The sequence below is a fragment of the Streptomyces sp. NPDC030840 genome (assembly GCF_055572015.1).
In genome coordinates, this window is the sequence record NZ_JBVIEE010000004.1 from 516,896 (window position 1) to 572,948 (window position 56,053).

The 56,053-nt window shown below is 71.9% G+C and carries 52 protein-coding genes and 3 pseudogenes (2 of these 55 cut by a window edge); 35 read left to right on the forward strand and 20 right to left on the reverse strand.

The genetic code is table 11. From position 1 onward, the window contains the following. Nucleotides 1-77, reverse strand: partial view of a PspA-associated protein PspAA gene (gene pspAA, locus ACZ49J_RS12670; protein ID WP_467451519.1) — the start only. It extends 208 nt beyond the left edge of the window; only the first 77 of its 285 coding nucleotides appear in the window; the start codon lies at nt 75-77; the stop codon falls past the left edge of the window. Nucleotides 78-116: 39 nt separating this feature from the next. Next, nucleotides 117-926 carry a PspA/IM30 family protein gene (locus ACZ49J_RS12675; protein ID WP_467451520.1) on the reverse strand — a complete coding sequence of 270 codons (810 nt, stop codon included), beginning with the start codon at nt 924-926 and terminating at the stop codon, nt 117-119. Between the two features lie 256 nt (nt 927-1,182). Between ACZ49J_RS12675 and ACZ49J_RS12680 the strand changes: the two genes are divergently transcribed. The 3 genes from ACZ49J_RS12680 to ACZ49J_RS12690 all read left to right on the forward strand — a co-directional run bounded on the left by ACZ49J_RS12680 (nt 1,183) and on the right by ACZ49J_RS12690 (nt 3,831). Further along, on the forward strand, nt 1,183-1,857 hold the full coding sequence (locus ACZ49J_RS12680) for a DUF3043 domain-containing protein (protein ID WP_467451521.1): 675 nt from the start codon (nt 1,183-1,185) through the stop codon (nt 1,855-1,857). A gap of 80 nt (nt 1,858-1,937) precedes the next feature. Next, nucleotides 1,938-2,639, forward strand: a complete 702-nt coding sequence (locus ACZ49J_RS12685) for a class I SAM-dependent methyltransferase (RefSeq protein WP_467451577.1) — start codon at nt 1,938-1,940, stop codon at nt 2,637-2,639. A gap of 70 nt (nt 2,640-2,709) precedes the next feature. After that, on the forward strand, nt 2,710-3,831 hold the full coding sequence (locus tag ACZ49J_RS12690; protein WP_467451522.1) for a S1C family serine protease: 1,122 nt from the start codon (nt 2,710-2,712) through the stop codon (nt 3,829-3,831). Between the two features lie 177 nt (nt 3,832-4,008). Here ACZ49J_RS12690 and ACZ49J_RS12695 read toward each other — a convergent pair whose 3' ends face one another. Further along, nucleotides 4,009-4,215 (reverse strand): hypothetical protein, encoded by a 207-nt coding sequence (locus tag ACZ49J_RS12695; RefSeq protein WP_467451523.1) that lies wholly within the window; start codon nt 4,213-4,215, stop codon nt 4,009-4,011. A 125-nt stretch (nt 4,216-4,340) separates the two neighbouring features. On the opposite strand from ACZ49J_RS12695, the gene ACZ49J_RS12700 reads away from it, so the two are divergent. Next, entirely contained in the window at nt 4,341-5,543 is a 1,203-nt protein-coding gene (locus ACZ49J_RS12700; RefSeq protein ID WP_467451524.1) for a bifunctional adenosylcobinamide kinase/adenosylcobinamide-phosphate guanylyltransferase, read from the forward strand. On the opposite strand, the gene ACZ49J_RS12705 is transcribed toward ACZ49J_RS12700, so the two are convergent. Next, nucleotides 5,532-6,518: a class I SAM-dependent methyltransferase gene (locus ACZ49J_RS12705; RefSeq protein WP_467451525.1), complete on the reverse strand. Its 987-nt coding sequence runs from the start codon at nt 6,516-6,518 to the stop codon at nt 5,532-5,534. The two genes, ACZ49J_RS12700 and ACZ49J_RS12705, sit on opposite strands and share 12 nt — an antisense overlap. Before the next feature lie 167 nt (nt 6,519-6,685). Here ACZ49J_RS12705 and cobT point away from each other — a divergent pair, with 167 nt between their 5' ends. Continuing rightward, complete coding sequence (cobT, locus tag ACZ49J_RS12710) at nt 6,686-7,783, forward strand: nicotinate-nucleotide--dimethylbenzimidazole phosphoribosyltransferase (RefSeq protein WP_467451526.1); 1,098 nt, start codon at nt 6,686-6,688, stop codon at nt 7,781-7,783. A 225-nt stretch (nt 7,784-8,008) separates the two neighbouring features. On the opposite strand, the gene ACZ49J_RS12715 is transcribed toward cobT, so the two are convergent. Beyond that, on the reverse strand, nt 8,009-8,782 hold the full coding sequence (locus tag ACZ49J_RS12715) for a hypothetical protein (protein WP_467451527.1): 774 nt from the start codon (nt 8,780-8,782) through the stop codon (nt 8,009-8,011). A gap of 96 nt (nt 8,783-8,878) precedes the next feature. Between ACZ49J_RS12715 and ACZ49J_RS12720 the strand changes: the two genes are divergently transcribed. Further along, the gene (locus ACZ49J_RS12720) at nt 8,879-9,676 is read left to right on the forward strand and encodes an adenosylcobinamide-GDP ribazoletransferase (protein ID WP_467451528.1); all 798 of its coding nucleotides are present in this window, start codon (nt 8,879-8,881) and stop codon (nt 9,674-9,676) included. Between the two features lie 6 nt (nt 9,677-9,682). Here ACZ49J_RS12720 and ACZ49J_RS12725 read toward each other — a convergent pair whose 3' ends face one another. Continuing rightward, the gene (locus tag ACZ49J_RS12725) at nt 9,683-10,468 is read right to left on the reverse strand and encodes an endo alpha-1,4 polygalactosaminidase (protein ID WP_467451529.1); all 786 of its coding nucleotides are present in this window, start codon (nt 10,466-10,468) and stop codon (nt 9,683-9,685) included. Between the two features lie 594 nt (nt 10,469-11,062). Between ACZ49J_RS12725 and ACZ49J_RS12730 the strand changes: the two genes are divergently transcribed. The 8 genes from ACZ49J_RS12730 (at nt 11,063) to ACZ49J_RS12765 (ending at nt 22,709) form a co-directional block, all read left to right on the forward strand. Next, nucleotides 11,063-12,598 (forward strand): leucyl aminopeptidase, encoded by a 1,536-nt coding sequence (locus ACZ49J_RS12730; RefSeq protein WP_467451530.1) that lies wholly within the window; start codon nt 11,063-11,065, stop codon nt 12,596-12,598. Nucleotides 12,599-12,936: 338 nt separating this feature from the next. Then, on the forward strand, nt 12,937-14,325 hold the full coding sequence (gene lpdA, locus ACZ49J_RS12735) for a dihydrolipoyl dehydrogenase (RefSeq protein ID WP_350950593.1): 1,389 nt from the start codon (nt 12,937-12,939) through the stop codon (nt 14,323-14,325). A 63-nt stretch (nt 14,326-14,388) separates the two neighbouring features. Further along, nucleotides 14,389-16,212, forward strand: coding sequence for a 2-oxoglutarate dehydrogenase, E2 component, dihydrolipoamide succinyltransferase (sucB, locus tag ACZ49J_RS12740; RefSeq protein ID WP_467451531.1), 1,824 nt, complete (start codon nt 14,389-14,391; stop codon nt 16,210-16,212). Between the two features lie 306 nt (nt 16,213-16,518). After that, nucleotides 16,519-17,142 carry a GntR family transcriptional regulator gene (locus ACZ49J_RS12745; protein WP_467451532.1) on the forward strand — a complete coding sequence of 208 codons (624 nt, stop codon included), beginning with the start codon at nt 16,519-16,521 and terminating at the stop codon, nt 17,140-17,142. Nucleotides 17,143-17,442: 300 nt separating this feature from the next. Next, nucleotides 17,443-17,757 carry a hypothetical protein gene (locus ACZ49J_RS12750; protein ID WP_467451533.1) on the forward strand — a complete coding sequence of 105 codons (315 nt, stop codon included), beginning with the start codon at nt 17,443-17,445 and terminating at the stop codon, nt 17,755-17,757. Between the two features lie 449 nt (nt 17,758-18,206). Next, entirely contained in the window at nt 18,207-20,909 is a 2,703-nt protein-coding gene (aceE, locus tag ACZ49J_RS12755) for a pyruvate dehydrogenase (acetyl-transferring), homodimeric type (RefSeq protein ID WP_467451534.1), read from the forward strand. Nucleotides 20,910-21,118: 209 nt separating this feature from the next. Further along, the gene (locus ACZ49J_RS12760; protein ID WP_467451535.1) at nt 21,119-22,099 is read left to right on the forward strand and encodes a helix-turn-helix transcriptional regulator; all 981 of its coding nucleotides are present in this window, start codon (nt 21,119-21,121) and stop codon (nt 22,097-22,099) included. 91 nt (nt 22,100-22,190) lie between these two features. Then, nucleotides 22,191-22,709: a DUF4240 domain-containing protein gene (locus ACZ49J_RS12765; RefSeq protein WP_467451578.1), complete on the forward strand. Its 519-nt coding sequence runs from the start codon at nt 22,191-22,193 to the stop codon at nt 22,707-22,709. Here the strand turns inward: ACZ49J_RS12765 and ACZ49J_RS12770 are convergent. Both ACZ49J_RS12770 and ACZ49J_RS12775 read right to left on the reverse strand, forming a co-directional pair. Then, a complete protein-coding gene (locus ACZ49J_RS12770; RefSeq protein WP_467451536.1) occupies nt 22,676-23,038 on the reverse strand; it encodes a hypothetical protein in 363 nt (120 codons plus the stop codon). The genes ACZ49J_RS12765 and ACZ49J_RS12770 overlap by 34 nt on opposite strands. A 96-nt stretch (nt 23,039-23,134) precedes the next feature. Further along, a complete protein-coding gene (locus tag ACZ49J_RS12775; RefSeq protein ID WP_467451579.1) occupies nt 23,135-23,857 on the reverse strand; it encodes a peptidoglycan recognition protein family protein in 723 nt (240 codons plus the stop codon). A 453-nt stretch (nt 23,858-24,310) separates the two neighbouring features. Here ACZ49J_RS12775 and ACZ49J_RS12780 point away from each other — a divergent pair, with 453 nt between their 5' ends. Next, complete coding sequence (locus ACZ49J_RS12780; RefSeq protein WP_467451537.1) at nt 24,311-25,495, forward strand: MarP family serine protease; 1,185 nt, start codon at nt 24,311-24,313, stop codon at nt 25,493-25,495. A gap of 39 nt (nt 25,496-25,534) precedes the next feature. Here ACZ49J_RS12780 and ACZ49J_RS12785 read toward each other — a convergent pair whose 3' ends face one another. Beyond that, nucleotides 25,535-26,023 carry a GNAT family N-acetyltransferase gene (locus ACZ49J_RS12785; protein ID WP_467451538.1) on the reverse strand — a complete coding sequence of 163 codons (489 nt, stop codon included), beginning with the start codon at nt 26,021-26,023 and terminating at the stop codon, nt 25,535-25,537. A gap of 114 nt (nt 26,024-26,137) precedes the next feature. Here ACZ49J_RS12785 and ACZ49J_RS12790 point away from each other — a divergent pair, with 114 nt between their 5' ends. Beyond that, nucleotides 26,138-27,070, forward strand: a complete 933-nt coding sequence (locus ACZ49J_RS12790; protein ID WP_467451580.1) for a TIGR01777 family oxidoreductase — start codon at nt 26,138-26,140, stop codon at nt 27,068-27,070. A 516-nt stretch (nt 27,071-27,586) separates the two neighbouring features. Next, nucleotides 27,587-28,972, forward strand: a complete 1,386-nt coding sequence (locus ACZ49J_RS12795) for an NAD(P)/FAD-dependent oxidoreductase (protein ID WP_467451539.1) — start codon at nt 27,587-27,589, stop codon at nt 28,970-28,972. Between the two features lie 100 nt (nt 28,973-29,072). Here the strand turns inward: ACZ49J_RS12795 and ACZ49J_RS12800 are convergent, their stop codons facing one another. Further along, on the reverse strand, nt 29,073-30,551 hold the full coding sequence (locus ACZ49J_RS12800; protein WP_467451540.1) for a regulator: 1,479 nt from the start codon (nt 30,549-30,551) through the stop codon (nt 29,073-29,075). 315 nt (nt 30,552-30,866) lie between these two features. On the opposite strand from ACZ49J_RS12800, the gene lipB reads away from it, so the two are divergent. The 4 genes from lipB (at nt 30,867) to ACZ49J_RS12820 (ending at nt 34,246) form a co-directional block, all read left to right on the forward strand. Then, nucleotides 30,867-31,664: a lipoyl(octanoyl) transferase LipB gene (gene lipB, locus ACZ49J_RS12805; RefSeq protein WP_467451541.1), complete on the forward strand. Its 798-nt coding sequence runs from the start codon at nt 30,867-30,869 to the stop codon at nt 31,662-31,664. A gap of 283 nt (nt 31,665-31,947) precedes the next feature. Beyond that, entirely contained in the window at nt 31,948-32,913 is a 966-nt protein-coding gene (gene lipA, locus ACZ49J_RS12810) for a lipoyl synthase (protein WP_467451542.1), read from the forward strand. 303 nt (nt 32,914-33,216) lie between these two features. Beyond that, nucleotides 33,217-33,420 carry an SCO2195 family GlnR-regulated protein gene (locus ACZ49J_RS12815; RefSeq protein ID WP_467451543.1) on the forward strand — a complete coding sequence of 68 codons (204 nt, stop codon included), beginning with the start codon at nt 33,217-33,219 and terminating at the stop codon, nt 33,418-33,420. 124 nt (nt 33,421-33,544) lie between these two features. Continuing rightward, nucleotides 33,545-34,246, forward strand: coding sequence for a DUF4191 domain-containing protein (locus ACZ49J_RS12820; RefSeq protein ID WP_467451544.1), 702 nt, complete (start codon nt 33,545-33,547; stop codon nt 34,244-34,246). Between the two features lie 91 nt (nt 34,247-34,337). Here ACZ49J_RS12820 and ACZ49J_RS12825 read toward each other — a convergent pair whose 3' ends face one another. Beyond that, nucleotides 34,338-34,805, reverse strand: a complete 468-nt coding sequence (locus ACZ49J_RS12825) for an RDD family protein (protein WP_467451545.1) — start codon at nt 34,803-34,805, stop codon at nt 34,338-34,340. Between the two features lie 199 nt (nt 34,806-35,004). On the opposite strand from ACZ49J_RS12825, the gene glnA reads away from it, so the two are divergent. Beyond that, nucleotides 35,005-36,414, forward strand: coding sequence for a type I glutamate--ammonia ligase (glnA, locus tag ACZ49J_RS12830; RefSeq protein ID WP_467451546.1), 1,410 nt, complete (start codon nt 35,005-35,007; stop codon nt 36,412-36,414). Nucleotides 36,415-37,059: 645 nt separating this feature from the next. Here glnA and ACZ49J_RS12835 read toward each other — a convergent pair. After that, entirely contained in the window at nt 37,060-37,851 is a 792-nt protein-coding gene (locus tag ACZ49J_RS12835) for a class I SAM-dependent methyltransferase (RefSeq protein WP_467451547.1), read from the reverse strand. A gap of 287 nt (nt 37,852-38,138) precedes the next feature. Here ACZ49J_RS12835 and htpX point away from each other — a divergent pair, with 287 nt between their 5' ends. Then, the gene (gene htpX, locus ACZ49J_RS12840; protein ID WP_467451548.1) at nt 38,139-39,056 is read left to right on the forward strand and encodes a zinc metalloprotease HtpX; all 918 of its coding nucleotides are present in this window, start codon (nt 38,139-38,141) and stop codon (nt 39,054-39,056) included. Nucleotides 39,057-39,060: 4 nt separating this feature from the next. Further along, entirely contained in the window at nt 39,061-39,657 is a 597-nt protein-coding gene (gene pspAB / locus ACZ49J_RS12845) for a PspA-associated protein PspAB (RefSeq protein ID WP_467451549.1), read from the forward strand. A 20-nt stretch (nt 39,658-39,677) separates the two neighbouring features. Here the strand turns inward: pspAB and ACZ49J_RS12850 are convergent, their stop codons facing one another. Continuing rightward, the gene (locus ACZ49J_RS12850; protein ID WP_467451550.1) at nt 39,678-39,959 is read right to left on the reverse strand and encodes a hypothetical protein; all 282 of its coding nucleotides are present in this window, start codon (nt 39,957-39,959) and stop codon (nt 39,678-39,680) included. Between the two features lie 125 nt (nt 39,960-40,084). Between ACZ49J_RS12850 and ACZ49J_RS12855 the strand changes: the two are divergent. Together ACZ49J_RS12855 and ACZ49J_RS12860 are read left to right on the forward strand one after the other, a co-directional pair. Then, a pseudogene (locus tag ACZ49J_RS12855) lies at nt 40,085-40,828 on the forward strand (alpha/beta hydrolase); the annotation flags it as partial. A 256-nt stretch (nt 40,829-41,084) separates the two neighbouring features. Then, nucleotides 41,085-42,272, forward strand: coding sequence for a winged helix DNA-binding domain-containing protein (locus tag ACZ49J_RS12860; protein ID WP_467451551.1), 1,188 nt, complete (start codon nt 41,085-41,087; stop codon nt 42,270-42,272). An 85-nt stretch (nt 42,273-42,357) separates the two neighbouring features. Here ACZ49J_RS12860 and ACZ49J_RS12865 read toward each other — a convergent pair whose 3' ends face one another. From ACZ49J_RS12865 to ACZ49J_RS12875, 3 genes are all read right to left on the reverse strand, one after another. Beyond that, nucleotides 42,358-43,014, reverse strand: coding sequence for a DUF4360 domain-containing protein (locus ACZ49J_RS12865; protein WP_467451552.1), 657 nt, complete (start codon nt 43,012-43,014; stop codon nt 42,358-42,360). A 367-nt stretch (nt 43,015-43,381) separates the two neighbouring features. Continuing rightward, nucleotides 43,382-43,696, reverse strand: a complete 315-nt coding sequence (locus ACZ49J_RS12870; RefSeq protein WP_467451553.1) for a hypothetical protein — start codon at nt 43,694-43,696, stop codon at nt 43,382-43,384. Nucleotides 43,697-43,888: 192 nt separating this feature from the next. Further along, complete coding sequence (locus ACZ49J_RS12875; protein WP_467451554.1) at nt 43,889-44,287, reverse strand: nuclear transport factor 2 family protein; 399 nt, start codon at nt 44,285-44,287, stop codon at nt 43,889-43,891. Between the two features lie 330 nt (nt 44,288-44,617). On the opposite strand from ACZ49J_RS12875, the gene ACZ49J_RS12880 reads away from it, so the two are divergent. Further along, nucleotides 44,618-44,977: an arsenate reductase family protein gene (locus ACZ49J_RS12880; protein ID WP_467451555.1), complete on the forward strand. Its 360-nt coding sequence runs from the start codon at nt 44,618-44,620 to the stop codon at nt 44,975-44,977. Between the two features lie 143 nt (nt 44,978-45,120). Continuing rightward, nucleotides 45,121-45,828: a hypothetical protein gene (locus ACZ49J_RS12885; protein WP_467451556.1), complete on the forward strand. Its 708-nt coding sequence runs from the start codon at nt 45,121-45,123 to the stop codon at nt 45,826-45,828. 2 nt (nt 45,829-45,830) lie between these two features. Here the strand turns inward: ACZ49J_RS12885 and ACZ49J_RS12890 are convergent, their stop codons facing one another. Continuing rightward, nucleotides 45,831-46,181, reverse strand: coding sequence for a hypothetical protein (locus ACZ49J_RS12890; RefSeq protein WP_467451557.1), 351 nt, complete (start codon nt 46,179-46,181; stop codon nt 45,831-45,833). A gap of 423 nt (nt 46,182-46,604) precedes the next feature. Here ACZ49J_RS12890 and glnII point away from each other — a divergent pair, with 423 nt between their 5' ends. The 5 genes and pseudogenes from glnII (at nt 46,605) to ACZ49J_RS12915 (ending at nt 51,602) form a co-directional block, all read left to right on the forward strand. After that, nucleotides 46,605-47,633 carry a glutamine synthetase gene (gene glnII, locus ACZ49J_RS12895; protein ID WP_467451558.1) on the forward strand — a complete coding sequence of 343 codons (1,029 nt, stop codon included), beginning with the start codon at nt 46,605-46,607 and terminating at the stop codon, nt 47,631-47,633. Nucleotides 47,634-47,983: 350 nt separating this feature from the next. Further along, nucleotides 47,984-48,529 carry a winged helix-turn-helix domain-containing protein gene (locus ACZ49J_RS12900; protein WP_467451559.1) on the forward strand — a complete coding sequence of 182 codons (546 nt, stop codon included), beginning with the start codon at nt 47,984-47,986 and terminating at the stop codon, nt 48,527-48,529. A gap of 79 nt (nt 48,530-48,608) precedes the next feature. After that, a pseudogene (locus ACZ49J_RS12905) lies at nt 48,609-49,636 on the forward strand (SDR family oxidoreductase). Between the two features lie 18 nt (nt 49,637-49,654). Further along, nucleotides 49,655-49,786 (forward strand): annotated as a pseudogene (locus tag ACZ49J_RS12910) (DNA-binding response regulator); the annotation flags it as partial. A gap of 265 nt (nt 49,787-50,051) precedes the next feature. Beyond that, nucleotides 50,052-51,602 (forward strand): DUF1996 domain-containing protein, encoded by a 1,551-nt coding sequence (locus tag ACZ49J_RS12915; protein ID WP_467451560.1) that lies wholly within the window; start codon nt 50,052-50,054, stop codon nt 51,600-51,602. 81 nt (nt 51,603-51,683) lie between these two features. Here ACZ49J_RS12915 and ACZ49J_RS12920 read toward each other — a convergent pair whose 3' ends face one another. Further along, nucleotides 51,684-52,127: a hypothetical protein gene (locus tag ACZ49J_RS12920; RefSeq protein WP_467451561.1), complete on the reverse strand. Its 444-nt coding sequence runs from the start codon at nt 52,125-52,127 to the stop codon at nt 51,684-51,686. Between the two features lie 495 nt (nt 52,128-52,622). On the opposite strand from ACZ49J_RS12920, the gene ACZ49J_RS12925 reads away from it, so the two are divergent. Then, nucleotides 52,623-54,545: a hypothetical protein gene (locus ACZ49J_RS12925; protein WP_467451562.1), complete on the forward strand. Its 1,923-nt coding sequence runs from the start codon at nt 52,623-52,625 to the stop codon at nt 54,543-54,545. Nucleotides 54,546-54,635: 90 nt separating this feature from the next. Continuing rightward, on the forward strand, nt 54,636-55,361 hold the full coding sequence (locus tag ACZ49J_RS12930; protein ID WP_467451563.1) for a TetR/AcrR family transcriptional regulator: 726 nt from the start codon (nt 54,636-54,638) through the stop codon (nt 55,359-55,361). A gap of 19 nt (nt 55,362-55,380) precedes the next feature. On the opposite strand, the gene ACZ49J_RS12935 is transcribed toward ACZ49J_RS12930, so the two are convergent. Together ACZ49J_RS12935 and ACZ49J_RS12940 are read right to left on the reverse strand one after the other, a co-directional pair. Beyond that, nucleotides 55,381-55,737 (reverse strand): 5-carboxymethyl-2-hydroxymuconate Delta-isomerase, encoded by a 357-nt coding sequence (locus ACZ49J_RS12935; protein WP_467451564.1) that lies wholly within the window; start codon nt 55,735-55,737, stop codon nt 55,381-55,383. 29 nt (nt 55,738-55,766) lie between these two features. Further along, a protein-coding gene (locus tag ACZ49J_RS12940; RefSeq protein WP_467451565.1) for a SpoIIE family protein phosphatase crosses the window boundary here: on the reverse strand, nt 55,767-56,053 show its final stretch. 1,312 nt of this gene lie beyond the right edge of the window; 287 of the gene's 1,599 nt are visible here — the last part of the coding sequence; its start codon lies off the right edge, out of view; it ends in the stop codon at nt 55,767-55,769.

Consider the following 56,053-nt stretch of genomic DNA (forward strand, 5'->3'; position numbering starts at 1 on the left):
TCGTCGAGCTTGTCGAGTTCGGTGAGGTGGCTGTCGTCCAGCCTCACCTGCCCCTCCCCCATGATCCGTACGATCATGTCGCCCTCCTCAGGCGTGGGACGCGGACCGTCAGCCGGTCACTGCTTGTCGAAGCGCGGGGTGTCCTGCTGCTGGGACTGCGACTGCTGGGAGGCGTTCCCCGTACCGGTACCGCCCTCGATCGCCTGCTGCTGCGAGGACGAGCCGCCCGCCAGCTCCGCCTTCATGCGCTGCAGCTCCAGCTCCACATCCGTACCACCGGAGAGCCGGTCCAGCTCGGCCTGGATGTCGTCCTTGGCCATGCCGGAGGGGTCGTCCAGGGCACCCGAGGCGAGCAGTTCGTCGATCGCGCCCGCCCGCGCCTGGAGCTGGGCCGTCTTGTCCTCGGCCCGCTGGATGGCCAGGCCCACGTCGCCCATCTCCTCGGAGATGCCGGAGAAGGCCTCGCCGATCCGGGTCTGCGCCTGGGCAGCCGTGTACGTCGCCTTGATGGTTTCCTTCTTGGTGCGGAAGGCGTCCACCTTGGCCTGGAGGCGCTGGGCCGCCAAGGTGAGCTTCTCCTCCTCGCCCTGCAACGTCTGGTGCTGCGTCTCCAGGTCCGTCACCTGCTGCTGGAGCGCGGCACGGCGCGACAACGCCTCACGGGCCAGGTCCTCGCGGCCCAGCGCGAGCGCCTTGCGGCCCTGGTCCTCCAGCTTGGACGACTGGGACTGGAGCTGGTTCAGCTGCAGTTCAAGGCGCTTGCGCGAGGTCGCGACGTCGGCGACACCGCGGCGCACCTTCTGCAGCAGCTCCAGCTGCTTCTGGTACGAGTAATCGAGGGTTTCGCGCGGGTCCTCGGCCCGGTCAAGGGCCTTGTTCGCCTTCGCGCGGAAGATCATCCCCATACGCTTCATGACACCGCTCATGGGCTTCGCGCGCCCCCTTCTGACGGACTCCAGCTCCAGCTCCTGCGACAGAACCCACAGTACGGGCCCTGCTTCCATTACCGCACTGTTCGGGGACGGATGCGCTCCTCCCCAAGGACGACTGCGTACGGCACTGCTCCGGCGTAGGGAGTAGGTGGCTCCCGGGGTTGTGTACGGGACGGGTCCCGGAATTCCTCAGGCTCCCTGGGGGCGGGCCGTCGCCGGCCTTCCCTTTCAGGCCACTCTGTCCCCCTACATGACGAGCGGTGTTGCCGGATCGTTCCCCGCCCGGCTGGGGTCCATGCCAGGAAACCCCGTACCCTTGGGTTTCGTGTTCCGTAGCCGTGCGAAGAGCGAGAAGGACGCGGTCACCGACAAGGTGCCCGTGAACGACTCCCAGCAGCCCCGTGACCCGCAGGCCCCCAAGGGCAGGCCCACGCCCAAGCGCAGTGAGGCCCAGGCCCAGCGCCGCAGCGTCGCCAACACGCCGACGACGCGCAAGGAGGCGGCCAAGCGTGCCCGCGACGAGCGTCGCGCCGCGCTGGAGAAGCAGCGCCAGGCGCTGGCGGGCGGTGACGAGCGCTACCTGCCCGTGCGCGACAAGGGCCCCGTCCGGAAGTTCGCACGGGACTTTGTGGACTCGCGGTTCTCCATCGCGGAGTTCTTCCTGCCGCTGGCCGTGATCATCCTCGTGCTGAGCATGGTGCGGGTGGCGTCGCTGCAGAACATCGCGCTGCTGCTGTGGCTGTTCGTGATCGTGCTGATCGTGGTCGACTCGTTCTGGATCGCCTTCCGTCTGAAGAAGCAGCTGAGCGAGCGCTTCCCCGACGAGAACAGGCGCGGCGCCGTCGCCTACGCGCTGATGCGCACCCTCCAGATGCGTCGCCTCCGGCTGCCGAAGCCGCAGGTCAAGCGCGGAGAGCGGCCCTGAGCACGACGTCTTTCTCCGAGGGCGCGGACGCCTGGCTCAGCAAGGTGGGCGGGCTGCGTGACGTCGTACGGCAGGAGCTGGTGGCCCGGCAGCTCGACGAGCAGATAGCCGGGCGGTTCCCCGTCGGTCAGCGGCTGCGGGTGCTCGACGTCGGCATGGGCCAGGGCACCCAGGCTCTGCGGCTGGCCCGCGCCGGGCACAAGGTGACCGGGGTCGAGCAGGACGCGAAGATGCTCGCCGTGGCCCGCGAGGCCCTCTCCGGTGAACCCGAGGGGATACGGAGCCGGGTCCGGCTGGTCGAGGGCGACGGCCGGGACACGGGGGTGCACTTCCTGCCGGGCAGCTTCGATGTGGTGCTGTGCCACGGGGTGCTGATGTACCTGGAGGACCCGGACGCGCTGCTGGCGGGCCTGGCCCGGATGCTCGCCCCCGGGGGGCTCCTGTCCCTCCTCGTACGGAACGGGGACGCGCTCGCCATGCGGCCCGGCCTGGCCGGCGACTGGGCGACCGCGCTGGCCTCCTTCGACACCACCGCGTACCGGAACCGCCTGGGCCTCGACGTGCGCGCCGACCGCCTCGACGCCCTCACGTCGACCCTCGCGGGCATCGGTGCCCCGCTCCACGCCTGGTACGGCGTCCGGGTCTTCACGGACCTCGCCGTGGACGACGCCCCCGTCCCCCAGGACATGGACGCGCTGCTGGCGGCGGAGGAACGGGCCGGACGGACGGACCCGTACCGCGCGGTCGCCGCTCTGCTGCATCTGTGCGGGGTACGGGGCTAGCGCCGTACCCCGGGGCCCGTTCGGGTGCCCACCGGGAGCCGGGGGCCGGAGCCGACGTGAGACTCGGGACATGGACGTTCTCCGTGCCCGTGACGCCCTCCCCGATCGCCTCCCCCATCGCCTCCGTGTCCGCTCCCGCACCCTCCAGACGTTGCTTCCCGTGGTCGTCCTCGCCGCTGTCTCCGGTCCGCTCTCCGGGTGCTCCGGTGACGGGGTGCCGGGCGCCACGGACAGGTCCACCACCGCCCGGGTGGCCGTCCCCGCGCAGCCGGACGACCTGCAGGACGCCTACCGGGAGGTGGTCAGGGACGTGCTGCCCTCCGTCGTCCAGATCCGGGCACGCGACGATCTGGGGTCGGGAGTCGTCTACGACGACGAAGGGCACATCGTCACGAACGCGCATGTCGTGGGGGACGAGCGGACGTTCCGGGTGACGATCGCCAACAGCGAGACCGAACTGGACGCGACGCTCGTGTCCTCGTACCCGCAGCAGGACCTCGCCGTGGTGAAGCTGGACCGGGTGCCGGACGGGCTCAGGGCGGCCCGGTTCGGGGACTCCGGCAAGGTCGAGGTGGGGCAGATCGTCCTCGCCATGGGCTCACCGCTCGGGCTGTCCTCCAGCGTGACCGAGGGGATCGTCTCGGCGACCGGGCGGACCGTGACCGAGGGGAGTACCGACGGGGGGACGAGCGCGACCATCGCGAACATGGTGCAGACGTCCGCCGCCATCAACCCGGGCAACAGCGGCGGCGCCCTCGTCGGCCTCGACGGCCTGGTGATCGGCATCCCCACGCTCGCCGCCGTCGACCCGGGCCTGGGCGGCGACGCGGCGCCCGGGATCGGTTTCGCCATCCCCGCGTCGACGGTGACGAGGATCGCCGGCCAGATCGTGAGGGACGGCCGGGTCACCGACTCGGGCCGGGCCGCGCTCGGCATCACGGGCCGTACGGTCGTCGGCGACGACCTGCGCCCCGACGGGGTCGCCGTCGTCGAGGTCAGGGACGACGGCGCGGCCGACCGCGCGGGCATCGAGCCCGGAGACATCATCACCCGGTTGGGCGACACGGACATCACCACGACAACGTCCCTCTCCGAGGCCCTGGCAACCGAAGAGCCGGGCGACCGCACGACGGTCACGTACACGAGGAACGGAAACAGCGAGACGGTCGCCGTAACGCTGGGCGAGCTGTGAAGCGCTCCCGCCGGGGCGCGGGGAACGGCACGTTTCAGGGGGCGCGAGGAACTGCGCATTCTTTCCAGGGGCGCGGGGAACCGCGCGATCACTTCAGGGCGCGGGGAACCGCGCGACAAGCCACGACGGACCCGCAGCCGACAGCCCACAGTCCCCCACCCGGCCAAACCGACGGAGTCACTCCGCGTGCAGGCTCATCGGCCCATAGACCTGCGTCGTGTCCTCGAACAGCCGGACCTGGTCCGCTCCCCCCTCGACAAGGGCCTTCCAGTGCTCACCGATCCAGGACTCGGCATCCCCCTGCGTGGTGAAGTCGTCCGGCTGCACAGAGGGCTGGACCTCCGCCCCGTCGGCCTTCTCGAACCGCCACGTCCATGCCGCCATGTGAGCCTCCGTAAGTACCGGCCCGGTACCGAACACAGTACCGAGCAAGATCCGGTTCCTCCCCAGAGCCTAGTCGGACGCGCAAGACCTGCGCGGATTTGACGGGGCACGGGAAAATCAGGCGCGTGGAACTGACACTGCTCGGCACCGGCGCCCCCGAAGGCCTCCCCCGCCCCGACTGCCCCTGCGCGGCCTGCGCGAACTCGCTCGGTCCCGACGCACGCGCGGCGACCGCGCTGCTGCTCGACGGCACGCTGCTGCTCGACCTGACCCCCGGCGCCGCCCTCGCCGCCGCCCGCTCCGGGCACACGCTGACCGGCCTGCGGCAGGTGCTGCTCACCCATCCGCACGAGGGGCCCGCGGTCGAGGTCCCGGCGGGGCTGCCGCAGCCAGGACGGGTGCCGGACGGAAGGGAGTTGGCGCTGCTGACCGGGCATCGGGTGCGGGCGGTGGCGATGGACGCGCCGGGCACGGGGTACGAGGTGACGGGCCCGGACGGGCAGCGGCTGCTGTACCTGCCGCCGGGCGCCGCGCCCGCGGGGTTGGAGGGGCGGTCCGCCGAGCCGTACGACATGGTCCTCGCCGATGTCGTGGGGCGGCCGGACGCGCTGGCGCGGCTGCGGGCGGTGGGGGCCGTGGGGCCGGCGACCGACGTGGTCGCCGTGCATCTCGACCACGACGTGCCGCCCGGCGCCGAGCTCGGCCGCCGGCTGGCGGCCGCGGGTGCGCGGGCCGTCCCGGACGGTACGACGCTGACCGTGGGTGTCTACGAGGACGTACCGGACGTGCCACGCCGCACCCTCGTGCTGGGCGGCGCGCGGTCGGGCAAGTCGGTGGAGGCCGAGCGGCGCCTGGAGTCGTTCCCGGACGTGCTGTACGTGGCGACGGGCGGGACGCGGAACGAGGACAGCGAGTGGGCCGCCCGTGTCGCCGCCCACCGTGAGCGGCGCCCCGGCTCCTGGCGCACCGTCGAGACCTGCGATCTCGTGCCGCTGCTGAAGGACGACGGCGCACCCCTGCTGATCGACTGTCTGTCGCTGTGGCTGACCGACGCGATGGACTCCGTCGGCGCGTGGGACGACGCCGAGTGGGCCGACGGCGGTGAGCGGGCGCTGCGGGCACGGGTGCGGGAACTGACCGAGGCCCTGCGCGAGACCCGCCGTACGGTCGTCGCGGTGTCGAACGAGGTGGGCTCGGGGATCGTGCCCGCGACGGCGTCCGGCCGCCGCTACCGGGACGAACTCGGGCGCCTGAACGCGGCGTTCGCGGGCGAGTGCGAGCATGTGCTGCTGGTGGTGGCGGGGCAGGCGCTGCCGCTACGAGGGTGAGGCCACGGGGGTCTTCGCCGGTCCGCGCACGATGATCCGGTACGCGTTCGAGAAGCGGGTGCGGCTCAGCAGCGGGGCGAGGCCGACGTCCAGGGCGGAGGCCGCCGCGAGCAGGGGGGCGCAGGCCCGGGTCAGTGTCGACCGGGCCCGCCGGCGGACCAGCGCCAGACAGAGCGCGCCGGCCAGGTCGTACGGGACGTGGGGGGCGCTGCGGTCCGTGGCGACGACGGTGCAGCCCTGCGCCAGCAGTTCCCGTTCGAGGTTCGCCAGCGGCATCAGGTGCAGGTGGCGCGGCTGGTCGTACGCCACCCACCAGGTGCCGAGCAGTGTCGCGAACGCGCAGGCGGGGTCCGGGACTTCGACGAGGAGGTGGCCGCCGGGGCGGAGCACGTCGAGGGCGGCGCGGAGTTCCGCGCGGGGGTCGGGGGTGTGCTCCAGGTGGTGGAACATGCTGACCACGTCGTAACGGCCGCGCAGCCGGCCGGTGATCTCCGGGTCGGTGAGCAGGCCCTGGTGCGCCTCCTCGATCCGCCCGGCGGCCCGGGCCCGCTCGACGCGCGGCGTGGCGTCGAGCCCGTCGAAGGAGGTGTACGTGTGCACCTCCCTCGCGGTCTCCGGGAAGTGCCCGTGGCCGGTGCCGACGTCGAGCCAGCTCTCGGGCTCGGGGTACGGGAGCATCGCGCGGGCCGCGGCCCGGTGGCGCCGCCGGCTGCCGCGGGCGGCGAGGACGCGTTCGACGGAGGGGTCTGAGCGGCCGCGGGCGGCCAGGGCGTGGGCCGTGATCCGGGGGTTCTGGAAGGCGTGGCCGCAGTCCCGGCACTCGTCGATCACGAACGGGCCCGGTGTGCGGTGTGTCGGGTCAGGGGTGCGGACGCGGGTGCGCAACCGCCGTGCACCGCACCAGGGGCAGTCGTCCCGGCGCGGTTCGTGGAACGGCTCGTGGGCCGACTCGTGGGACGGCTCGTGGGACGGCATCGCGGCTCCTGCCTCGACATTCCGGAACAAGAGCTTCCGGACATCTGGGCGTTCAAGACGCCCGACATTGAAGACAAAGGGAACGTATGGGATCGCCATCCCGGGTGCAAAGACGTGGTGACGATGTGGCGCCGTCGTGTTCGATCGCTGCCGGTACTGTTCGGCGAATGAGCTCGCTTAATCTCGACGACTTCACCGATCTGATCGAGCGCCCCGACGGCGGGGTGCGCCGCGACGCCGAGGCGCGGCGGGAGCGGCAGAGCGTGCCGCCCGGGGCGCTGGGGCGCCTCGACGACCTGGGCGAGTGGCTGGCGGCGGCACAGTCCTCCGTGCCGGTGCGGCCGATCGCCCGGCCGCGCGTGGTGCTGTTCGCGGGGGACCACGGAGTCGCCGGACTCGGTGTCTCCGCGCGGCCCGCGGGCACGGCGCACGAGCTGGTGCGGGCGGTGCTCGACGGGAGCAGCCCGGTGTCGGTGCTGGCCCGGCGGCTCGACGTGCCCGTGCGGGTGGTGGACATGGCGCTCGACTGCGCCCCGGAGGAGCTGCCGGACGAGGTCGTACGGCACCGGGTGCGGCGCGGGTCCGGGCGCATCGACGTCGAGGACGCGCTGACCCTGGAGGAGGCCGAGGCGGCGTTCCTGGCGGGTGTCGCGGTCGCGGACGAGGAGGCCGACTCCGGGACGGATCTGGTGGTGCTCGGCGACGTGAGCGTCGGCGGGACCACGCCGGCGGCGGTGCTGGTCGCGGCGCTGTGCGGCACGGACGCGTCCGTCGTCACCGGACGGGGTGGCCGGGCGATCGACGACCTGGCGTGGATGCGCAAGTGCGCGGCCGTGCGGGACGCCCTGCGGCGGGCCCGGCCGGTACTCGGGGAGCAGTTGCGGCTGCTGGCGGCGGTGGGCGGTGCCGACCTGGCCGCGATGACGGGCTTCCTGCTCCAGAGCGCCGTACGCAAGACCCCGGTGATCCTGGACGGTGTCGTGTCGGCCGCGTGCGCCCTCGTCGGCCAGCGGGTCGCCTTCCGGGCGCCGGACTGGTGGCTGGCCGGCCAGAACAGCGGCGAGCCGGCGCAGGCCAAGGCCCTCGACCGCATGGCCATCGAGCCCCTCCTCGATCACGGCGTGGCCGTCGGCGAGGGTACGGGCGCGCTGCTGGCCCTGCCGTTGGTCCAGGCCGCGGCAGCGCTCGCGGCGGAGCTGCCGGAGCGTGCGGAGCCGGAGGAGCCCAAGCCGCTGGACGCGGCGGACTCGGCCCCGGAGGAGTAACCGCGGCGCCTCGGGTGTCGCACGGGGCCGACGGACCCGTGGGTGAGGGCGCCCGGTCGCGGACGCCGGCCGTTCGTACGCGGCCGCCGGGCCCGCCCGAGTTCCTTCAGGGGCGCGGGGAACCGCGCGGCACACCACAACGCACCCGCGGCCGCCCGCCGGCGAAAACCCGGCGGAGACCCGGCAGACGAGAACGCATCCGCCCCCGGGAGAGTCGCAGCGGCGTCAGCGACGGTCGGCGCCGTGGACGGACTTCGCGGCCGGGACGTCGGGGGCGCCGCCGATCCAGTCCTGGACCTTGCGGCTCAGCGCCACCCAGCGGCGGTCGTGGTGGAAGGCGCGCAACCGGGACTTGGCGCGGGTGCGCGGGCGGCCGCGGTAGAAGCGCTTGGCCCACGGCGAGCCGGGGCGGGCCACCCGGAGCGCGCCGATGACGGCGATGAAGGGCACGATCACGCCGAACAGCGCGAGGCGGGCCTTGCCCTTGCTGAGGGCGAGGAGCGCGAAGAGGAAGTTCAGGGCCACGGTGAGGATCGCCCCACCGCGGCCGGCCACCTCGTCGTCGCTCGCGTTGTTGACCCCGAACGGCAGGAACCCGCAGAGCACCAGGCCCACGAGCGCCGCCGTGAGCACCACCATCTCGACGCTCTTGCGACCCTGTTCGGTCCAGTACACGTCGTCGAGGTGGAGGATCAGCGCGAACTCGTCCAGCACCAGGCCCACGCCCATCCCGAACAGCACGGCGCACAGGGCCGGGCCGACCCCGCTCACGCCGCTCGCCACCGCGCCGAAGCCGCCGGCCACCGTCAGCAGGACACCGGGGACCACATGGTGGATGTGCACGCCACCGGTGTCGATGTTGCGGAACGGCCCCTTGCCCGCGCGGATCATGCGGGTGATGACCCGGGTGATCAGGAACGTCAGCACGAAGGAGGCGAGGGCGAGCAGGAGGGGCAGCTTGCCTGGCTCGATGATGTTCCGCTGCAACCAGTGACCCATATGCGAACTTTAGCCACAATTGCCCCCATCACCTGCCCATTGCCTGCCCACCGGCCCGCCCTTCGTGGCCCCGAAGCCGCCGGATACCCTGCGCCGGTGTCCACGCCGGTGTCCAAGACCTCCCTCCCCGACGGCCTGCGCTTCGCCTTCGGCACCCTGACCGTGCTGCCCGTCACGGTGACCCGCTGGGACCGTGACGCCGCGCGCGCCGGGATGCTGTGCGCCCCGGCCGCCGGTCTGGTCGTCGGGCTCGCCTCCGCCGCGCTCGGCCTGCTGCTTCTGCTGCTGGGCACGGGCGCCCTGCTCGCTGCCGTGGCCACGGCAGCCGTCCCCGCCGTCCTGACCCGGGGACTGCACCTCGACGGCCTCGCCGACACGGCGGACGGACTGGGCAGCGGCAAGCCCGCCGAGGACGCGCTGCGGATCATGAAGCGGTCGGACATCGGCCCGTTCGGCGTCATCACCCTGGTCTTCGTCCTGCTCGCCCAGGTCGCCGCGCTCACCGAGGCGTACGGCCGGTCCTGGGCCCATGGCGCCCTCGCCGCGGTCGTTTCGGCGACCGCGGCCCGGCTCGCCCTGACGCTGGCCGCGCGCACGGGTGTGCCGCCGGCCCGGCCCGAGGGGCTGGGCGCGGCGGTCGCGGGCACCGTGCCGGTACGGGACGCGGCGGTCGTGGCGGGCCTGGCCGTGTGTGCCGCGGGGGGCCTGAGCGCGCTCCTCGGGCCGTACGACGCCGTCCTGGGTACGGTCCTCGCGGTCGTCCTCGCCTGCGGCGCCGCCGAGACGCTGCTGCGGCACTGCACCCGCCGCTTCGGCGGGGTGACGGGCGATGTGTTCGGCGCGCTGGCGGAGACGGCGGCCACCACGGCGCTGGTGGTGCTCACCCTCGGCTGACGCTTCTCAGCAGGGCCGCCGCCACACCCCCAGCTCGTACTTCTTGAGCATCGAGCTCAGCCGCAGCCGCCGGGCCTCGGGGCAGAAGCTTCGGGTGCCGAGCTCGTACTCGACGTGGAAGACGGCCTTGTCCGCGTCGATGAAGGGCAACAGGTCCTCGCATTCCCCGTACTGGGCGCACTGTTCGTTGACCGCGAAGTCGAAGTCGCCGACGAGCTGCGGGATCTGGTCGAGGTCGTTCTTCAGGCCGACGGCCAGGCCGCGTTCGTGGGCGAGGCGGGCGATGAGGCGGTTGTAGCGGAGCTGGTCGGCGGCCGTCAGGGGGAAGCCCGTGCGGTTCCTGTACCCGTCCATGTTGTCCGGTTCGACCGCGTCGAAGCCCTTCTCCTCGCACATGTCGAGACGGTCCGCCATGAGGGGTTCGAGGACGTCGGTGCGGCGTATGTCGAGCCAGCGCTCGCCCTCCCAGCCGTTGCCCCGGCCGAGGACGGACTCGGGGAAGTCGTCCGCGTCCGGGCGGAAGTCCTCCCACGCCCCGGTCGACAGGTAGCAGATCACCTTGCGGCCGTCCTCGTGGAGCCGGGCGACCGTGCCGGCCGAGTGGTCGAAGCCGTCGATGTCGTAGACGGGCACGTCGACGGACGTGTCCAGGCGCCCGCTGAGCTGCCACTGCCAGGCGGTGCCGGGACGGGGCCGCCAACGGTCGGTACCGTCCCCGGACCGGTCGCCGGGGGCGTTCGTGCAGGCCGTGAGCAGCACAAGCAGGGCACACAGGACGAGCGGGCGTTTCACCGGCGGGCTCCAAGGAGTACGGAAGGGTTCCCCAGGATGATCTCCTGTGGCCAGACGCCCCGCGGGGCGGGTCCCGGCCATGGGGATCCCCCTATGCGCGAGCCATGGGGATCTCCCTGTGCGGGACGAGCCGGGGGCTCGTGGAGGCTGGAGCGACGAGGACGGACAGCCGGGCCCACGTCCCCGGGAGGAGGCCGCGCGAGGTCGAGAAGCGGTCAACCGGTCTCCGCGTCCCAGGTCCGGCCCGCCGAACAGGGCTAGGGTCCTTCTGATGGGATGGATCGTGCGCGGAGGAAGGAGCGGCATCCGGTGCGAGCGCTCGGCGTGCGGCGTGGAGGGCCGTGTGGCGGAGCCACCTGTTCGTCCTCGCCGTGCGGTGGGGAGAGCGCGCGCAGGGCGTCGCGACGCCGCGGAGATCCGCCGGGAGGGCCCTAGGCTCGTTTCCGGTACTCCCGGTCCGGCCGTGGGGCGCCGCGCTGCGGATCCCCGGCCGCCCGGGGCTGCCGCGCACCGCGGACCCAGGGTCCTCCCCAGGGGCGGTCGACCCATCCGTTCGGCCACTGAACACTCAACTGGAAGCGAGATTTCACCACCGTGACTGCTCTCACTCTCAGCACCGCCGCCGCGCCCGGCCTCCGCGCCGACGCCGTCGTGGTCGGTGTCGCGAAGGGCGCCAAGGCCCCCGTCGTCGCGCCGGGCGCCGAGGCCGTGGACAAGGCGTACGACGGCAGGCTGGCGGTCGTCCTGGAGACCCTCGGAGCCTCGGGCGCCGAGGGCGAGGTGACGAAGCTGCCCGCGCCGTCCGGCTTCAAGGCGCCGCTCGTGGTGGCGGTGGGCCTGGGAGCCGAGCCCCAGAAGGACGCGACCTTCGAGGCCGAGGCGCTGCGCCGCGCGGCCGGTGCCGCGGCCCGGGCTCTGGCCGGCTCCAAGAAGGCCGCGTTCGCGCTGCCCATCGCGGACGCGGGTGACGTCGCCGCCGTCGCCGAGGGCGCGCTGCTCGGCGCGTACTCCTTCGACGCCTACAAGGGGACCGCCGACAACGGCAACGCCCCCAAGGCGAAGAAGGGCAAGGCACCCCTCGCCGAGGTCGCCCTGCTCGGCGCCAAGCCCCGCGACCGCGCCCACAAGGCCGCCGTGGAGCGGGCCACCGCCGTGGCCGAGGAGCTGAACCGCGCCCGCGACCTGATCAACATGCCGCCGAACGACCTGAACCCGGCCGCGTTCGCCGCCATCGCCCAGGCCGCGGCCAAGGAGCACGGCATCAAGGTGCAGGTGCTCGACGAGAAGGCGCTGGAGAAGGGCGGCTACGGCGGCATCCTCGGCGTGGGTGCCGGGTCGGCTTCGGCGCCCCGTCTGGTGAAACTGTCGTACACCTCCTCCAAGGCGAAGAAGCACCTCGCGTACGTCGGCAAGGGCATCACCTACGACTCGGGCGGCATCTCGCTGAAGCCCGCCGGGCACAACGAGACGATGAAGTGCGACATGAGCGGCGCCGCCGCCGTGTTCGCCGCGGTCGTCGCCGCCGCGCGCCTCGGCCTGGAGGTCAACGTCACCGGCTGGCTCGCCCTCGCCGAGAACATGCCCTCCGGCTCCGCCACCCGCCCGGGTGACGTGCTGCGCATGTACAGCGGCAAGACCGTCGAGGTCCTCAACACCGACGCCGAGGGCCGGCTCGTCCTCGCCGACGCGCTCGCCAAGGCCTCCGAGGACAAACCGGACGCGATCGTGGACGTGGCCACGCTGACGGGCGCGATGATGCTGGCGCTCGGCAACCGCACGTTCGGGATCATGGCGAACGACGACGCGTTCCGCTCCGCGGTGCACGAGGCCGCGGAGGAGGCCGGCGAGGCGGCTTGGCCCATGCCGCTGCCTGACCACCTGCGCAAGGGCATGGACTCCCCGACGGCCGACATCGCGAACATGGGCGAGCGGGCCGGGGGCGGGCTGGTCGCCGGTCTGTTCCTGAAGGAGTTCGTGGGTGAGGGGATCACCTGGGCCCACCTCGACATCGCCGGGCCGGCGTTCAACGAGAGCGGGGCGTTCGGTTACACACCGAAGGGCGGGACGGGGAGTTCCGTGCGGACCCTGGTGCGGCTCGCCGAGCTGGCGGCTTCGGGGGACCTGGGCTGAGGTTCCCTGGGCGGCGGGGCTCGCGTGTGTGCGGCTTCCGTCGCCCACGAGCTCGGTCCTTCGTGTCGTAGGGCGGTCGCGGGCTGTGTGTGGTTGAGCGCGCAGTTCCCCGCGCCCCTGTCGGGGCGCCCCGTGCGGGGCGCCCCGTACGTGTGCTGTCTCACACCGCAGCCCCGCGTCCCGGACGCCACGGACAAGTGCGAAGATGGGGCACGGCAGGACAGGGCCCCACCCCAGGGCCGAAGCAAAGAGCGGCCGGACACCAGCCGACCGCCCGGTCGCCCCCCGAATGGGACAAGGGAGCCCGGCGCACGGCGCACATGCATGGAGGACGTGACGTGGCGAACGACGCCAGCACCGTTTTCGACCTAGTGATCCTCGGCGGTGGTAGCGGTGGTTACGCCGCGGCCCTGCGCGGGGCGCAGCTGGGCCTGGACGTCGCCCTGATCGAGAAGGACAAGGTCGGCGGTACCTGCCTGCACCGGGGCTGCATCCCCACCAAGGCCCTGCTGCACGCGGGCGAGATCGCCGACCAGGCCCGCGAGAGCGAGCAGTTCGGTGTGAAGGCCACGTTCGAGGGCATCGACGTACCGGCGGTCCACAAGTACAAGGACGAGGTCATCTCGGGCCTGTACAAGGGTCTGCAGGGGCTCGTCGCCTCGCGCAAGGTGACCTACATCGAGGGTGAGGGCCGGCTGTCCTCCCCGACCTCCGTGGACGTGAACGGCCAGCGGATCCAGGGCCGTCACATCCTGCTCGCGACCGGCTCGGTGCCGAAGTCGCTGCCCGGCCTGGAGATCGACGGCAACCGCGTCATCTCCTCCGACCACGCCCTCGTCCTGGACCGTGTGCCGAAGTCCGCGATCGTGCTCGGCGGCGGTGTCATCGGTGTCGAGTTCGCCTCCGCGTGGAAGTCCTTCGGCTCGGACATCACGATCATCGAGGGCATGAAGCACCTCGTCCCCGTCGAGGACGAGAACAGCTCGAAGCTTCTTGAGCGCGCTTTCCGCAAGCGCGGCATCAAGTTCAACCTCGGCACCTTCTTCCAGAAGGCCGAGTACACGGCGGACGGTGTCAAGGTCACGCTCGCCGACGGCAAGGAGTTCGAGGCGGAGATCCTCCTCGTCGCCGTCGGCCGCGGCCCGGTCTCGCAGGGCCTCGGCTACGAGGAGGCCGGGGTCGCCATGGACCGCGGTTACGTCCTCGTCGACGAGTACATGCGCACGAACGTCCCGACCATCTCCGCCGTCGGTGACCTGGTCCCGACGCTCCAGCTCGCGCACGTCGGCTTCGCCGAGGGCATCCTGGTGGCGGAGCGTCTGGCCGGTCTGAAGACGGTCCCGATCGACTACGACGGCGTGCCGCGGGTGACGTACTGCCACCCCGAGGTCGCCTCCGTGGGCATCACCGAGGCCAAGGCCAAGGAGGTCTACGGCGCGGACAAGGTCGTCGCTCTGAAGTACAACCTCGCGGGCAACGGAAAGAGCAAGATCCTCAAGACCGCGGGCGAGATCAAGCTCGTCCAGGTCAAGGACGGTGCCGTGGTCGGCGTCCACATGGTCGGCGACCGCATGGGCGAGCAGGTCGGCGAGGCCCAGCTGGTCTACAACTGGGAGGCGCTGCCGGCCGAGGTCGCCCAGCTCATCCACGCCCACCCGACGCAGAACGAGGCGCTCGGCGAGGCCCACCTGGCCCTCGCGGGCAAGCCCCTCCACTCCCACGACTGACGCCTTCAGTCTTCGGGCGCGACGAGACAGACTTCCGCAATTTCGTAAGGAGCAACCGAAACCATGGCGGTTTCCGTAACCCTTCCGGCGCTCGGTGAGAGCGTCACCGAGGGCACTGTCACCCGCTGGCTGAAGGCCGAGGGCGAGCGCGTCGAGGCCGACGAGCCGCTGCTGGAGGTGTCCACCGACAAGGTCGACACCGAGATCCCCTCGCCCGCCGCCGGTGTGCTGGCGTCCATCAAGGTCGCCGAGGACGAGACGGTCGAGGTCGGTGCCGAGCTGGCCGTCATCGACGACGGCACGGGCGCGCCCGCTGCCGCCCCCGCCCCGGCTGCCGCCGAGGCCCCGGCTCCGGCTCCGGCCCCCGAGCCGGCCCCGCAGGCCGTTCCGTCCACCGAGGCCGCCGCCCCGGCCCCGGCTCCCACCGCCGAGGCGGCCGCGGGTGCCGGCGGCGCCGAGGGCACCGACGTGGTCCTGCCGGCTCTGGGCGAGTCGGTCACCGAGGGCACCGTCACCCGCTGGCTCAAGGAGGTCGGCGACAGCGTCGAGGCCGACGAGCCACTGCTCGAGGTCTCCACCGACAAGGTCGACACCGAGATCCCGGCGCCCGCCGCGGGCGTGCTGCTGGAGATCGTGGTCGGCGAGGACGAGACGGCCGAGGTCGGCGCCAAGCTGGCCGTCATCGGCGCCCCGGGTGCCGCTCCGGCCGCCGCCGCGCCCGCGGCCCCGGCCGCTCCGGCTCCGGCCCCCGCCGCCCCGGCTCCCGCTCCCGCCCCGGCCGCCCCCGCGGCTCCGGCTCCGGCCCCCGCCGCTCCGGCCGCGCCCCCGGCGCCCGCCCCGGCTCCGGCCCAGGCCGCGGCTCCGGCTCCGGCCGCTCCGGCTCCCGCGCCGGCCGCGCCCGCCCCGGCCCAGGTCACGCCGGCTCCGGCCGCTCCGGCCGCCGCCCAGGCGACCGACGAGGGCGCGTACGTGACCCCGCTGGTGCGCAAGCTCGCCGCCGAGAACGGCGTCGACCTGTCCACCGTCAAGGGCACCGGCGTCGGCGGCCGTATCCGCAAGCAGGACGTCATCGCCGCCGCCGAGGCCGCGAAGGCCGCCGCCCCGGCTCCGGCCGCCGCCCCGGCCGTCGGCGCCGCGAAGAAGGCCCCCGTCCTGGAGGCCTCCCCGCTGCGCGGACAGACCATCAAGATGCCGCGGATCCGCAAGGTCATCGGCGACAACATGGTCAAGGCCCTGCACGAGCAGGCCCAGCTGTCCTCGGTCGTCGAGGTCGACGTGACCCGCCTGATGAAGCTGCGCGGCAAGGCGAAGGACGCGTTCGCCGCCCGCGAGGGCGTGAAGCTCTCCCCGATGCCGTTCTTCGTGAAGGCGGCGGCCCAGGCGCTGAAGGCCCACCCGGCCATCAACGCCCGGATCAACGAGGCCGAGGGCACCATCACGTACTTCGACACGGAGAACGTCGGCATCGCCGTGGACTCCGAGAAGGGCCTGATGACCCCGGTCATCAAGAACGCGGGCGACCTGAACATCGCCGGCATCGCCAAGGCCACGGCCGATCTGGCGGGCAAGGTCCGGGCCAACAAGATCACCCCGGACGAGCTCTCCGGCGCGACCTTCACCATCAGCAACACCGGCTCGCGCGGCGCGCTGTTCGACACGATCATCGTGCCGCCGAACCAGGTCGCGATCCTCGGCATCGGCGCCACGGTCAAGCGCCCCGCCGTCATCGAGACGGAGGAGGGCACGGTCATCGGCGTCCGCGACATGACCTACCTGACCCTCTCGTACGACCACCGCCTGGTGGACGGCGCCGACGCCGCCCGCTACCTGACGGCGGTCAAGGCGATCCTGGAGGCGGGCGAGTTCGAGGTGGAGCTCGGCCTGTAGGTCGGTACGTCCGCTGGTACGTCCACCGGTGGGTCTGTCGGTACGGTGCCCCGCCCGGGTTTTCTCCGGGCGGGGCACCGTTCCTTTTTTGGGGTGCGGGGCTGTATCGATGTGCGGCTCCGCCGCGGGCGCGACCAGCCACGACCCACCGGCAGTCTGCGGACAACCGGCAGCACCACGGCGCCATCCAGCGGAGCGCCACCGCGTGTAAGTCTTGTCTCACCTGCGCGAAAGCGACCGCACGCGCCCTCCCGGCGGAGCGAACCGGCCTTATTGTCTAGACGTCAAACGCCTTAAGGAGCTCTCATGACCGCGCCCGTCGTCCACTCGCTGCGCGAACAGATCCGCGAGCACATCGTGGAGGGGATCGTGAGCGGGCGATGGAAGCCGGGCGAGCGGATCGTCGAGCGGCGGATCGCGACGGAGCTGGAGGTCAGCCAGACTCCCGTGCGGGAGGCCCTGCGGGAGCTGGAGTCGCTCCGGCTGATCGAGTCGGCGCCGAACAAGGGCGTACGGGTACGGAACCTGACGGCTGCGGACCTGGAGGAGAGCTACCCCGTCCGGGCCGGTCTGGAGGCCATCGCGGCGGAGCTCGCGGCGGAGAGGCTGGCCGAGGACTGCTCGGCGCTTGAGCCGCATGTCGCGGCGCTGTACGAGGCGGACCGGGAGTCGGACGGTACGGGGCAGGTGCGCCATACGGTGGCCTTCCACCGTGAGCTGGTGCGGGCCGCGGGCAACTCCGTCCTCCTGCACACGTGGGAGGGGCTGGGGATCGAGGTGTTCACGGCTCTGTCCATCCGCTGGCTCGGGACGGTCCAGCAGTCGTACGCGGAGGAGCACGAGGAGTTGGTGGCCGCGTTCCGGCGGCGCGATCCGAGGATCGCCGACATAGTGAAGGCCCACGTGCTGGGTTGCGCGCCGCGCGCGTGAGGCCGCCGGCCTGTTGGTCGCCCCCGCCGCCCCTACCCGTCCCATCCCCAGGGGCTCCGCCCCTTCGACCCCGGCCAAGGGGGCTGCGCCCCCTGGACCCCCATCCTTTCGGGGCTCCGCCCCGGACCCCGTTTCGGAGGCCGGCCCCCGGACCCCCGCTCCTCAAACGCCGGAGGGGCTGGTTGGTGCGGGCAGCGCTGGATTGTGCGGGCGGGGCTGGGGCGTGCCGCGCCGCGCTGGATCGTGCGGACCGGGCTGGATCGTGCGCGCGGGGTTGGATGGTGCGGACCGAGCTGGGTCGTGCGCGCGGCGCTGGATCGTGCGGGACCGGGCTGGATCGTGCGCGCGGCGCTGGATCGTGCGGGGCCGAGCTGGATCGTGCGCGCGGCGCTGGATCGTGCGGGGCCGAGCTGGGTCGTGCGCGCGGCGCTGGATCGTGCGGGGCCGAGCTGGATCGTGCGCGCGGCCCTGGATCGTGCGCGCGGGGTTGGATGGTGCGGACCGAGCTGGATCGTGCGCGCGGCCCTGGATCGTGCGGGGCCGAGCTGGATCGTGCGCGCGGGGTTGGATGGTGCGGACCGGGCTGGGTCGTGCGCGCGGCGCTGGGTCGTGTGAGGCCGCGCTGGGCATTCCCGGGTGGGGCTTGGGGTTTCAGCCGGGGCCAGGCATATGCAGCCCGTCCGGCGTTTGAGGACGAGGCCGTCAGGCCGATGCGGGGGTCTGGGGGCGCAGCCCCCAGGGACAGGATGGGACGGGTAGGGGCGGCGGGGGCGAGGAAACCCGGCCCGACCACCAGAGCACGCCCCCGCTCATACGCACCCCCACCTGCAAAAACTCCAGCCACCCCACGACACCCGGTGCCGCCGCCGGAGGCACCCCGTGCCGACTTTCTCGTGATCAAGAGGTTTTGCCCCTCAACCCTTTGATCGATCATCGATCAGGGAGTTACAGTCACCGACGGGCTCGCACCCGAGCCTCCGCCCTGTCCTGCCAAGACGAAGGGCATCCCCCGAGAAACCCCTTGCCGACGAGGGAACCCCCCTCCGCATCCGGAAGGCGGCGCAATGACCGACCCCACCGCAATCCAGCCGAGCGCACTCGACCAGCTCCCGGACCGCGACCCCGAGGAGACCGCCGAGTGGCAGGCCTCGCTGGACGCCGTGACGAAGGCCGCCGGGCCGCACCGCGCCGCATACCTGATGCGCCGCACGCTGGAGCGCGCCGAGGCGGGCGGGCTCGCGCTGCCCAAGCTCCTCGAGACCGACTACGTCAACACCATCCCCACCGCCGCCGAGCCAGCCGTGGACGGCGACGAGGAGATGGAGCGCCGTATCACCGCGTGGAACCGCTGGAACGCGGCCGCCATGGTGACCCGGGGCTCGAAACACGGCGTCGGCGGCCACATCGCCACCTTCGCCTCCGCCGCCTGGCTGTACGAGACCGGCTTCAACCACTTCTTCAAGGGCAAGGAGGGCGACGGCAGCGGCGACCAGCTGTACATCCAGGGCCACGCCTCCCCCGGCATCTACGCCCGCGCCTTCCTCGACGGCCGCCTGACCGAGCAGCACCTCGACAACTTCCGCCAGGAGGCCGGCGGCGACGGCCTGCCCTCCTACCCGCACCCGCGCCGCCTCCCCTGGCTGTGGGAGTTCCCGACGGTGTCGATGGGCCTCGGCCCGCTCTCCGCCATCTACCAGGCGCGCTTCAACCGCTACCTCACCAACCGCGGCATCAAGGACGTCTCGGCCTCCCACGTCTGGGCGTTCCTCGGCGACGGCGAGATGGACGAGCCCGAGTCGACGGCCGCGCTCGCGCTGGCGTCCCGCGAGGGCCTGGACAACCTGACCTTCGTCATCAACTGCAACCTGCAGCGCCTCGACGGCCCGGTCCGCGCCAACTTCAAGATCGTGCAGGAGCTGGAGGCCCAGTTCCGCGGCGCCGGCTGGAACGTCATCAAGACGCTGTGGGGCACGGCCTGGGACGAGCTGTTCGCCCTGGACACCACCGGCGCGCTCGTACGACGCCTCCGTGAGGTGCCGGACGCGCAGGTGCAGACGTACCAGACCCGCGACGCCGCCTACATCCGCCAGGACTTCTTCGGGGCCGACCCCGCGCTCGTCGAGATGGCCAAGCTGCTGTCCGACGACAAGATCCTCGAGTGTTTCCACCTCTCCCGCGGTGGCCACGAGGCGCGCAAGGTGTACGCCGCGTACAAGGCGGCCCTGCAGCACAAGGGCGCCCCGACCGTGATCCTCGCCCAGACCGTCAAGGGCTTCACGCTCGGCGAGGGCTTCGCGTCGAAGAACGCCAACCACCAGATGAAGAAGCTGACGGTGGACGAGTTCAAGGCGATGCGCGATCTTCTTGAACTGCCCATCTCGGACAGCCAGTTCACCGACGGCGTCGTGCCGTACGCCCACCCGGGCGCCGACTCCCCGGAGGTCCGCTACCTCCAGGAGCGCCGCGCGGCCCTCGGCGGTCCCGCCCCGGCCCGTCGTACGCACGCGATCGCCCCGCTGCCCGCGCCCGCCGAGAAGGCGTTCGCGTCCTTCGACAAGGGCTCGGGCTCGCAGAACGTCGCCACGACCATGGCCTTCGTCCGCCTCGTCAAGGACCTGGTCCGCGACAAGCAGACGGGCAGGCGCTGGGTGCCGATCGTCCCCGACGAGGCGCGCACCTTCGGCATGGAGTCGCTCTTCCCGTCCCTCGGCATCTACTCCCCCAAGGGCCAGACGTACGAGCCGGTCGACCGCGACCAGCTCATGTACTACAAGGAGGCCAAGGACGGGCAGATCCTCAACGAGGGGATCACCGAGGCCGGTTCGATGGCCGACTTCATCGCCGCTTCGACGTCGTACGCGACGCACGGCGAGGCCATGATCCCGTTCTACATCTTCTACTCGATGTTCGGCTGGCAGCGCACGGCCGACCAGATGTGGCAGCTCGGCGACCAGCTGGGCCGCGGCTTCCTCATCGGGGCGACGGCCGGCCGCACGACGCTGACGGGCGAGGGCCTGCAGCACGCCGACGGCCACTCGCCGGTGATCGCCGCGACCAATCCGGCGGCGCTGACGTACGACCCCGCGTTCGCCTACGAGATCGCGGTGATCGTGAAGGACGGTCTGCGCCGTATGTACGGCGAGGCCGCCCCCGGCGAGGACCAGAACGTCTTCTACTACCTCACCGTCTACAACGAGCCGCTGCCGCAGCCCGCGAAGCCGTCGGTGCCCGCGATCGACGAGGGCATCGTGAAGGGTCTGTACCGCTTCAACACGGCGGAGTCGGCGGGGCTTTCGCCCGTGGCCAACGCCCCGCGCATCCAGCTGCTGGGCTCCGGTACGGCGATCCACTGGGTCCTGAAGGCCCAGAAGCTGCTCGCCGAGGAGTGGGGCGTGGCGGCCGACGTGTGGTCGGCGACGTCGTGGACGGAGCTGCGGCGGGACGCGCTGGAGGCGGACGCTGCACTGCTGCGGGGCGAGGAGCGGGTGCCGTTCGTGCGGCAGGCGCTGCACGGGGCCGAGGGGCCGGTGCTCGCGGTCTCGGACTACATGCGGCAGGTTCCCGACCAGATCGCGCAGTGGGTGGAGCAGGACTACTCCTCGCTCGGCGCGGACGGTTTCGGTCTCTCCGACACCCGCGAGGCGGCTCGCCGCCACTTCGGCGTCGACGCCGAGTCGGTGGTCGTGGCCGCGCTCGCGCAGCTCGCCCAGCGGGGTGAGGTCAAGGCGACGGCGGTGAAGGAGGCGCGGGAGCGGTACGGGCTGTGAGGGTACGGCGGGGGCGGTGCTCTGTCCCGCCCCCGCCGCGCGCCCCGTAAGGGGCGCGGGGAACTGGCGACCAGCCCCCACCCACCCGCACACACTCCACCCCCCCGACCGCCCCCCTGGGGGCATGGGGGCGCAGCCCCCGGGATGGGACGGGTAGGGGCGGCGGGGGCGAGAACCCTCTGGCCCCACCCACCCGGCATCATGGGCTCATGCGTGCTGCCCGGCTCATCAGAATGGTGCTGCTGCTCCAGTCGCGCCCGTCCATGACCGCGGCCGAACTCGCCCGCGAGCTGGAGGTGTCCGAGCGTACGGTGACCCGGGACGCACAGGCGCTGTCGGAGGCCGGCGTCCCGGTGTACGCGGACCGGGGACGAGCCGGCGGCTACCGCCTCATCGGCGGGTACCGCACCCGGCTCACGGGCCTCGCCCGCAGCGAGGCCGAGGCCCTGTTCCTCAGTGGCGTGCCGGCCGCCCTGCGGGACATGGGCCTGGAGGACGCCGCCTCGGCCGCCCGGCTCAAGGTGTCCGCCGCCCTCCTCCCCTCCCTCAGCGACGCCTCGCGCACGGCCGCACAACGGTTCCACCTGGACGCCCCCGCCTGGTTCAAGGAACCCGAGACACCCGAGCTGCTGCCGGTGGTCGCGGACGCGGTCTGGGACGACCGGCGGATCACGGCCCGCTACCGGAGCGGGCGCGGGGACGCCGAGGTCGAGCGCGCGCTGGAGCCGTACGCGCTGGTCCTGAAAGCGGGGGCCTGGTACCTGTGCGCACGGGTGACGGAGCAGGGCTCCTTCCGGGTCTACCGCATCGACCGGTTCACCGCGGTGGCCGTCGGCGAGGACCGCTTCGCACGGGACGAGGAGTTCGACCTGCCGGCCTTCTGGGAGGAGCGGGCAGCACAGTTCGCGCGGTCGATCCTGCGCGCCGAGGTCGTGGTGCGGCTGACCGGGGAGGGGGCGCGGCGGCTGGTGCACGTCGTCGATCCCCTGTCCGCCCGTGAGGCGCTGGCGGCGGCGGACGACCCGGACGAGCGCGGACGGGTGACGCTGACGCTGCCGGTGGAGTCCGAGGAGGTCGCCCACACCCAGCTCACCGCCCTGGGCCCGGAGGTGGAGGTGCTGTCCCCGGCGACCCTGCGCAAACGGTTCTCCGACGACGCGGCGCGCCTCGCGGAGCTGTACGGCTCGTGAAGCGCCGGGACTCGCGCGCGCTCCCCCGTCCACGACGGTTCGCCGCACTCCGGGTGCGTCCGTCCCCGAGAGGGCCGATGCTGGTCCCGTGATGGACGAGACGGAGTTCTGGGAGCTGGTGGACACGACCCGGGAGGCCGCCGAGGGCGACCCCGAGGATCAGGCCGACCTGCTCGTCGAGCGGCTCGTCCAGCTGGACCCCGAAGCGGTGCTGGACTTCGCACGGCACTTCGAGGCCCGCTACAACCGCGCCTACCAGTGGGACGTGTGGGGCGCGGCATGGGTGCTCCTCGACGGGGCCGGCGACGACGTGTTCGACTTCTTCCGGTGCTGGCTGATCGGCCAGGGCCGGGAGGTCTACGAGGGCGCGGTGCACGATCCGGACTCGCTCGCCGATCTCCTCGACGACTTCGACCCGGAGGTCGACGGGGACGGCGAGGAGCTGGGGTACGCGGCGGACGAGGCGTACGAACAGCTCACCGGAACCGTCGCCCCTGACCTCGGCATCCCGGCGGCGCCACCCGAACCGGAGGGCACTCCGGTGGACTTCGAGAACGAGGCCGTGCTCGCGGAGCGCTATCCGAGGCTCTGGGAGCGGTTCAGGGCCTGACCGCGGTACGGGGAGCGCGGCAGGTAGGCGTACTGCGGGGCGGCGTAGGGCGCGGCGCGGTGCGGCGGCTCCCTGTGCGGTTCCCGGTCCGGGGCCGCCGGGCGGTGCAGGGGCGCGGAGTTCGCCCGCTCCAGCGCGGACGCGGTGACGGCGGACGGGCCGAGCACGACGGCGACGGTCGCGCAGGCCACCGCCCAGGGGCTCCGCAGGGACGCGGGCCAGGACTTCCCCGTGTTCTTCAGACCGGTCTTCGCATCGGTCCTCAGGCGGGTCTTCGCATCGGTCTTCGCATCGGTCTTCGGAGCGTTCTGCCAACGACTGCCGCTCATCTTCCCCACCTCCGGTCGGCGTGACACGAAGAAGCTAGGGCGCCGGTCTTGGAGAACTCTGTGAGGTGTCCGCGCCGTACCTGTGAACCCGGCGCGTCAGGAACGGCCCTGGAGACGGGCCGCGGCCTCCCTGATGGCGGGCAGCCGTTCCGCGAGGGCCGCGCCGGGGCACGTGGTCATGTAGCCGTCGCTGTGGCCCGCGAGGGCGGGCAGGAGGACGGTGGCGCCCGAGGGGTACCGGCTGTGGCTGTTGCTGGAGACCAGGTGGACACCGCCGCGCGGGTCGACGCCCGCGAGGCCCAGCTTCCAGGCGGCGAGAGCGGCGATCGCGTCGGTCACCGCCCGGGGCACCGGTACGCCCGCCGTGAACGTGCCGATGACCGCGATGCCCGCCGTACGGTGGTTGAAGCCCTGGGTGTGGGCGCCGGTGACGGGCCGGTCGACGCCGCCCGCGCGCCCCTCGTAGAGGGTGCCGCAGCGGTCGACGAGGAAGTTGTAGCCGATGTCGTCCCAGTCCCGGCTGCCGGTCTGCCCGGCGTACAGGTGGCGGATGATGCGGGGTGTCTCGGCGCAGTCGTAGTCGTTCGGCGAGTCCGTGTGGTGCACGAAGACCGCGAGGACCCGGTCGTCGTACCGGGCGGGCGGCTGGCTGCGCACGGCGTCACCCAGCCAGCGGGCCCTCGGCACGATCGGCGGCCGGTCGGCCCTGTGCGCGACGGCGGGGCGGGGCGTCTCGGGGTGCCGGGCGCGGCCCCCGGTCCTCTCACCGCCGGCCGTCGCCCACAGCACCAGCCCCAGCACGACGGCGAGCACGGGCAGGCAGGTGAGCAGGAGGAGGGCGCAACGCGGCAGCCGGGCGGCTCGGCGGATCCGGGAGCGGAGGTGGGTTCGCGGGCGGACGCGCGTGTCCGCACGGGGTCGGTTTCGGACACGAGTTCGGGGGCGGGCGTGGGTCTGGTCCCGGCCGGTCTCCGGCGGCTGCTTCGCTGCCCGCCGGCGCAGTGGTGCGCTCCCGGCGAGCGCGGCCCGTATCCGCCCCCGTCGCCGCCGTCGCGTTCGCGCCGTCCGGAAGACACGCATGGCCTCAGCTTGGCCCCGCCGCGGCCCCGCCGCGACGTGGGATGCGCCACCCGGTGGAACCATCGTCCCGGTCCGGGACGTTTTTACAGGTCCAGGCACGTGTGGCCGAATCCGCTGGTCCGCGCGGGCCTGCCTGATCACTGGGCCCGCCCCGCGCGTACTACTGGGGGTCCCGAGAGAAAGGCGCCTGGAGTGGACGTGCTCGACATCCTGCTGTTGCTGGTGATCCTGGCCTACGCGGCGTCCGGCTACCGCCGCGGCCTGGTCGCCGGCTGCGTCTCGCTGGCCGGGTTCGTGGGCGGCGCGGTCGTCGGGGTGTGGGTGTTGCCGTGGGTGATGGACCTGGTGACGCCGGGGACGCCGGCTGCGACGCTCACGGCCGTGCTGACGGTCCTGGCGCCGGCGGTGGTAGGGCACGAGCTGGCGGGGCGTCTGGGGCTGCAGCTGCGCCGCGAGTTGGAGCGCGGCCCGCTCCGGGTGGCCGACGGCGTCGGCGGCGCCGCGGCCAACACGGTCGCCGTCCTCATCGTCGCCTGGGTCGCCGCCAGTGTGCTGGGCGCCTCCTCGTCGCCGGTGGTGACACAGGCGATCCGCGAGTCGGCGCTGCTCGGCGCCGTGCAGAACACGATGCCGGAGACGACTCCGGCCTGGTTTTCACGTGCCACCTCCGCGCTCACGGAGGCGGGCTTCCCACAGGTCTTCAACCCGTTCGAGAACGAGGCGACGGCGGAGGTCGCCGCGCCCTCCGGGGACAGCGTCACGGCGGCCGCGACGAGTGCGGCCAAGCGCAGCACGGTGAAGGTGGAGGGCGTCGCCGACGGCCAGGGCCGTGAGGGCAGCGGCTTCGTCTACGCGGCACGGCACGTGATGACGAACGCCCACGTGGTGGCGGGCATCGACGAGCCGACCGTCCGCGTGGGCGGGGTGGGCCGCACGTACGAGGCCCGGGTCGTCCTGTTCGACCCCGACAAGGACGTGGCCGTCCTCTACGTGCCGGACCTCAGTGCGCCGGTGCTCCGGTTCGACGACTCCGCGGGGCGCGGCGACTCCGCGGTCGTCGCCGGGTACCCGCAGGACGGCGGCCTCGATCTCCAGGGGGCCACGGTCGCCAGCAGGATCAACGCGACCGGCCAGAACATCTACAGCACGGACACCGTCACCCGCGAGATCTACTCCATCCGCTCCACGGTCCGCCCCGGCAACTCCGGCGGCCCTCTCCTGAGCACCGACGGCACGGTGTACGGCGTGGTCTTCGCCCGCTCGACCTCCGACGACGAGACGGGCTACGTCCTGACGGTGGACGAGGTCGCCGGGGAGGCACAGCAGGCCAGGAACGCGACGACGCCGGTGGACACGGGCGAGCTGACGGCCTCGTAGCCCCCGGGCAGGGCGGGCGTCCAGGACAGGGCGGAGGCGTCAGAGGTGACGTCCCATCAGGACGTCGTCCACGTACTCCCCGTCGAGCAGGAACTCCTCCGGCAAAATCCCCTCCACCACGAACCCCTCGGACTCGTACAGCTTCCTGGCCGGGGTGTTGTGCCCGAGGACCCGCAGCGTGAGCCGTCGTGCGCCCTGTCGCCGGGACTCCTCCCGCACGGCCCGCAGCAGCGCCCGGCCCACCCCGCCGCCACGCGCCGTCTCGGCGACGACGAGGCCCTGGATCTGTCGCACGTGCGAGTTGCAGGCGAGCGGGGTCGGGTAGCCCAGCCGGATGTAGCCGGCGAGCAGCCCGTCGAGTTCGGCGACGAGATGGTCCCGCGGCCCGAACCGCTCGTTGAAGAAGGGTTCGTACGGCGGCCGGGGGCGCGGCTGGACGGAGTGCAGCGTGGACCAGGTGCTGCGGTCGAGGTGGCCGAGCGCGTCCTCGTCGTCGAGCGTGGCGAAGCGTATGTACGGAACGGGCATGGGTGCCACAGTACGGCGACCGGAGCGCCCGGCCGTGTGGTGCGGCGGCTCACCCGGCAGGATGTCCCCATGAACGCTGACGCACCGCTGGAGGACGCCGACACTCCGCTCGACATGGAGGCGTCACTGGGTTCCGAGGGCGCCCCGGCCCCCGGTTCGCGGGTCGCGATCGCCGGGGCGTCCGGGCTGATCGGTTCGGCGCTGGCGCGCTCGCTGCGGGCGGACGGGTACGAGGTGGTACGGCTCGTACGGCGGACACCGGTGGGCGAGGACGAGGTGCGGTGGGACCCGGAGGCCCAGCGGGTGGACGCGGCGGGGCTGCTCGGGTGTGCGGCGGTGGTGAACCTCGCCGGGGCCGGGGTGGCGTCGCGCCGCTGGACGGCGGCGTACAAGGCGAAGCTGCGGGCCGGCCGGGTGCTGGGCACGGCGGCGCTCGCGGAGGCGGTGGCCTCGCTCGACGTGCCGCCGCGTGTCTTCGTCAACGGCAGTGCGATCGGGTTCTACGGGGACACCGGGGACCGTGTGGTCGACGAGTCGGCGCCGCCGGGTGAGGGGTTCCTTCCCTCCCTGTGTGTGGAGTGGGAGGAGGCGACGGCGGCGGCGCGGGAGGCGGGCGTCCGGACGGTCTTCGCGCGTACGGGGCTGGTGGTGGCCCGCGGTGGTGGGGCGTGGGGACCGCTGTTCCCCCTCTTCAGAGCGGGCCTGGGCGGTCGTCTCGGGGACGGCCGCCAGTACTGGAGTTTCATCTCCCTGCACGACGAGGTGGCCGCGCTCCGGCACCTCATCGACACGCCGTCGCTGTCCGGGCCGGTGAATCTGACGGCTCCGGAGCCGGTGACGAACCGTGAGGTCACGGCCGCCATGGGGCGCGTCCTGCACCGCCCGACCCTCTTCAGCGTCCCCTCCCCCGTGCTTCGTCTCGTTCTCGGTGAGGTCGCCGGCGACGTCCTCGGCAGCGCGCGGGTGCTGCCGTCCCGGCTCCTGGACTCCGGCTTCACGTTCGCGTTCCCGACGGTGGAGTCGGCGGTACGGGCGGCGCTGCGCTGAGCGGGGGTTGTCTCGCCCCCGCCGCCCCTACCCGTACCATCCCCAGGGGCTCCGCCCCTTCGACCCCGCCAAGGGGGCTGCGCCCCCTGGACCCCCATCCTTTCGGGGCTCCGCCCCGGACCCCGTTCGGGGGCCGGCCCCCGGGCCCCCGGCTCCTCAAACGCCGGAGGGGCTGGATGGTGCGGGCGGCGCCGGATTCTCGCGGCCTGGGCTTGGATTTTCAGCCGAGGCCAGGCACATCCAGCCCGTCCGGCGTTTGAGGACGAGGCCGTCAGGCCGACAATGGGGGTCTGGGGGCGCAGCCCCCAGGGACGGGACGGGTGGGGGCGGCGGGGGCGAAACCTCCCGGCGGCCACCGGCGGAAGCACTCGCCCGCGCCCCCATGCGACCGTGCGAGGGCGACGCGCGACTCACCCTCTCCCGCCCGGCCACCTACCCTCATCGCGAACTTGGGTATTCCAGAAGCGTGTTGGGGGAATGACGCCTCCAGCAACCGCGCGACCTCGGGAGGGGCACGTGCTTGAGTCGGCGCACCAAGCGGCAGCGAACACCGCGGAAACCGTGGACGTCATCGTCGTGGGAGCCGGAGTCGCCGGCCTCGCAGCCGCCCACCATATGACCAGCGCGGGACTGAGCGTCACCGTCCTGGAGGCCGCCCCCACCGCGGGCGGCCGCATGGCCACCGAGAAGGTCGACGGATTCCGCCTCGACCGCACGGCCCCCCTGCTGTCCACGTCGTATCCGGAACTCGCCCGCGTTCCCGCCCTGGAGAGCCTGGTCCTGCGCCCCTTCTCGACGGCCCTCCTCCTGCACACCGGCGGCCGGCTCCACCGCGCCGACACGACTCCCACCACGCCCCGTGGCCCAAGGGGCGCACTCACCGCCGTACGCGCCCTCACGAGCGCCCCCCGCGTCCCGCGCACGCAGGGCGCCCCCCGCACACCCCGTCCCGGCCCCCTCGGCACCCTCGCGGACCAGTCGCGGCTGTCCACCGCTCTCGCCCGGCTCGCCACCACGCCACCCGAGCAGCTCCTGGCCCGCCCGGAACTCCCGGCCGCCGAAACCCTGGTGAGCCGGGGTTTCCCGGCACGCGCCGTCGACGGTTTTCTGCGGCCGCTGCTCACAGCCCTGCTCGCCGACCCCGGGCTCGGTACCTCCAGCCGGTGCGCCGACCTCGCCCTGCACTCCTTCGCGACGGGCCGTCTGTGCCTCCCGGAGGGCGGCGCCGACGCGCTACCGGAGCTTCTCGCGGCCACGCTCCCGACGGGCAGCGTACGCACGGGCGTCCGCGTGACGTCCGTCAGCACCACGTCCGTCACCACCGCCGACCACGGCGAACTCGGCTGCCGAGCCGTCCTGCTGGCGACGGGCGCCCGCGCCGCGGCCGAGCTTCTGCCGGGGTTGCGCGTTCCCGCCTTCCACCCGGTGACGGTCCTGCATCACGCCACGGACGAACCGCCGCTCAGCGAACCGGCGTTGGTCCTCGACGTCGACCGCGCCGGCCCCGTCTCCCACACGGCGGTGATCAGCCAGGTCGACCCGTCCCGGGCCCCGGCCGGCCGCGCGCTGATCTCCTCGACGGTGCTGGGCGCGCTCCCCGACCCGGCCCACCTGGACGCCACGGTCCGCTCCCAGCTCGCCCGCCTCTACGGCACCTCGACGGCCCGGTGGGAGCTGCTCGCGGTCCACCACGACGCCGAGGCCGTCCCCGCGACGCCTCCACCGCACGACCTCCGGCGCCCGGTGCGGCTGCTGGCCGGTCTCTACGTGTGCGGCGACCACCGCGACACGAGCAGCCTCCAGGGCAGCCTCCACTCGGCCCGCCGGGCCGCCCACGCCGTCCTCACGGACCTGGACGCCCAGCCGACCTTAGTGGCGGAGCCCCTCGAAACGGCGGCGTGACGGCCGCGTGAGGCCCACGGGCGCCCCCAGGCCCGTACGGCCGCACGTACGGGATACGCACGGGTACGGGGTCTCGGGGCGCCCTCGCCGGCCGTACGCCCTACCCGAGCGCCGCCACCCGGTCCCGGTATCCCCGCACCGGTGCCGCGTCCCGGTACGGCTCCAGCCGGCGCTCGAAGTCGCGTACGTACTCGACCGCCCGGACGGACCGCATCTCGGCGGCCTGTCCGGCGGCCTCCGCGCCCAACTGACAGGCCTGGTCGAGTTCGCCGAGCCCGAGCCGGGCCGAGGCGAGGACGACCCGGCAGAAGAGGCGGCTGCGGGCGTAGCCGGGCGCGCGCAGCTGCAGGGAGCGCTCGGCGTGCTGGGCCGCGGCCCGGTACTGCTGGAGGTCGCGGTGGCAGTGCCCGAACTCGTCGGCGAGCTGGGCCTCGTCGAAGAACCGCGCCCAGTACGGCACCTCGTCCCCGGGCTGGGCCGCCTCCAGGGCACGCTCGGCCCGGACCAGCGCGGCCGTGCAGGCCCGCACCTCGCCGAGCACGCCGTGCCCGCGTGCCTCCACGGAGTGCAGCAGCGCCTGGACGACGGGCGGCGCGGACGATCCGACGCCCTGCTGGGCCACGCGCGCCAGCTGGACGGCCTCGCGTCCGTGGCCGAGGTAGACGGCCTGCCGGCTCATCGTCACCAGCACGTACGACCCGTACATCCGGTCCCCGGCCGCCTGCGCGAGCCGCAGGGCCTGGACGAAGTACCGCTGGGCGAGTCCGTGGGCGGCGATGTCGTACGAGGTCCAGCCGGCGAGCCGGGTGAGGTCGGCCGCGGCCGCGAAGAGGCGGCGGCCGGTCTGCTCGCCGTACGTGCCCCGCAGCATCGGCTCGGCCTCGTGCTCCAGGTAGCGGACGAGGGCCTGGCGGGCGTGGCCGCCGCCGTAGGCGTGGTCGAGGGCGCGGAAGAGCTCCCCCACTGAGCGCAGGGCGGCGATGTCGCCCGCGGTGACCCGCTGGCCGGGGCCGCGCTCGGTCTGGTTGCGCGGCCGGGACGGGGGTCCTGCCTGCTCGGGCGGGGCCGAGGGCTTGGGCGCGGCGGGACGGCCCTGCGCGGGGATGCGCCCCACGACCGGGTCGCCCCGGCCCACCCGGTCGTCGGCGCGGCCGATCAGCCAGTCCCGGCTGGGGACGACGAGCCCCGCCGGAGTGAACGCGATCTTCCGCAGCTCGGCGTGGCTGCCGGAGTCCTTGCGCCACAGCCCGCTGACGATGTCGATGGCCTCCTCGGGGGTCGCGGCGAACTCCAGGCCCGCGTAGACGGGCGCGCACGCGTCGAGGCCGAGGTCCTGGGCGGTGAGCCGGCGGCCGAGGCGGCGGGTGAACACCTCGGCGATCAACGCGGGTGTCGTGCCCCTGGGCTGCTGACCGCGCAGCCACCGGGTGACCGATGTCTTGTCGTATCTCAGGTCGAGTCCGTGTTCGAGGCCGAGCTGGTCAACGCGGCGCGCGAGCCCCGCGTTGGAGAACCCCGCTTCTGCGATGAGGGCGGCGAGCTGGCGGTTGGGGGTGCGCTGCGGGGGTCGTTCCGTCATCTGCGGTGCGGTCTCCTGCCTTCCCGATCTTCGGCGAGGTGCCCGGATTGCCTGTGAGCAGCCCTTATGGCCTCGTGAACGGCGCGAATGTAGCGGAGAGTGAGCGGCCGGTCGCACAAATCGCAGACCATTCATCCGATCGTGTGAGGATTGGCCACTCAGCTGACGGGGATCGGGCGGGCGTACACGGGAGGCGCACCCGCGATCGGGCGGGCGTACAGTGGCGTGGGCGCGTACATGCATGACGAACGCATCCCGCGCCCGACACATACACGAACGAGTGCGTGGTGCGTTCAGTACTGGGAGGCGCTTGCCGTGAGTGAGCTGCGGTTCGTCCGCATGGGGTTCGGTGCCGAGGCCGTCGAGTACCAGGAGGCGTGGGACGAGCAGCGCCGGGTGCACGCGGCCCGGTTCGCGGACGAGATACCCGACACCGTGCTGCTGCTGGAGCATCCGCCGGTCTACACGGCGGGGCGGCGTACGGCCGACAACGAGCGGCCCCTCGACGGCACACCCGTCGTCGACGTGGACCGCGGCGGAAAGATCACCTGGCACGGTCCGGGCCAGATCGTGGGCTACCCGATCCAGAAGCTGCCGCGTCCGGTGGACGTGGTGGCCCATGTGCGGCGGCTCGAGGAGGCCCTGATCCGCACGTGCGCGGAGTTCGGCCTGGAGACCACACGGGTCGAGGGCCGCAGCGGTGTGTGGGTGCTCGGCGATCCGGTGGAGCAGCGGCCGGCGTTCGGCGGGCTGTCCCTGGACTTCGACCCGCGGCTGCGGGACGAGGAGTTCGACCCTCGGCTCAACGGGCCCGAGTACGCGCCCTCCAACGCCGGGCAGCGGCGTGAGGACCGCAAGATCGCCGCGATCGGCATCCGCGTGGCCAAGGGGGTCACGATGCACGGCTTCTCGTTCAACGTGAACCCCGACAACTCGTGGTTCGACCGCATCATCCCCTGCGGGATCCGTGACGCGGGCGTCACGTCCCTGGCCAACGAACTGGGCCGGGACCTGACGATCCCGGAGGTGCTGCCGGTGGTGGAGCGGCATCTGCGGGACGTTCTGGAGCACGCGGAGCTGAGGCCGCGGGTGGTGGAGCGGGCGGCGGTGTAGGTCTGCCGGGGGCTGCGTCGGGGATTGGTTTCGCCCCCGCCGCCCCTACCCCGTCCCGTCCCTGGGGGGCTGCGCCCCCAGACCCCCGCATCGGCCTTGCGGCCTCGTCCTCGAACGCCGGACGGGCTGGAAAATCCAGCCCCTCCGGCGTCGGCGAGAAGAACCCGCGCCCACCGGGACGGGAATCGCCCCCGGAAGCCCCTGGTTGCCCACCCCGGAAGCCGAGAACCGTACGGGCGTACCCTGGTGTACGCCGAAGAATCGAAAGCTACAGGGAGCCGATGTGTCCGCAGTCACCCCCGACGGACGCAAGATGCTGCGCCTGGAGGTCCGCAACAGCCAGACCCCCATCGAGCGCAAGCCCGAGTGGATCAAGACCCGGGCGAAAATGGGCCCCGAGTACACGAAGATGCAGAACCTCGTGAAGAGCGAGGGCCTCCACACGGTCTGCCAGGAAGCCGGCTGCCCCAACATCTACGAGTGCTGGGAGGACCGCGAGGCGACCTTCCTCATCGGCGGCGACCAGTGCACCCGCCGCTGCGACTTCTGCCAGATCGACACCGGCAAGCCCGAGGCCCTGGACCGCGACGAGCCGCGCCGCGTGGGCGAGTCCGTGGTCACCATGGACCTCAACTACGCCACGATCACCGGCGTCGCCCGCGACGACCTCCCCGACGGCGGCGCCTGGCTGTACGCCGAGACCGTCCGCCAGATCCACCAGCAGACCGCCGGCCGGGAAGGCGGGCACACCAAGGTCGAGCTCCTCGCCCCGGACTTCAACGCCGTCCCGGAGCTGCTCAAGGAGGTCTTCTCCTCCCGCCCCGAGGTCTTCGCGCACAACGTCGAGACCGTGCCGCGGATCTTCAAGCGCATCCGCCCCGGCTTCCGCTACGAGCGCTCGCTCAAGGTCATCACCGAGGCCCGCGACTACGGCCTCGTCACCAAGTCGAACCTGATCCTCGGCATGGGTGAGACCCGCGAGGAGGTCAGCGAGGCCCTGCGCCAGCTGCACGACGCCGGCTGCGAGCTCGTCACCATCACGCAGTACCTGCGCCCGAGCGTCCGTCACCACCCCGTGGAGCGCTGGGTGAAGCCGCACGAATTCGTGGAGCTGAAGGAGGAGGCCGAGCAGATCGGCTTCTCCGGCGTGATGTCCGGCCCGCTGGTGCGCTCCTCGTACCGGGCCGGCCGGCTGTACCGGATGGCGGTCGAACGGCGGGGCGCGTACGTCGCCTCCCAGGCAGTCTGACCCCGCCCTGCGCGGATCCGAACGGCACTCCCCGGACACACCCGAATGGCACTGCGTGCCACTTCCCACGTGTGAATCTGGGCACAAGCGACTACTGCCGAGTAGTGGCCGATACGGCGCGGTCCTGACCGTCCCCGCAGATGGGGGGCGTCTCGGGGCCGCGTCGGCGTTCAGGGGCTCCAAAACAAGGCTTCATTGGCGTTTGACCGGCCGGTCACGCCCTGGTAACACCATTCAGTGACGCTGGTTTCACACCACGTAGAACCCTGAGCTGAGCCGCCATCCCTGAGGGGGACGCCCGTCATGCAGGCCGCGCCCGTCCGTGCCACCGCAATCCCGTCGTTCACCGATGCACTCCGTGCCGTCGAGTCGCTGCTCCTGAGCAGCGGCCAGCGCACCGCCCGCCGCAACGCCTGGACCTCCGTCCTGGAGGACCGTCGCCGCGCCAAGGACCGGGTCGAGGCCCAGCGCCTCCTCGAAGAGGCCGTCGTCTCCCGACTGCCCTGACGACCGCCGCGCAAACCGTCCCCGTCCCCGCGCGGGCTCCCACACCGCTCCCGTCCCCACCCCGTGCCGTTCCTCGTCGGCACCGCCGTCGTCCCCGCTTCCGGGGCCACGTAGACTTCGTGGCATGGCGAGGAAGGAAACCGCAGCGGACGCTGCGAACCCCGGGCGACTCAAGCAGATCGCCCTGACCTACAAGATGACCCGCAAGGCCGACAAGAAGATCGGTCTTGTACTCGCGGCTGTCGGAATCGTCACCTTCGGTGTCTTCCTCGCGATCGGTTTCTTGATCGGTCACCCCGTGTATCTCGGAATTCTCGGCTTCCTGCTCGCCTTCCTCGCGACGGCGATCGTTTTCGGACGCCGTGCCGAGCGGGCCGCGTTCGGCCAGATGGAGGGCCAGCCAGGTGCCGCGGCAGCGGTGCTCGACAACGTCGGCCGCGGGTGGACGACCACTCCGGCGGTGGCGATGAACCGCAGCCAGGACGTGGTGCACCGGGCCGTCGGCAAGGCGGGCATCGTCCTGGTCGCCGAGGGCAACCCGAACCGGGTGAAGGGCCTGCTGGCCGCCGAGAAGAAGAAGATGGCGCGGATCGTGGCGGACGTGCCCGTGCACGATCTGGTCGTGGGCACCGGCGACGGCCAGGTCCCGCTGAAGAAGCTCCGCACCACGATGCTGAAGCTGCCGCGTGTGCTGACCGGGCCCCAGGTGACCGCGACGAACGACCGTCTGCGGGCGATGGGGGACCTGATGAGCAACATGCCGTTGCCGAAGGGGCCGATGCCGAAGGGGATGCGGATGCCGCGGGGTGGGCCGAAGCTTCGGTGACGCCGCTGGCTTGTGCGGTTTCGGGGCCCGGGGAACCTGTTCGGTTCCCCGGGCCCCTGGCGTTCGTTGGACCCTCGCGGGGAGGGAGCCCTCAGATGCGGAGCTCGACCGTCCGCGCCAGGCGGTCGTGGAGGCCCCTGCCGTCCCTGTCCCAGATCAGGGGCGGGATGGCGAGGCAGAGCAGGAGCGAACGGAGGACGGCCCGGACAGGGTTCACCGTGCCCGTGCCCTCGGCCACCACGCGGATGCCGAAGAGGCGCTTGCCCGGGGTGAAGCCGACGGTGCCGACCGTCAGGGCGTGGAGCAGGAAGAAGATCAGCAGCGCCCAGTTGCTGGTCGCCGGATCGTAGCCGTCGGTGATCAAGCTGTATGCGATCAAGACGCACAGGGCCCAGTCCACGGCGAGGGCTCCGAGCCGCCGGCCGGGGCGGGCGATCGAGCCGGGGCCGGACTCCGGCAGGCCCAGCTGCTCACCGCGGTAACCGAAGTCGACGCCCGCGTCCTCAGCGGCCGCGCGGGGGCCGGAGAGCCACGAGCCGATTGCTTGCCTCTTGTCCACGCGACCACCGTACTTCCCCCGTCCACGCATCCTCACAGGCGGGGTCAGGCGTACCCAGGTCGGTTAACTTGGACGAAACAAATGGGTCACACCTGAGTAATCACCCGTCCCTAGTGTCGAGGTCAGCGTGTGCCACCGCACTGGCCGCACGAACGAACTACCACCCCGGCACGGACGGGCCGGGAGTAGGAGGAGCTGGATGTTCCAGAACGCCGACGAGGCCAAGAAATTCATCGCGGACGAGGACGTCAAGTTCATCGACGTCCGCTTCTGCGACCTGCCGGGCGTGATGCAGCACTTCACGGTGCCGGTCGAGGCGTTCGACCCGGACGAGCAGCTCGCGTTCGACGGTTCGTCGATCCGCGGCTTCCAGGCCATCCACGAGTCCGACATGGCGCTGCGCGCCGACCTGTCCACCTCGCGCGTGGACCCCTTCCGCCGTGACAAGACGCTGAACATCAACTTCTTCATCCACGACCCGATCACCGGCGAGCAGTACAGCCGTGACCCGCGCAACGTGGCGAAGAAGGCGGAGGCGTACCTGGCCTCGACCGGGATCGCCGACACCGCGTACTTCGGCCCCGAGGCCGAGTTCTACGTCTTCGACTCGGCCCGCTTCGAGACGAAGGCCAACGGCGCCTTCTACGAGATCGACTCCGAGGCGGGTGCCTGGAACACGGGCGCCGTCGAGGACAACCGCGGTTACAAGGTCCGCTACAAGGGCGGTTACTTCCCGGTTCCGCCGGTCGACCACTTCGCCGACCTGCGTGCCGAGATCTCCCTGGAGCTGAACAAGGCCGGCCTGCAGGTCGAGCGCCAGCACCACGAGGTGGGCACCGCCGGCCAGGCCGAGATCAACTACAAGTTCAACACGCTGCTGGCCGCCGCCGACGACCTCCAGCTCTTCAAGTACATCGTGAAGAACGTGGCGTGGAAGAACGGCAAGACGGCGACCTTCATGCCGAAGCCGATCTTCGGTGACAACGGCTCGGGCATGCACGTCCACCAGTCCCTGTGGTCGGGTGGCTCCCCGCTGTTCTACGACGAGGCCGGTTACGCGGGCCTGTCGGACACCGCCCGCTACTACATCGGCGGCATCCTCAAGCACGCCCCGTCGCTGCTGGCCTTCACCAACCCGACGGTGAACTCGTACCACCGTCTGGTCCCGGGCTTCGAGGCCCCGGTCAACCTGGTGTACTCGCAGCGCAACCGCTCCGCGGCCATGCGTATCCCGATCACGGGGTCGAACCCGAAGGCCAAGCGCGTCGAGTTCCGCGCGCCCGACTCCTCCGGCAACCCGTACCTGGCCTTCTCGGCCCTGCTGCTCGCGGGTCTGGACGGCATCAAAAACAAGATCGAGCCGGCCGAGCCGATCGACAAGGACCTCTACGAGCTCGCCCCCGAGGAGCACGCGGGCGTCCCGCAGGTCCCGACCTCGCTCCCGGCCGTCCTCGACTCCCTCGAGGCCGACCACGAGTTCCTCCTCCAGGGCGACGTCTTCACGGCCGACCTGATCGAGACGTGGATCGACTACAAGCGCACGAACGAGATCGCTCCGCTGCAGCTGCGGCCGCACCCGCACGAGTTCGAGCTGTACTTCGACGTGTGAGCCGTTCACCCCGGCTGAACCTGCGGCGCCGTCGTCACCGGGCGCTCCTGTTCCCTGGACGACCTTGACGTCGCAACCGTTCGCGATCAGCAGGCTCGCGAAGTAGTGCGGCATGTCGTGGAGGCGGAAGCCCGTGGGCAGGTCCTTGACCTGTTCACGGGCTTTCGTCATGACGCGTACCAGCGCCCGAGAGCTGCTCACCGTCCTCGTCCGTGTGCGGCAACTCGGCCCGCCAGGTGGTGACGTGCGTGGACAGCAGCGTGGCGAGCGACCTGGGGGACGGACGAGTTTCGGCCGCGTGCGACTCGGCGAGCAAGGCCCGGTGCGGCTTCTCGAAGACGCCGACCCTCGTCCCACCAGACCTGCCGGCGCCGGCAGGTCTGTCCGGAATGCCACCAGAGCTCCAACGGCAGCAGGTGCCGACTGGCGTCGTCGTAGAGCCCGTACAGGATGCCCTGCAGGCCCAACCGGTCATCCACTGGCTGCCGACCGGGAGCCTACTGCGGCCAGGGCAGCAGCAACGGCTCGGTCAGCGCCCACAGTTCGTCCGCCACGATCCACGGTCTGTTGCCCACATCTCGCGAACGGTGGAATCGTCGTACTGGTCATGCTCACCAGCTTCCGCAAGATCGTGTCACGGGCTCTTCAGGACACCCGTCCGACACAGACCGTGTATCCCTTGGGGTCCCTCCACACCCCCTCGCCGTCGGCGAACCATTGGGTGATGCGTGCTTCCAGTCTGCTGATCACGTCGGGCCGGAGCGGGGAGTCCTTGGGGAGCCCGTAGATGCCGAGGATGGCGACGGCGAAACGTGTCAGCGGCACGCACTCCGTGAAGACGAGAGCGTTGTCCCGACAGACCACGCGCACGTCTTCGGCCACAGCTGCCATCCGCCCCGGCAAATCGTCAGAGCTGACCCACTCCGAGACGGGCTCCGGGGCGACACCCACCGCTTGGAGCTCTTCCCGCACGAGTCTCGTCACATGGGGAAGCCCGTTGGCATGATTGACCGTGGCGACGATCTGGCCACCCGGGCGTACGACGCGTCGGAACTCACGCAGGGCTCGGTCCGGGTTCGCCAGGTGGTACAGCATGTGACGGGCCGTGACCACGTCGAATCGCGCGTCGAGGAAGGGAAGGTCCTCCGCGTTGGCGAGGACCGCATCCGCCGCCCCCGTTGCCTCTACCTGCGCGACGGCCGCGGGCGAGTTGTCGGCCCCCACCAACCGCCCTCTGTGGCCGGCCGCGCGAAGCCTTGCCACGAACGACCCCGTTCCGGCGCCGATATCGAGCAGAGCCCCTTCGACCGGCAGCCGCAGTTCGTCGATGACCGCTTCTTCGACGTCATCAGGAGACTCGCTGTGCTGCCGGTGCGTCGCGATCCGGGTTCTCAGCGCGTCCAGTGTCAGGTACTCATGGGGATCGGTTTGTGTCACGGATGGCTCCCTGTTCTCTCCGAGGGTGGGTGGCGTGGTGTCACCGGGGACTCCTCACGCCCATGTCATGGTCACGTGCTCGCCAGGCCAGCGCGTCCCTGATCGCCTCCTCGTGCGCTTCTCCGGCACGCCTGCGCGTCGGGCGGCGGGGCGCACGCCTTCGCCGTGGGCGGACGCAGCATGGGAAAGGACCCCTTTGCCCCGCCCAGTACTGATCGCGACCGTTTCATGGGGCCCCCAGGTGCACACTGGCAATGGGACGAGTGCCTGAGTGCGGGGTGATACAGATGGTGAACCGTTTCCGGAGCGACCGCGGACTGGTCACTCGGATGGTGGTCACGGTGTTCCTGCTCGGGTTGTTGTACGTGGCCTTCGTGGGCGCCCTGATCGTGTTGCTGAAGAGCTGGGTGCTGGTCGTGGTGATCGCCGCAGCGCTGCTCGGCGCGCAGTACTGGTTCTCGGACCGGATCGCGCTGTACGCCATGCGGGGCCGGGTCGTGGAGCGGGAGGAGTACCCGCAGCTGCACGGGGTCGTGGACCGTTTGTGCGCCGTGGCGGACATGCCCAAACCGGTGGTCGCCGTGTCGGACATGGACATGCCCAACGCGTTCGCCACCGGACGGAACGCCGATCACGCCGTGGTGTGCGTGACCACCGGGCTGCTGCGGCGGCTGGAGCCGGACGAGCTGGAGGGCGTGCTCGCGCACGAGCTGTCGCACGTGGCGCACAAGGACGTGGCCGTGATCACGGTCGCGTCGTTCCTCGGGGTGCTCGCCGGACTGATCGTGCGGTTCGCCTTCTACTCGCAGCTGTTCGGCGGGCGGAGGGACCAGAACACCGCGGTCGTCTTCGCCACGGTGATGGGGGTTTCCGCGGCCGTCTACGCGATCAGCTTCCTGCTCATCAGGGCCCTGTCCCGGTACCGGGAGCTGGCCGCCGACCGGGCGGCGGCGCTGCTCACCGGCCGGCCCTCGGTCCTGGCCTCGGCGCTCACCAAGGTCTCCGGCGACATCGCCCGGATCCCGACCAGGGACCTGCGGACGGCACAGGCCTTCAACGCGTTCTACTTCACGCCCGCACTGGGCCGGGAGCCCGGTGTGGCGCGGCTCTTCTCGACCCACCCGAGCCTGGAGCAGCGGCTGGAGCAACTGGGCCGGATCTCCACCGAGCTGGGTGAGGCGGCGACGCCGGGGAAGGAGGGCTGACCGCATGGGGATCCTGGACGTCCTCCTCGGCCGCACGAAGCCGGTCGCGCCCGATCTCGACCAGCTGTTCGCGCTGCCGTCGGCCGCGCTGACGCTCCAGGCGGCGGCCTCCCTCAGTCCCACGGGGACGGGGGCCGTGTGCTTCGCCACCGTCGAGGGGCCGGCCTTCGCCGAGGCGCGCGAGGACGTGCAGGCCCTGCTCGACGCGGACACGGAACGTCAGGGGCCGCCCGTCGAGGCGGTCAGGGACGAGTACGGGTACTCGTGGCTGGTCTCCCGGCGCGGGCCGGAGGACCTGCCCGCGCTGGTGAGTGACCTGCACGCGGTCAACAGCGCGCTGGAGAGCAGTGGGTTCGGTCCGCAGCTGCTGTGCTCGGTGGTCGCCTTCCACGACGTGGAGGACGCGCGGAGCGAGCGGCGGCTCGGGCTCGTGTATCTGTACAAGCGCGGGACCTTCTATCCCTTCGCGCCGCTGGCCGGTTCGGGCCAGCGGCGCGACAACGCGCTGGAACTGCAGGTCAAGGCCGCGCTCAAGGACGACCTGCGGATCGAACGGGACCTGAGCCGCTGGTTCCCGATCTGGGGCGCGCCGGGATGGTGACCCCGCCGGGGCGGTGACCCCTACTTGCGCTCCTGCCGGCGCGCCTCGAAGGGCCGCTCACGGCGGTAGCGGCGCTCCCACTTGGCCTGCAGGTCGCGGCGTTCGCGGTACGCGCGGTAGGTGGACGGCGCGCCCGCCGGTCCGCTCGGCGATCCGGACGAGGACGTGGCCGACGGTCCGCCTCCGGTGCGGCCGTACCGGACGTACACGTACAGCAGAGCGACCGCGGCGAGCCAGTAGACGCTGTCGGAGAAACCCATGACGACCAGGACGGCGGTCGCCGAAAGAATCAAGGTACTCATGGCTGACCTCCTTCGGACGTGGTGGGTGGCTGACGGGTGCGGTGGGTGACCGACCGCTTCCAGGATGCTCGCCCTGCTGCGGCGCCCGCATCCCAATTAACAGGCGTGCCATGCGTGCACCATGAATGAATACGGGCATGAGCCGACCTCTCTCTGTCCCGCACGACTCCTTCACGCATGACCACGACGGCGAACGACTCAGCGGGGTGTACGGCGGTGCCCCGGACGCCTCCCCCACGGCCGTCCTCCTGCACGGCGCCGGCAACGGCAGCAAGGAACGTCTGCTCCCGTTGCTCGACGAGTTCGTGGTGCGCGGCTGCGGGGGCCTCGCGTTCGACTTCTCCGGGCACGGCGAAAGCTCGGGTGAGCTGCGGGAGCTGAGCCTGCGGCGGCGCTTCGAGCAGGCCGTCGCCGTCATCGACGCCCGGGTGCCCGCGGACGGTCCGCTGGTCCTCGTGGGGTTCAGCATGAGCGGTCAGACGGTGGCGGATCTCGCCCGGCACTACGGGGAGCGGGTGGCGGCGGTCGGGCTGTGCGCGCCCGCGGTGTACGCGGCCGAGGCGTGGCCGTTGCCGTTCGGCGACGGTGACGGGGAGTTCAGCACCGTCATACGAACGCCGGAGGGATGGCGGGCGTCCCCGGCGCTGGACGCGCTCCGGGCGTACGCCGGCCGGGCGGTGCTCGCGGTGCCCGGCACGGACCATGTCATCCCGCCGGCCGCGACCGAGGCGGTGAGCGACGCGCTGTCGGCCCGTTCCCGGTTCACACGGCTCGAACTCCCCCGCGCGGACCACTTCTTGGGCCTGTGGTTCCGGGATCACGCCGACGACCGGCGGGAGTTCGTGGACGCCGTGCTGACGGGCCACGGCTGACGGGCCTCGGCGGCCAGGGGCGGACGGCGACGCGGTGCGGGTGGCCGAGCGGCTTCCGCAAGGGCGCGGTGCACGGGCCGGAGTACGGACTCGGCTTCCGCTCGCGGTAGGAGGCGCAGGGCGGCCGCCGCCTGGCGGAGGGCTCCGATCACCTGTACTGGGGGCTGCTGGAGCGGTACGCGTAACGTGCTGTCCGCGCGATGGGGATGCTCACAGAGACTCACGGGGACTCACGGGGACGGGGTGGATCGGCATGGGTGAGCGACGGCGGCTGGTCACGACGGCGGAGCGACGGGCCCGGCTCGCGCTGCGGCACCGGCTGGCACCGGAGGCACGGGCGGCCACGCCCGAGGAGGTGGCCGCCGCCCTGGTGGCGCTGCACGGGACGGACCCGGCGACGGTGTACCTGGCCGTCGGGGCGCGCCTCACGGACGCGGACAGGACGGTGGCGGAACTCGACCGGGCGCTGTATGAGGACCGGTCGCTGGTGCGGATGCACGGGATGCGGCACACCGTGTTCGTGTTCCCGACGGAGCTGGCCGCGGAGGTGCACGCCTCGACCGGGCTGACGGTCGCCGCGCGGGCGCGGGCGGCCCTGGTCAAGGACATGGTCGCCGGCGGCGGCGGGCGGCTGAGCCCCGAATGGCTGGCGGAGGTCGAGGAGGCCACGCTCACCGCGCTCGCCCGCCGCGAAGAGGCCACGGTGAACGAACTCGTGCGTGACGAGCCGCGGCTGCGGGAGCGGTTCGCGTACGGGGCGGGCGGGAAGTACGAGCACACCGTGTCGTCCCGGCTCATGCGGGTGCTGGGCGTGGAGGGCAGGGTGGTGCGCGGCAGGCCGCTCGGCTCCTGGACGTCGACGCAGTTCCGCTGGGCGGTGGCGCCCCCGCACCCCGAACTGCCGCCCGCCGACGCGCAGTCGGAGGTGCTGCGGCGGTGGCTCACGGCATGCGGGCCGGCCACCGAGGCGGACCTGAAGTGGTGGACCGGGTGGCGGGTGACCGACGTGCGCAAGGCGCTCGCCGCGATCGGGGCCCACGCCGTGTCGCTGGACGACGGGGGCACGGGATACGTGGCGGACGGGGACGCGGCGCCGGTCGCCGGACCCGCCGAGCCGTGGGCCGCGCTGCTTCCGGCTCTGGACCCGACGGCGATGGGCTGGCAGGAACGCGACTGGTACCTCGCGCCCGCCCTGCGTCCCGCCCTGTTCGACGGGAGCGGCAACGTCGGGCCGACGGTGTGGTGGAACGGCCGGGTGATCGGCGGCTGGGCCCAGCGTCCGGACGGCGAGATCGTGTGGCGGCTGCTGGAGACGGAGGGCGTGGGCGGCGAGGCACACGCGGCGATCGAGGCGGAGGCGGACCGGCTGCGCGCCTGGGTGGCGGACACCCGGGTGACGCCGCGCTTCCGGACGCCGCTGGAGCGGGAACTGGTGTCCTGACGACAGTGCCTCGGGTGACGCCGTCCAGCACGGGGCATTCGAGGCGCCGGGCACCCGAGGAAGGGAGGGCACCCGGCGCGTCGGCTCACTTCTGCTCGCACTCCTTCCAGGCCAGGTGGTACGTCGTGCTGATGTCACCGTCCGTGGAGTCCATGGTCATGAAGCTGGTGCTGGTGGCCGGTGACGTGCCCCTGTTGACCCGCAGCTCGGTGTTGATGTTGAAGTTCCGCTCGACACCGCAGGGCGCCCAGACGATCTGGGCCCAGTCGGTCTCGTCGGTGGCCTGCCAGTTGTCCTCGTACGGGCCGTTGAACGGGTGCGTTCTGGAGGCCGTGTCCGGGGAGCCCTGGAAGTAGTACGAGGCCTTCTGGGTGGCGGTGGCGCCGCGCTGCAGGGAGGCGAAGCCGCGGTAGTCGGCGCTGGCGATGGCGTACGTGAAGCCGCCCGGCACGTGGACGTTCAGGCTGAGCTGGCAGTTCTTGCGGAACGCGGTGGAGGGGGCGCCGCCGCCGACCTGGGCGAGGTAGTCGCTGTAGGTCACGGTGAAGGCGGTGTTGTCCGGGGAGACCGCGACCGCCGTCGTGCCCTGGGGACAGCCGGAGCCGTTCACCGTGGCGAGCTTGATGACGATCTTGTCCGGTGGCGGGTCGGTGAAGATCGGCGACGAGGACGAGGCCTGCGCCGGGAACGCGGTGGCGAGCAGAGCGGCGATCGCGCCGCCCAGCAGGAGCCCACGAGCCATGGTTCTCCCATCCGTTCTTTCGGTGTTCCGGCGGTACGGGTGCGGATGCGCGCCGCCGGGACAGGGGGGTGCGGCCCAGTGCGTGGGCCGTCGCGGACCGAAAACACGAGAAGTCATGTACATGCCAAGCAGGCGCGTACACCGCCCCAGCCTGTGAAGGCGCTGTGAAGACCGGGAGCGACCGAATCGTATGGACCCGCGGAGGGCGCGGCTAGGGCGATCTCCGGCCAACTCTGGCGCGATCACCCCACTTTCCCCGCCGTACCGCCGTCCCCACCCTCCCCGCCGCCCCTGCCTCCCCGCCTCCGGAGACAGACCGGTGCCGCCCACCCCCTCGGAGCGGACGGCACCGGAGACTCGCGACGCCTCAGCGGCTGTAGCGCATCAGCGCCCGCACCATGTGGCACGTCGTGTCCGACGGCGGGTGGACGCCGATGAGCTCGGCCGTGCTGCGGATCGTCTCGTTGCGGGCCTGGTTCGGGACGTGGACGCCGGAGTCGAGCAGGGCGATGGCGAGGCGCATCGCCTTCAGCCGGCGGTTGTGCGTGATGTACCACTCGCGGGGGCGGCCGGGCGGCAGCGGGCGCTTCTCGACGGGTGCGTACGGAAGGTCGAGCAGGACCGGCCTCCGGGCCGTGGACTGGGTGGGCAGCGGCTTCGACGTCAGTGCGGCAGCGGGCACGGGCATCCTCCTGTCGCGGTCAGGGTGCCGTCCGGGATCTCCGGCAACACCCTCGAACACTGCTTCTATTTTACTGGCCACCACTGACAATCAGGAGGCCTGGAGCCCGGCAAAAGCGCAGGTGGGAAAGGAAGTTGGCGCCGTGTCACCCGAGGTCCGCGAGGGGCGCGTGGGACGACGAACCACTGCCTGTCAGGAGACGTCCGGGAACGAGTGGTGCTCGTGCGCCACCACCCAACGGCCCCGCTGCTTGCGCAGTCCGAGGGTGAGCCTCAGGCGGTTCTCCGGCTGCTCGGCCAGTTCCCGCGGCGTTCCGCAGCGCAGCAGCGCGTAGGCGAACGCGACATCGGTGCCGGCGGTGACCTCCAGCGACTCGATGTCGAACGAGGCACCCTGCGCCTGCCAGTCGAAGAAGGGCGGCCACGTCTCACGGTAGGCGTCGATGCCTCGGGCGCCCTCGTAGGGCGGTGGCACGTCGAACATCACGATGTCGTCCGCGTGGTCGACCAGGACGCCGTCAAGGTCACCTCCGCGCACGGCTGCCGCCCAGTGCTCGATGAGTGTCCGGATCTGCTGTTCGTCGTCGGGCATGTGCGTCTCCCTGTCATCCGGACGGCTTCACCGCACGACGCGTTCCCCGGCCACGCGCGCGCTCGGAGGGGCGGACCGCCGTCGCCACCAAGACTCATCGCGAGCGGGCGGCCGGACCCGCAGGACACGCGGCCGGAGCCACGAATGCGCCGATCGGAGCGCGCGGCCGATCGGAGCGCACAGTCGCCCGAAGTGCCCCACCGTCCTCACTGCCCCACCGTCCTCAGTGCGCCGCCGTCCTCAGTGCGCCGCTGCTGAAGCGCTGCCCCGCAAAGCCACGACGGGAGGCTCCCCCGGGGCTCTCCCACGGACGCGCGTACCGTGTCCGGCATGGAGATCTGGATCAATCCGGCCTGTTCGAAGTGCCGCAGCGCGCTCACCCTGCTGGACGCCGAGGGCGCCGACTACACCGTGCGGCGGTACCTGGAGGACGTGCCGACCGAGGACGAGATCCGCGACGTGCTCGCGCGGCTCGGGCTGGAGCCGTGGGACATCACACGGACCCAGGAAGCCGTCGCCAAGGAGCTGGGCCTGAAGACCTGGGAACGGGACGCCGCGTCACGGGACCGGTGGGTACGGGCGCTCGCCGAGCACCCCAAGCTCATCCAGCGGCCGATCATCACCGCCGACGACGGCAGCGCGGTGGTGGCCCGCACGGAGGAGGCGGTTCGGGACGCTCTGGAGCGGTAAGTGAGGGTCCCGCTCCAAGTCCCCTGTGACGCAGGTTACTTGCGAGACCTCCGTAACCGTTGAGTAACTTCGTTCGAGATCTCGTACCTAGCGACGTACTCACCCGATCCGGCCGCGGACGCGGTCGGGGACAGGAGGCGCGCATGTCGCGTAGGAGAACGATCAGCACGAAGAAGAAGGTCGCGCTGCTGGTGAGCGCGGTGGCCGTGGCGGGAGGCGGGGCCTTCGCGATGGCCGCCACGTCGAACGCCGCGCAGACCGCCGCGGACTCGACCGTCTGCCAGGGACTGGCCACCGCGCTCGGCAACAACCAGCGGTTCATCGCGGGGCAACGGGCCAACCCCGACGCCCAGTCCGATGCGCGGATCGCCAACCGCGAGGCGGTCATCGCCGAGATCGAGCGCAAGCAGGAGGCGTCCGGCTGCGTGGCCGGGGAGTCGGCTCAGGACTCCCAGGGCACCCAGACGGGTCAGACCGGCGGCACCGCGGAGACCGGGGGGTCGGCTCAGGACCCTCAGGGCTCCGAGGGGGCCACGAGCGGCTCGGAGGCCTCGGATCCCGCGACCGCCCCGCCCGCGGACGACGAGGCCGCCGCGGGCTCCGGGGAGCAGGTCTGCAACGGCTCCACGGTCACCCTCTCGGGCGAGGCGGGCGCCCCGGCCGCGTCCAGCAACCAGTTCCCGGCCGGTACGAAGCTGAGGGTCACCAACCTGGACAACGACAAGTCCACGACGGTGGAGGTCACCTCGGTGTCCGGCAGCTGCGTCCTGCTGAACGACGCCGCGTTCGAGCAGGTCAGGGAGGAAGGCAAGTTTCTGATTCGCAGGGCCCTCATCGAAAGGGTGGGATGAGGTCACCCGGGTGCGCGGCCGCTCAGGAAGGCCGTCGGACGGTCGTCGAGCTCGGTTGAGTTCGCGTGCGGCAGCGTGTGGTGGGTGGCGTCCGGGAGGAACGTCACTTCCGCACGCGGCAGCCGTCTGACGGAGAGGGCCGCCACCCCGCGGGCGTTGTGGGCCCTGCTGTTCCCGGTGAGGAGCAGCAGGGCCGGCACGTCCGGTCGACGGCGCAGCACCAGCCGGCGGACCCGGTGGGGCGCGTGCAGGGTGCAGTTGAGGAGCAGGTCCAGCCAGGCTGTGAGGTCGGCCACCGTACGGAGGGGGTGGCCGGCCTCACGTGTGCTGAGGCCCGGCTCGCCGAACGACATGCGGCTCCGCCGCGGGGCCCGGGGAGCCCCCGCTCCGGGTACACCCAGCGCGCCCCTCGCGCATTCCCATCGCATACGAGCCGCACACGACGACACGCGCGAGCCACCGCGCATCACCGCCGGCCGCCGCGGAGCGCCCACCGCCGCCGTCGATCACCGCCGCGATCGCCCTCGCCCCCTCGGCCCCCTCGCCCGCCCGCGTCCGACACCTCCGAAGCACCTCGCGGCAACATCGCGCGGCACCTCACCGCGTGATCCCGCCCACAGAAGCCCCAGGTAACACGGGGTTCACACATGAGCAATGACCGGGAAATCGCCTGTTGACAGGCTTCCGGGCATATCCCCCGCGGCGCCCCAGTGCCGCAGCGCCGCCGCAGCACCCGCATGACTGCGACTTCAAGACACACCCGAAGGATGTGGCCCGTGAGCTTCAAGGCTGAGTACATCTGGATCGACGGCACCGAGCCGACGGCCAAGCTGCGTTCCAAGACCAAGATTCTGGCCGACGACGCCAAGGGTGCCGAGCTTCCGATCTGGGGCTTCGACGGGTCCTCCACGAACCAGGCCGAGGGTCACGCCTCCGACTGTGTCCTCAAGCCGGTCTTCACCTGCCCGGACCCGATCCGCGGCGGCGACGACGTCCTCGTCCTGTGCGAGGTCCTGAACATCGACTTCACCCCGCACGCGTCCAACACCCGCGCCGCGCTGACCGAGGTCGCGGAGAAGTTCGCCGCGCAGGAGCCGATCTTCGGCATCGAGCAGGAGTACACCTTCTTCGACGGCTCGCGTCCGCTGGGCTTCCCCGAGGGCGGCTTCCCGGCCCCCCAGGGCGGCTACTACTGCGGTGTCGGCGCCGACGAGATCTTCGGCCGTGAGGTCGTCGAGGCCCACCTGGACAACTGCCTGAAGGCGGGCCTGGGCATCTCCGGCATCAACGCCGAGGTCATGCCCGGCCAGTGGGAGTTCCAGGTCGGCCCGCTGTCCCCGCTGGAGGTCTCCGACCAGCTGTGGGTGGCCCGCTGGCTGCTCTACCGCACCGCCGAGGACTTCGGCGTCTCCGCCACCCTCGACCCCAAGCCGGTCAAGGGCGACTGGAACGGCGCCGGCGCGCACACCAACTTCTCCACGAAGGCGATGCGCGAGGGCTACGACGCGATCATCACCGCGTGCGAGTCGCTCGGTGAGGGCTCCAAGCCGCTCGACCACGTCAAGAACTACGGCGCCGGCATCGACGACCGTCTGACCGGTCTGCACGAGACCGCCCCGTGGGACCAGTACTCCTACGGCGTCTCGAACCGCGGCGCCTCGGTCCGTATCCCGTGGCAGGTCGAGAAGGACGGCAAGGGCTACATCGAGGACCGCCGCCCGAACGCCAACGTCGACCCGTACGTCGTGACGCGTCTGCTCGTCGACACCTGCTGCTCCGCGCTGGAGAAGGCCGGCCAGGTCTGATCCATCCGCACAGGGCTCCTGACTGGGGGCGTCCACCGGCTCGGTGGGCGCCCCCAGTCGTCGTCGGTGCGGTGTGTCCCGGGACGGAAGGGCCTGAGGGAGGAGACGGCGGGTCCCGCCCCGCGCGGCCGTCTGCTTCAATGGGGGCATGGTCGGCTTCCGGAGGCACCCCGCGACAGGTCGCCATGACCTCGAGCCCTTCTGGCCTTCCCGTCAGCACCACGACTTCGACCGGGTGTGTTGCCGCGCGATGAACGCGCCGGCCCTCTGAAGCCGCACACCTCGGCCTTCGGCCTGCGCGCACGACGTTCCTCTCCCAACGGACTCTCGCGCGAAAGAGCTGACAACTCATGGCGACCACTCGTTCTCTGTCCCCCGCCGCACCGCTCACCTCCCCGCACCCCTCACGGCAACGTCTGCGTGCCGTGGATCAGGACGAGGTGACCGACGTCGCGGACCTGCTGCCGCCGGGCGCCACCTGGCTGCCCGCTCCCCAGCACGTCCTGCCCACGCTGCCGGGGCAGCCGCCCATGATCGGCTACCTGGTACTCGTCCCGGCCGACCGGCAGCCGCCGGCGGCACAGGCCGTCGACGCCGGCGGTGACCCGCTCGTGCGCGTCGACCCCGTGCGGCGTACCGCCGCGGTCGACGGGCGTGAACTCGACCTCACCTACCTGGAGTTCGAGCTGCTCGCCCGCCTGGTGGCCCACCCCCATCGCGTGCACACCCGCGACCAGTTGGTCACCACGGTGTGGGGGTACGAATATGTGGGCGACGGCCGCACGGTCGACGTCCACATCGCCCGGCTGCGCCGCAAGCTGGGCCCCGGGCACCGGGACACCATCCGGACCGTCCGCAGGGTGGGATACAAGTACGCCCCGCCCGCCGGGCGTTGACCCCGGCCGCGGCACCCGGACTCTGCTGACGGCAGATCCCCCGTTCCGTCCCGCGGCCGTACCGGGCAGAGTCGTCGGCATGAGGCTGTTGATGCTGGGCGGTACGGAGTTCGTGGGGCGGGCCGTCGTGGAGGCGGCCCTCCGGCGCGGCTGGGAGGTGACCGTCTTCCACCGGGGACGGCACGAGCCGCTGCCCGGGGTGCGGTCGCTGCACGGCGACCGCACCGCGCCCGACGGGCTCAGCGCCCTCGCCGGGGCGGAGGGCGAGTGGGACGCCGTCATCGATACCTGGTCGGCCGCACCGCGTGCCGTGCGGGAGACGGCGCGGCTGCTGCGGGGCCGCGCCGGACGGTATGTGTACGTGTCGAGCTGCTCGGTGTACGAGTGGGCCCCGCCCGCCGGGTACGCAGAAGAGGCACCCCTCGTCGAGGGGGCCGACGCCGGTGCGGGGCAGACCGACTACGCGCGGGACAAGCGGGGCGGCGAGCCGGCCGTCGTCCAGGAGTTCGGGGCCGGACGTTCGGTGCTCGTGCGGGCGGGACTGATCCTCGGGCCGTACGAGAACATAGGACGACTGCCGTGGTGGCTGACCCGGATCGCACGTGGGGGCCCGGTGCCGGCGCCCGGGCCGCGGGACCTGCCTCTGCAGTACGTCGACGTCCGTGATTCGCGGTGTGGATCCTCCGGGCGGTGGAAGGGGAGCTGAGCGGGCCGTACAACCTCATGAGCCCGCGAGGTCACACCACCATGGGCGAGTTTCTCGAGGCGTGCGTGGGGGTGACCGGGTCGGACGCCGAGCTGCGCTGGATCGCCCCCGAGGTCGTCCTCGGTGCGGGCATCGAGCCGTGGACCCAGCTGCCGGTGTGGGTGCCTCCTGGCAGCGACATGCACGACGCCCTGCACGGCGCGGACGTGTCCAGGGCCCTGGCGACAGGACTGCGTTGCCGGCCCGTCGCCGCGACCGTAACCCGCACCTGGCGCTGGCTGCGGGACATCGGGGGCACCGCGCCCCAGCGGCCGGACCGGCCGGTCGTGGGGCTCGGCCGGGAGGTCGAGGCCAAGGTGCTCGCGGCGGCGGAGGAGGGTGTGTCCGGCACGACTCCCTGATCCGGGTGGGCCGCCCTGTCGAACCCGGCGATCGCCGAGCGACTTGTGGTGACGGAACGGGCTATCGCCAAACACACCTGCAATATCGTCGCCAAATGGGGACTTGAGGCGCCGGACGACGACAATCACGGTGCACTCACGGTGCTCGCGGTATTCGGGGCACGGCCGCTGGACTTCATTCAGCGGTTGTTCAGCGATCTCGGCCCCCATTGACCCTCATTCAAAAGTCGACACTTACCCCCCTCAACTGCCGTTGAAACATGGGCTTCTGTGACCATTGCGCCCGAATTGAACTCCCGGGCTTCTGATTTTTTCCAAGGTTTCTGAACACCCCACGAGCCCCACCCGTATGAGATGGAGCCGCTTCACTCCTGTCGGGCGCCTCGATGCCCCGCAAGGAAGTCAGAGGAGTTCCATGGGACGCAATACAAGGAAACGTCGCTCACCGCTGGCCGTTCGTGCCATCGCCGCCTCCGCGGCGCTGGCGGTCGCGGGCGGTGGGCTGGTCTGGGCGAATTTCTACGCCTCGGCAGGCGAGTCGTCGGACCAGAACAATGTCAAGGCCGCGGGCGCGCAGATCGCGACGATCGACTGCCCGGATGTCGGCCAGCAGCTCACCGATGTGCCGGACGGGGCTCGGGCGGGTGTTGACAAGGAACTGGCGAAGCTCGACCAGCAGGTCACCGAGGCTTACAAGCGTCTCGCGGACACGCGCCGGGACCAGGCGGCCGACCCGGGCTATGTCAACAACGCCATTCTCGGCCCGCTGAAGTCCAAGCGGACAGCCACCATCGACCGCATCGGCATCAACATCAGGAACGCCGGTGGTCAGGCTCCGCAGGACACCGGCCAGCTCGCCGAGTGCCAGGGCGTGGAGGCTGAAACGGCCGCGGGTGAAGGCCAGGACCAGGGCCAGAACCAGGACGGCCAGAACCAGGACGGTCAGGACCAGGGCGGTCAGGACCAGGGCGGCCAGGACCAGGGCGGCCAGGACCAGGGCGGTCAGGACCAGGGCAACGGCGGCCAGGCCGGCAACGGCCCGGTCGCGGCCGACTTCCAGGACATCACCCAGGTCCAGCCGAACGGCGGCCCGCAGGGTGTGAACGGAAACGGCCTCCCCGCGAACGGCGACAGCGGTTCGACCGGTACCTTCACCACGAACTGCGGTACCAACGAGAACGAGAACCGCAACTCGGACAACGTGATCGTCGCCCCGGGTGTCAGCAACGGTGCGCAGCACCAGCACGACTACGTCGGCAACCAGGCCAACGACGCCTTCGCGAGCGACGAGGACCTGAAGAACGGCGACACCACCTGCCAGAACCAGGGTGACAAGTCGTCGTACTTCTGGCCGGTGCTGCGTGTGCAGGACGGTCAGGACGACGTCGACGCCAACGCCCCCGGTGGTGGTCAGGACGGCAACGTCGGCACGATCATCCAGCCCGCCGAGGCTCAGCTGAAGTTCGTCGGCAACAAGACGAGCGATGTCGTCGCCATGCCGGAGGCCCTGCGCATCATCACCGGTGACGCCAAGTCCTTCGTGAACGGTCTCGGCAACGCCAACACAAACTGGAGCTGCACCGGCTTCGAGGACCGGCAGCTGACGGACAAGTACCCGATCTGCCCCGAGGGCAGCTCCGTGGTGCGGACGTCCAACTTCCAGAGCTGCTGGGACGGCCAGAACATCGACAGCGCCAACCACCGCACGCACGTCGACTTCGTCGAGGCGGACGGTAGCTGCGCCAACGGCTTCCAGGCCATCCCCCAGCTCCAGGTCCGCCTGGTCTACGACGTCGACGCCCCGCAGATCCAGAACGGGCAGGTCCAGAACGCCTTCGCGGTGGACTCCTTCCCGGACCAGCTGCACAAGCCGATCACCGACCACAACGACTTCATCAACTTCTTCGACGAGGCCACGATGAACGAGATGGTCGACTGCATCAACAGCGGTCAGGACTGCCAGTAGAGGCACCCGGCAACGCATGAGCGAAAGCCGGCGGTGGGAGATCCCACCGCCGGCTTTCGCTTGCCCCCCGGCCCCGCGCGGTCAACCCTTGTGAGAGCCACTGTTGTGGCTGCCGCCGGGGTTCATGTGGGCGGAGCCCTCTTCCATGGTCCCGCCGAGCGTGCCGCGCAGCGCCGTGACCGTCTTCTGCTCGCCGACGGCGACCCACTTGCGGCCGACGAGGTAGTAGCCGCCGTAGTCCTTGGCCCCGTTCAGCCACTCGCGCTGACCGCGGTCGGTGGCGAAGGTGGCGAGGACGAACTTGCCGTCGGAGTTCTTGCAGAGGGCCTGGCGGATCGTGTCCGCGTCCGTCTGCATGTTCGGCTTGCAGCCCGCCTCGCTGGCGATGTGCTCCAGGCTCCCCGTCGCGGTCTCGGGGACCTTCGCTTCCTTCTTGCCGTCGTCGGAGCCGCAGCCGGTCAGCACCAGCAGGGCGGCGAGCGCTCCGACCGCGCTCCCTGCCAGGCTCTTCCGCGTCACACTCATCCGTACCTACCTCCGGGTCCGTTCCGGCTCACGTCGCTGAGAGCCCCGGCAAGGGCCCTGTCCTTCGATACGGCCCACGCGCGCTCAACACTCAAATCGATCCTCGCCCCCGCCGCCCCTACCCGTCCCATCCTCAGGGGCTCCGCCCCTTCGACCCCGGCCAAGGGGGTTGCGCCCCCTGGACCCCCATCCTTTCGGGGCTCCGCCCCGGACCCCGTTCGGGGGCCGGCCGCCGGGCCCCCGGCTCCTCAAACGCCGGAGGGGCTGGATGGTGCGGGCGGCGCCGGATTCTCGCGGCCTGGGCTTGAATTTTCAGCCGAGGCCAGGCACATCCAGCCCGTCCGGCGTTTGAGGACGAGGCCGTCAGGCCGACAATCGGGGGTCTGGGGCCGCAGCCCCCCAGGGATGGGACGGGTAGGGGCGGCGGGGGCGAAACAACCCCGCACCCCGCCCACGGCAAGGTGACCATCAAAGGATTCGCTCGTTCTGCTGAACGTGCAGTCACAGGATGTCGCCCCACGCCCCCCAGCCCCCTCCACCGGCCCGGCCGTCGACGTCGGCCAGGCGGAAGCCGCGCTCGTCGAGCACTACCCACGCCTCGTCCGGCTGGCCTACCTCGTGCTGCCTCCCACCCTCGGCCGCACCCGCCGCGTCCTGACCGCCCACGCCCTCACCCAGCGCACGCTCCCCCGAGGCCGCTCCTCCGCCTCGGTGATCCCTGGCCCGGCAGCAGGCGGCGACGGCGGCCCTGGCTACGCCTACGTCCGCCTCCAGGTCCTGCGCACCGCACTGGAGGCCGGCCGCCCGCTGAGGCCGCGGCCCTGGCCCAAGCGGTCCCAGCTGCCGCCCCTGCTCCCCCAGGTGTGGGGCCTGCGCCTGTTCCCCCACCCGGGCGGCGCCGACGAACTCGCCCTGGACCAGCGCCTGTCGGCCCTCTCGGGCCCCGCACGGGCGGCGTACGTCCTGCGGGGACTGGAGAACCTGACCGAAGCGGACGTCCGGGGAGTGCTGGAGGCGGCCGGAGTCGAGGACCCGCAGTCAGCGCTGCGGGAAGCGGGTGACATCCCCCCGAAGCAGGCCGCCCTGCTCGACTCCCCCGAGTTCGACCCCTGTTCGCTCCAGGCCAGGCCCACCGACCTGATGCGCCGCCGGCAGCACGTGAAGGCCGCGCTCGCCGCCACGGCCGCTGCGGCCGTCTGCGGGGTGCTGTTCCTCATGCCCAGCGGCGGATGGGGCCCGGACGGCGCGGCCGCACCGCCGTACGCACGGAACCCGCACGCCGAAGCCGCCCTGGACCCGGGCAGGTTGACGAAGGCGTCGGCCACCGCCTGGAAGAAGTCCGCGCGCACCGACTTCGGGGTGTGGCCCGCCCGCGGAGCGCTCACCGGCGACAAGGCCCTCTTGCGGCGCGCGCTCGCCGTGTGGGCGCGTCCGGGAGAGTCCGTCCAGGTCTCGGCGACACCCGGCACCCCGGCCGGCGGGCCCCCCGGGCCGCCGCAGCTGCTGTACGCGGGCGAGGTCGGCTCCGCCCGCGTCGTGCTGCTGTACGACGGGCTGCGCGTCGCGCGGTACGCGGAACCGAAGGAGGGCACGGGCGGGACCGTGCTGGACTTCGCCCGGGTGGACGGGGCCACCGGAGCCGGGGCGAGCGCGGTGGTGCTCGACCGGGCCGACGGCAACGTCCGCTACCTGACGGCGCCCTGGGTGACGAAGACGGCCGTACGGGACCTGATGAAGCCGGGCGGCGGGACGTCGGAGCTCCCGGTGTCGAAGGAGGGGGTGACGGGTGTGTTCGCGAGTCCCGCGCTGCGACCGGGCAAGTGCCGTTCGTGGAACGTGCTCCAGCTGAGCGACGCCTCCGGGGCCCGGCTGCTGACCGACCTCGCCGAGCTGACTCCCGTGCACCTGACCACCGGGCGGCCGTCCGCTCCTCGCGAGGCGACAGGAGAGCGGCTCGGGACGTGGTCGCCGTACGCGTGCTCCCTGGCGGCCGTGCGGGCGCAGGGGGTGCGGTCCGTGAACGCCTGGCAGTACGCCCGGCAGTCGCTGCCCGACTGGTCCGGCACGGCGACCTGGGTGTGCACCAGGGCCGAGACGTGGCGGGGTGGTGGCGCGCGGGTGCTGGCCCAGTTCCGGGTGCCGGGCGCACGGTACGGGGCGGTCGCCGCCAAGGCCGACGGTTCCCCCGCGTGCGGCGCCCGTGACCCCCACCTCCTCGCCGGTGTGCTGTGGAAGTCGGGCGGGGGGACCTGGTACCTGCTCGCGGCCGGAGACCGGGGCACGGCCTCGGTGACCGCGAAGGGCAAGTACGGCGGATCCGCCCAGGGCAACGTGCTGGCGGTACGCGCGCGGCAGGGTGCCCACGCCGAGCTGTTGGGCACCCTGGCCGACGGCCGGCCGATCACCGGACTGAGGTGAGCACGTCGGTGATCGATGTGCGCTGAAGGTGTGAACAACCCTGGCTGCTCTGGCCCGTTGGAGACCGAATCCGATCGGTAAGGTGTTCGCATGCCAACCGGGGTTCGCCGCAGAATGGGTGTCGAGGAGCGGCGGCAGCAGTTGATCGGCGTCGCCCTTGAACTGTTCAGCCGACGCTCACCCGACGAGGTCTCCATCGACGAGATAGCGTCCGCCGCGGGCATCTCGCGGCCGCTGGTCTACCACTACTTTCCCGGCAAACTCAGCCTCTACGAGGCCGCGTTGCAGCGCGCCTCCGACGACCTGGCCGGACGCTTCCTGGAACCGCAGGAGGGCCCCCTGGGTGCCCGGCTGCTGCGTGTGATGCGCCGCTTCTTCGACTTCGTCGAGGAGCACGGGCCCGGTTTCTCGGCGCTGATGCGCGGTGGCCCGGCGGTTCCCGCGGACGGCCTGCGCTCCCGGGACGCGGTGTCCCGCACCAACGCGCTCATCGACGGCGTACGCCAGGCCGCCTACGACCAGATCCTCACCCACCTGCGCGTCGACGACCCGCCCGCCCGGCTGGAGCTGGTGATCCGCTCATGGATCTCCCTCGCCGAGTCCACGGCCCTGATCTGGCTCGACGGCCGCCGCATCCCCCGCCAGGAACTCGAGGCCCAACTCGTCCATGACTTCGCCGCGTTGACAGCGGTGAGCGCCGCGTACGACGCCGAGATGGCGGACCTCCTGCGCCGCATGCTCAAGGACGAGCCGCCGGACGGCCCGTTCACGGACCTGGTGGGCCGCTTGGTAGCGCTGGGGGCGACGCCCCGTTAGGGGCGCGGGGCCCGCGCGACTACACCTCGAACTTGCGGTACGACGGATCCAGATCCCGCACCTCGGCCGAGGCGTGCAACGCCACACCAGCGTCAGGCTTCACATGCTCGCGGAGCAACGCAAGCACCGCCTCCGTGAGCCGCACCTTCGTCTTCTCCGTACGCCCCGCCAGCAACCCCAACGTCACATGCACCACCGCGTGCCCGTCCCCGTCCCGCCCCACGGTCGTGTCCTGCGCCGCACGAAACTGCGTCTTGCAGGCCTCGTACTTCGCGGCGGCGATCTCCACCACCGCGTCGTGCAGGGCCAGCGCGAAACCGCGCCGGTCGAAGCCCTCGGAGAGCGGCGCGGAGTAGTCGACGGTGATCTGCGGCATGGGCACTCCTGTCCTGGGACCGTTGCCGCTCACCCTAACCGCAGCGCCAGCAGCGCGATGTCGTCCTCCCGGTCGCGCCCGAAGCAGTCCAGCAGCGTGTCGCAGAGGGCGGCCGTGCCGTGCGGGGCCTCGGCGGCGGCGGTGCGCAGCTGGTCCAGGGAGACCGCGAGGTCCGTACCGCGGCTCTCCACGAGCCCGTCGGTGACCATGAGGAGCCGGTCGGTGGGCTCCAGGACGATCTCCGTCGGCGCGGGCCGGTCGAGCCCGAGCCCGAGCAGCGGCCCGGCGGCCTCGACGTACGCGGCGCCGCCCTCGT

Bases quoted from the DNA above. Each gene is read 5' to 3' on its own strand.
- ACZ49J_RS12675 (WP_467451520.1), bottom strand. From the start codon at position 926: ATGAGCGGTGTCATGAAGCGTATGGGGATGATCTTCCGCGCGAAGGCG.
- ACZ49J_RS12680 (WP_467451521.1), top strand. From the start codon at position 1,183: ATGACGAGCGGTGTTGCCGGATCGTTCCCCGCCCGGCTGGGGTCCATG.
- ACZ49J_RS12690 (WP_467451522.1), top strand. From the start codon at position 2,710: ATGGACGTTCTCCGTGCCCGTGACGCCCTCCCCGATCGCCTCCCCCAT.
- ACZ49J_RS12695 (WP_467451523.1), bottom strand. From the start codon at position 4,215: ATGGCGGCATGGACGTGGCGGTTCGAGAAGGCCGACGGGGCGGAGGTC.
- ACZ49J_RS12705 (WP_467451525.1), bottom strand. From the start codon at position 6,518: ATGCCGTCCCACGAGCCGTCCCACGAGTCGGCCCACGAGCCGTTCCAC.
- cobT (WP_467451526.1), top strand. From the start codon at position 6,686: ATGAGCTCGCTTAATCTCGACGACTTCACCGATCTGATCGAGCGCCCC.
- ACZ49J_RS12715 (WP_467451527.1), bottom strand. From the start codon at position 8,782: ATGGGTCACTGGTTGCAGCGGAACATCATCGAGCCAGGCAAGCTGCCC.
- sucB (WP_467451531.1), top strand. From the start codon at position 14,389: ATGGCGGTTTCCGTAACCCTTCCGGCGCTCGGTGAGAGCGTCACCGAG.
- ACZ49J_RS12745 (WP_467451532.1), top strand. From the start codon at position 16,519: ATGACCGCGCCCGTCGTCCACTCGCTGCGCGAACAGATCCGCGAGCAC.
- aceE (WP_467451534.1), top strand. From the start codon at position 18,207: ATGACCGACCCCACCGCAATCCAGCCGAGCGCACTCGACCAGCTCCCG.
- ACZ49J_RS12760 (WP_467451535.1), top strand. From the start codon at position 21,119: ATGCGTGCTGCCCGGCTCATCAGAATGGTGCTGCTGCTCCAGTCGCGC.
- ACZ49J_RS12765 (WP_467451578.1), top strand. From the start codon at position 22,191: ATGGACGAGACGGAGTTCTGGGAGCTGGTGGACACGACCCGGGAGGCC.
- ACZ49J_RS12770 (WP_467451536.1), bottom strand. From the start codon at position 23,038: ATGAGCGGCAGTCGTTGGCAGAACGCTCCGAAGACCGATGCGAAGACC.
- ACZ49J_RS12785 (WP_467451538.1), bottom strand. From the start codon at position 26,023: ATGCCCGTTCCGTACATACGCTTCGCCACGCTCGACGACGAGGACGCG.
- ACZ49J_RS12790 (WP_467451580.1), top strand. From the start codon at position 26,138: ATGGAGGCGTCACTGGGTTCCGAGGGCGCCCCGGCCCCCGGTTCGCGG.
- ACZ49J_RS12800 (WP_467451540.1), bottom strand. From the start codon at position 30,551: ATGACGGAACGACCCCCGCAGCGCACCCCCAACCGCCAGCTCGCCGCC.
- ACZ49J_RS12815 (WP_467451543.1), top strand. From the start codon at position 33,217: ATGCAGGCCGCGCCCGTCCGTGCCACCGCAATCCCGTCGTTCACCGAT.
- ACZ49J_RS12820 (WP_467451544.1), top strand. From the start codon at position 33,545: ATGGCGAGGAAGGAAACCGCAGCGGACGCTGCGAACCCCGGGCGACTC.
- glnA (WP_467451546.1), top strand. From the start codon at position 35,005: ATGTTCCAGAACGCCGACGAGGCCAAGAAATTCATCGCGGACGAGGAC.
- htpX (WP_467451548.1), top strand. From the start codon at position 38,139: ATGGTGAACCGTTTCCGGAGCGACCGCGGACTGGTCACTCGGATGGTG.
- pspAB (WP_467451549.1), top strand. From the start codon at position 39,061: ATGGGGATCCTGGACGTCCTCCTCGGCCGCACGAAGCCGGTCGCGCCC.
- ACZ49J_RS12850 (WP_467451550.1), bottom strand. From the start codon at position 39,959: ATGAGTACCTTGATTCTTTCGGCGACCGCCGTCCTGGTCGTCATGGGT.
- ACZ49J_RS12860 (WP_467451551.1), top strand. From the start codon at position 41,085: ATGGGTGAGCGACGGCGGCTGGTCACGACGGCGGAGCGACGGGCCCGG.
- ACZ49J_RS12865 (WP_467451552.1), bottom strand. From the start codon at position 43,014: ATGGCTCGTGGGCTCCTGCTGGGCGGCGCGATCGCCGCTCTGCTCGCC.
- ACZ49J_RS12875 (WP_467451554.1), bottom strand. From the start codon at position 44,287: ATGCCCGACGACGAACAGCAGATCCGGACACTCATCGAGCACTGGGCG.
- ACZ49J_RS12880 (WP_467451555.1), top strand. From the start codon at position 44,618: ATGGAGATCTGGATCAATCCGGCCTGTTCGAAGTGCCGCAGCGCGCTC.
- ACZ49J_RS12885 (WP_467451556.1), top strand. From the start codon at position 45,121: ATGTCGCGTAGGAGAACGATCAGCACGAAGAAGAAGGTCGCGCTGCTG.
- ACZ49J_RS12890 (WP_467451557.1), bottom strand. From the start codon at position 46,181: ATGTCGTTCGGCGAGCCGGGCCTCAGCACACGTGAGGCCGGCCACCCC.
- ACZ49J_RS12900 (WP_467451559.1), top strand. From the start codon at position 47,984: ATGGCGACCACTCGTTCTCTGTCCCCCGCCGCACCGCTCACCTCCCCG.
- ACZ49J_RS12915 (WP_467451560.1), top strand. From the start codon at position 50,052: ATGGGACGCAATACAAGGAAACGTCGCTCACCGCTGGCCGTTCGTGCC.
- ACZ49J_RS12920 (WP_467451561.1), bottom strand. From the start codon at position 52,127: ATGAGTGTGACGCGGAAGAGCCTGGCAGGGAGCGCGGTCGGAGCGCTC.
- ACZ49J_RS12930 (WP_467451563.1), top strand. From the start codon at position 54,636: ATGCCAACCGGGGTTCGCCGCAGAATGGGTGTCGAGGAGCGGCGGCAG.
- ACZ49J_RS12935 (WP_467451564.1), bottom strand. From the start codon at position 55,737: ATGCCGCAGATCACCGTCGACTACTCCGCGCCGCTCTCCGAGGGCTTC.